This window comes from Comamonas faecalis (assembly GCF_039538025.1).
Classification (GTDB): domain Bacteria; phylum Pseudomonadota; class Gammaproteobacteria; order Burkholderiales; family Burkholderiaceae_C; genus Comamonas_C; species Comamonas_C faecalis.
Map to the genome: position 1 here is coordinate 1 of NZ_BAABBP010000013.1, position 52699 is coordinate 52699.

The window sequence follows — 52699 nt, forward strand, 5'->3', positions numbered from 1 at the left end:
ATCAAAAGGGCCATCGCCGGCGTTGCCAGCCTTGCCAAGGGTGGCACCTTGGCTGCGGCTGGCGCCTTGGCGAGTGGCCCTTTTGATCACAACGCATCCGTCAAAAATAGCGTTAACAGGCCCTAGCTGCGGGCGCCGCCTCCTCTCTGTCCATTGACGATTTGCCGTGAAAACCACCGTCTCCATCGCGCTCGATGAGCGCAGCTACCCCATCGACATTGGCACCGGCCTGCTGGCGCAGCTGGCAGGCGGCGAGGGCCTGCCGCCCGGCACCGCGGCGCTCATCGTGACCAACGACACCGTGGCGCCGCTGTATGGCGCGCAGCTGCAGGCGGCGCTGGCGGCGCACTACCCGGCGGTGCACCAGGTGGTGCTGCCCGACGGCGAGGCGCACAAGGAATGGCAGACGCTGAACCTGATCTTCGACGCGCTGCTGACGCACGGTTGCGACCGCAAGGTGGTGCTGTACGCGCTGGGCGGCGGTGTGGTGGGCGACATGACGGGATTTGCCGCCGCCTGCTACATGCGCGGCGTGCCTTTTGTGCAACTGCCCACCACCTTGCTGGCGCAGGTGGACTCCAGCGTCGGCGGCAAGACGGCGATCAACCACCCTCTGGGCAAGAACATGATTGGCGCCTTCTACCAGCCGCGCCGGGTCGTGTGCGACCTGGCGACGCTCGACACCCTGCCCGCGCGCGAGCTGTCGGCCGGCCTGGCCGAGGTGATCAAGTACGGGCCGATCGCCGACATGGCGTTCTTCGACTGGCTGGAGGCGCACATCGACGCACTGCTGGCGCGCGAGCGCACGGCGCTGGCGCACGCGGTGCGCCGTAGCTGCGAGATCAAGGCCCAGGTGGTGGCCGCCGACGAGCGCGAGGGCGGGCTGCGTGCCATCCTGAACTTCGGCCACACCTTTGGCCATGCCATCGAGGCCGGCATGGGCTACGGCGTCTGGCTGCATGGCGAGGGCGTGGCCGCCGGCATGGTGATGGCGGCCGAGCTGTCGCTGCGCCTGGGCCTGGTCGACGCCGCCTTCGTGCAGCGCCTGCGCGCGCTGCTGGTGCGCGCAGGCCTGCCGGTGTGGGGCCCGGTGATCGATGCGCAGGACAACGCCGGGCGCTACCTGGCGCTGATGCGCGTGGACAAAAAGGCCGAGGCCGGAGAGATCCGCTTCGTGCTGATCGACGCGCCGGGGCGCGCCGTGGTGCGCGCGGCGCCCGACGCGCTGGTGCGCGAAGTCATCGACGCCTGCTGCGCGGTGGCCTGACCGCTCCACGATGCCGGATCGAGCGACCGCCTGCCTGGCCCTGCTGGCGCCCTATGCCTGCGACCCGGCGCGCACGCGCGGGCGGCGCGTGGCCGAGCCGGTGGCGCCCACGCGCACCGACTACCAGCGCGACCGCGACCGCATCGTGCACTCCAGCGCGTTTCGCCGTCTGGTCTACAAGACGCAGGTGTTCCTGAACCACGAGGGCGACCTGTTTCGCACGCGGCTGACGCACTCGCTGGAGGTGGCGCAGCTGGGGCGCTCGATCGCGCGCACGCTGCGCCTGAACGAAGACCTGGTTGAGGCCATCTGCCTGGCGCACGACCTGGGCCACACGCCGTTTGGCCACGCCGGGCAGGACGCGCTGAACGCCTGCATGCGCGACTACGGCGGCTTCGAGCACAACCTGCAGAGCCTGCGCGTCGTCGACACGCTGGAGGAGCGCTACCCGCAGTACGACGGCATCAACCTGACCTTCGAGACGCGCGAGGGCATCCTCAAGCACTGCGCGCGGCGCAACGCCGAGATCCTGGAGCAGCGCGAGCCCGGCGGCGTCGGCGCGCGCTTTCTCCTGGGACTGCAGCCCAGCCTGGAGGCGCAGCTGTGCAACTTGGCCGACGAGATTGCCTACAACGCCCACGACGTGGACGACGGTGTGCGCTCGGGCCTGATCACGCTGGAGCAGCTGCGTGCCGTGCCGCTGTTCGACCGCTATCGTCAGCAGGCGCTGCACGACTATCCGCACCTGGCGCAGTCTGGGCACCAGGGCCGGCTGCGCAAGGAGGCGATCCGCCGCATGCTCAGCGACCAGGTCTACGACGTGATCGAGGCCACGCGGGCGGCGCTGCAGGCGCATGCGCCGGCGGACGTCGACGCGGTGCGCCATGCTCCGCCGCTGGTCGGGTTCTCTCCGGCGATGCGCGCGCAGTCACTGGTGCTCAAGCAGTTTCTGCACCGCCAGCTGTACCGCCACCCGCAGGTCGTGCAGACCACCGACAAGGCGCAGCAGGTGGTGCGCGAGCTGTTTACCCTGTACCTGCAAGACCCCACGCGCATGCGCGCCGGCCCCGCCGCCGCGGCGCTGGCGGCGGATGCGGCCGGGCGCGCCCGCGTGGTGGCCGACTTCATCGCAGGCATGACCGACCGCTACGCGCTGGGCGAGCACGAGCGCCTGACCGGCGCCCGCCTGCTGGCGTAGGGCTGCGGGGAAGGCCCGACCGTCGCACGGTTTTCTACAATTGCGGCACAGGCCGCCGCGGGCGCGCCATCTCCTGGACAATTCTTCTCATGACCGACATCCCTACGACTGGCGCGGGCGACGACGACGCCATCGTCATTGCCGACACCGTGCGCTGGCTAGAGCGCGCCGTCATCGGCCTGAACCTGTGCCCATTTGCCAAGAGCGTGCACACCAAGGGGCAGATCCACTACGCGGTCAGCCATGCCGGGGACGGCCGCGCGTTGCTGCAGGACTTGCAGCGTGAACTCGAAGCGCTGGCCGAGGCCAGCGCCGAGCGGCGCGACACGACGCTGCTCATCGCGCCGCGCGCCATGCACGATTTTCTCGATTTCAACGATTTCCTGGAGCTGGCCGACGAACTGGTCGAGGCGATGGATCTGGCCGGCATTCTGCAAGTGGCGTCGTTTCACCCGCGCTTCCAGTTCGAGGGCACGCAGCCGGACGACGCGAGCAACAACACCAACCGCTCGCCGTACCCGACGCTGCACCTGCTGCGCGAGGAGAGCATCGACCGCGCGGTCGAGCAATTCCCCGAGGCAGAGGAAATCTTCGAGCGCAACATCGAGGTGGTCGAAAAACTCGGTGCCGAAGGCTGGAGGGCGCTCGACGTGGGTGCGCGCTGCCCGTTTCACCACGACAAAGGGGATGGCGAGGGCCAGGCATGAGGCCGCGCCGCCAGGGCGCGGGCGACGCGCGAGCGGCCGCGCAGGAGGCGGTGCGCGCCGAGCTGCGCCCGGGGCAGTCGGTCGAGCTGCTCAAGGAGCTGCACATCCTGACGCGCGACGGCCTGATGAACCAGGACTCGCGGCGCAAGCTCAAGCAGGTCTACCACCTGTACCAGTTCATCGAGCCGCTGCTGCAGGAGGTCGCGGCAGATGGCCATGCGCCGCTGCTGGCCGACCACGGCGCGGGCAAGTCCTACCTGGGCTTCATCCTCTACGACCTGTTCTTCAAGCCGCTGGGCCGCGGCGAGATCGTCGGCATCGAGTGGCGCGCCGAGCTGGTGCAGCGCTCGCGCGCGCTGGCGCAGCAGCTGAGCTTTGCGCGCATGCGCTTTCTCGACATGTCGGTGGCCGACGCCGCGCAGGCCGACCTGCCCGGACGTTTCGACGTCGTCACCGCGCTGCACGCCTGCGACACCGCCACCGACGACGCGATTGCCTTTGGCCTGGCCAAGCAGGCGCGGCACATGGTGCTGGTGCCCTGCTGCCAGGCCGAGGCTGCGGCCCATCTGCGGCGCAACAAGGCGCTGCAGCTGGCGCGCACGCCGCTGGCCGAGCTGTGGCGCCATCCCATCCACACGCGCGAGCTGGGCAGCCAGATCACCAACGTGCTGCGCTGCCTGTACCTGGAGGCCAGCGGCTACCAGGTCACGGTGACCGAGCTGGTGGGCTGGGAACACAGCCTGAAGAACGAGCTGATCCTGGCGCGCTACACCGGACAGAAGAAGCGCAGCGCGCGCGAGCGGCTGCAGGCCATCGGCGAGGAGTTCGGACTGCAAGACCTGCTGCAAACCCGTTATCCGGCCTGAAAAGCACTGGTTAGACTGTTGCCTCCGGCGTCTGGGCAGGCACCGGTGCGATCCACAGGATGACAAGGAGACACCCGTGACGAAAACCCATTTCTCGCGCCGCCGGCGCCTTGTGGCGCAGCTGGCGCTGGCCACGGCGGCTGGCGCATGTGCCCTGGGCGCGCAGGCCCAGCAGGCCTATCCGAGCAAGCCGGTGCGCATCGTCGTCGGCTTCTCCGCCGGCGGCACCACCGACGTGGTCGCGCGCCTGATGGCCAAGGAGCTGACCGAGGCGCTGGGCGAGCCCTTCGTGATCGACAACCGCCCCGGCGGCGGCAGCAACATTGCCACCGATATGGTGCGCCTGGCGCCGGCAGACGGTTACACGCTGCTGTTCATGGCGGTGACCAGCACGATCAACCAGACGCTCTATCCCAACGTCAAGTTCGACCTGATGCGCGACTTCGACGCCGTGGCGCTGGCCGCCAAGGTGCCCAACATCCTGGTGGTCAACCCGGCCGTGCCGGCCAAGACGGTGCAGGAGCTGATCGACTGGGCGCGCGCCAATGACGACAAGGCGGCCTATGCGTCGTCGGGCAGCGGCACCTCCATCCACATGGCCGGCGAGCTGTTCAAGGTGCGTACCGGGCTGAAGACCCAGCACATCCCGTACAAGGGCAGCGCGCCGGCGATGACCGACCTGATCGGCGGTCAGGTGCAGTTCATGTTCGACAACATGCCCTCGGCCTGGCCCCACGTCCAGTCGGGCAAGCTGCGCGCGCTGGCGGTGACGACCAGGCAGCGTTCGCCGTCGGCGCCCGACGTGCCGACGATGGAGGAGAGCGGCGTCGCGCCGTTCGACGTGACCTCCTGGTTCGGCCTGGTCGCGCCCAAGGGAACGCCCAAGGAGATCATCGACAAGATCAACCAGGTGATGAACGCCTCGTTCGACAAGCCGCAGATCCGGCAGGCCTATGACAAGCTGGGCGCGGTGGCCGAGAAGAACACGCCGCAGGCGTTCGGGCAGTTCATCCACGACGAGGTGGCCGGCTGGGCGCCCGTCGTCAAGGCCTCGGGCGCGCGCGTGGATTGACCCGGCGCGGGGAACTGCAGGCCTGCGGGTTGGCCGCGCCCCGGGTTTGGCCCGGCCGCGACCGGGGATGGGCTGGCGCGACAACCGTGTTTGATGGGACAATTGCGCTTTCCGCAGGCATGACGCCTGTTTTTTTACGTCCTTTCGAAAAGACCTTGTTCCTATGAAAAAGCTCGCTGCCGTTGCCCTGCTGACCTTGGGCGTTGTCCTGGCCGGTTGTTCCAAGCAGGAGGAGGCCACGCCCGCAGCTGCCGCGCCCGAGGCGCCGGCGGCGATCACGCAGATCGTCGTGGGCCTGGACGACAACTTCCCGCCGATGGGTTTCCGCGACGACAAGAATGAGCTGGTCGGCTTTGACATCGACATGGCCAAGGAAGCGGCCAAGCGCCTGGATCTGCAGGTGCAGTTCAAGCCCATCGACTGGAGCGCCAAGGAGGCCGAGCTGTCGGGCAAGCGCGTGGACGTGCTGTGGAACGGCCTGACCATCACCGAAGAGCGCAAGCAGAACATCGCGTTCACCGCACCCTACATGGAAAACCACCAGATCATCGTCGTGCCTGCCGACTCGGACACGCAGACCAAGGCCGACCTGGCGGGCAAGGTCGTTGGCGCGCAGGAGGGCTCCAGCGCTGTCGACGCGGTCAAGAAGGAGGACGCGGTCTTCCAGTCGTTCAAAGAGTTCAAGACCTTTGGCGACAACGTCACCGCGCTGATGGACCTGAGCGCCGGCCGCCTGCAGGCCGTGGTGGTCGACGAGGTGGTGGGCCGCTACTACGTGGCCAAGAAGCCCGAGCTGTACCGCGTGCTGGACGAGAACTTCGGCACCGAGGAATACGGCGTCGGCCTGCGCAAGGACGACACAGAGCTGCTGACGCGCCTGGACCAGGCCATGGCCGACATGAAGGCCGATGGCACCGCAGCCAAGATCTCCGAGCAGTGGTTCGGCAAGGACATCATCAAGTAAACTGCGCGGTTGGCCGCATTGGCCACCTGCCCGGCACCGGCCTGCTGCGACGGCACCGGTGCCTTTTTCATTGCCCATGCCGCGCGCCAGCGCCGCGCTGATCGCTGCACGAGGCCTCAAAGCCGTCCATGGATTATGTTTTCTCCCTTCTGGGGCCGCTGGCGCAAGGCGCACTGGTCACCCTGAAGCTGTTCGTCATCACGCTGGTGCTGTCGGTGCCGCTGGGCCTGGTGCTGGCGTTGGCGCGTATCTCGCATTTCACGCCGCTGTCCGCGGCCGTGAATGGCTACATCTGGCTGATGCGCGGCACGCCGCTGATGCTGCAGATGCTGTTCATCTATTTCGCGCTGCCCTTCGTGCCGGTCATCGGCATCCGCCTGCCCGACTTTCCGGCGGCGGTGGCGGCGTTCGCGCTGAACTACGCGGCCTACTTTGCCGAGATTTTTCGCGCCGGCATCCAGTCGGTCGACCGCGGCCAGTACGAGGCGGCCAAGGTGCTGGGCATGAACTACGGCCAGAGCATGCGCCGAATCGTGCTGCCGCAGATGGTGCGCTCCATCCTGCCGCCGATGAGCAACGAGACCATCACGCTGGTCAAGGACACCTCGCTGATCTACGTGCTGGCGCTCAATGACCTGCTGCGCGCGGCGCGCGGCATCGTGCAGCGCGACTTCACGACCACGCCGTTCATCGTTGCGGCGGTGTTCTATCTCTTGATGACCCTGGTGCTGACCTGGGGCTTTCAGCGCTTGGAGCGGCGGTATGCCCGATTCGACGAGTGAGCTGCCGATGATCGACGCCAAAGGCGTCAAGAAGCACTTTGGCCACCAGGAGGTGCTGCGCGGCGTGACGCTGCAGGTCGCGCGCGGCGAGGTGGTGGCCATCATCGGACCGTCGGGCTCGGGCAAGAGCACGTTCTTGCGCTGCCTGAACCATCTGGAGACGATCGACGGCGGCAGCGTCACCATCGAGGGCGAGGCGCTGGCGCGCACCGATGCACAGGGCCGCTGCAGCTATGTGCCCGACGCCGAGCTGCGCCGCATCTGCGCCAAGATGGGCATGGTGTTTCAGCACTTCAACCTGTTTCCGCATTTGACGGTGCTGGAGAACCTGATCGAGGCGCCCATCGTCGTGCAGCGCATGGCGCGCGACGCGGCCATTGCCCGCGCCGAGACACTGCTGGCCAAGGTGGGCCTATCGGCCAAGCGCGACAACTACCCGGCGCGCCTGTCGGGTGGGCAGAAGCAGCGCGTGGCGATTGCGCGGGCGCTGTGCATGCAGCCCGACATCATGCTGTTCGACGAGCCCACCAGCGCGCTCGACCCCGAGTTGACCGGCGAGGTGCTGCGCACCATGCGAGAGCTGGCCGACGAGCGCATGACCATGCTGGTGGTCACGCACGAGATGGGTTTTGCCCGCGAGGTGGCGCACACCGTGGCTTTCATGGACCAGGGCGAACTGCTGGCCGCACGCCCGGCGCGCGAGTTCTTTGCCGACCCGGGCAACGAGCGCGCCCAGGCGTTCCTGCACCACATGCTGTAGTGCGCGGCACTGCCAATTCTTGCGATAGCTGGCGATGGCTTAAGCCAGGTTGCTGCTATTCATGAGTCCTGTGGTGGATGCTCTTTGCGATAGAGCTCCCACTCTTCAATCACGGATCCATCCGGCAAGTGGCACATGCCTTTTTGCGCCCCGGACTCATCCGTGACGATTTCGATCCGTCCACCCTTTTCCACGCAGTACTGCGATGCAGGATTGGCGATGGCGGCGCCGCTTTGTACGGACTCATCAGGCGCGCAAGCCAGGAGTGCAATGCAGCCTGAAAGTGCAGTGCTCCAAAGAAAAATTCTGTCTTTCATCCCAACTCCACGACGATGCGAGTGGCGCGAGCCATAGCCAGGCCGGCCGCTACTCGGCCAGCGTCACCACCACTGGCGGCAGCTCGGCCGGGTCGCGCACCTCGGTGAGCTGCTCGCCGCTGTGCAGCGGCTGCGCCGGGCGGGCCAGCAGCTGGCGCACGAAGTTGGGCTGCGCCAGCAGCGCCTGGTGCACCGCACCGTTGTAGAGCTGCAGGTCGGCGATGCCGCGCTCGGCAATGCGCGCGTCCACCGCCGCGGCGCTCAGCGTCGCCGGGTCGACGCTGTCGGACGCCATGCCCATGCACCACAGCGTGCCGTACAGCGGCACGTACTGCAGATAGGGGCGAAACACCGGAAACACCGCGCGCACCGACGCGGCGATGCGCGTGAGCGTCTCGTGCAGGTGGATGGGCGAGCCCAGGTGCAGCGACAGCACGCCACCCGGCGCCATCACGCTGCGGCAGGCCTGATAGAACTCGACCGTGTACAGCTCGACGGCCGGGCCGAAGGGGTCGGTCAGGTCCAGGATGATCTGGTCGAAGCGCTCGTCGGTGTGGGCGATGAAGTCGCGCGCGTCGCCCAAGTGCAGATCCAGGCGCGGATCGTCGAGCGCGCCGCGGTGGATCTCGCCCAGCCACTTGCGCGCCATCTCGATGACCTCCTCGTCGAGCTCGGCCAGCACCACGTGCTCTATGTTCGGCAGCTTGAGCAGCTCCTCGGCTGCGCCGCCGTCACCGCCGCCGACGACGAGTGCGCGGCGCACGCCCGGGTGGGCAATGGCCGGCAGGTGCACCATGGGCTCGTGGTAGAAGAACTCGTCGCGCTCGCTGGTCATGAAGCAGCCGTCGATGCGCATCACGCGACCGAACTGCGGGTTCTCGAAGACCTCGATCTGCTGCCAGGCGGACTGGCGCTGCTCCAGCTGCCGGGCGTCGCTCAGGTACAGGCCGAAGTCGGCGTTCAGGCGTTCGGCCACAAAGCGTGTGGCGGGCGCGGTCGTCGAAGAGGACATGGCATGCATTCCCGAAAAACGTGGCACGGCTGCGCACACGCTGGCGCGGCAGCCGGGGCGCTGGGCCCTTGCGTGCGCAGGCGGTGACGGCAGGAGGGGAGGGGTCAGGCGCGGTCGACGCGGTGCAGGTGCGGGTCGTTCGGGTTGAACGCGGCCAGCAGGTCGTCGAAGAGTTTTTGCGCCTTGGGACGGTTGTTTTCCGTGTAGTTGCAGACGTAGACGTCCAGCGTGACGTAGCCCGCTTCGGGCCAGGTGTGCAGCGACAGGTGCGATTCGGCCAGCACGACGACGCCGGTGACGCCGCCGCCCTCGCCAAAGCTGTGGAACAGCGAACCGACGGTGGTCAGGCCGGCGTCGGCGACGCGCTGCTTGCAGAAGTCTTCCAGATACTGGGCGTCCAGCATCAGGCGGCTGTCGCACAGGCAGCCGTAGAGGTCACCGATCAGGTGCAGGCCGGTGGCATTGCGCGTTGCGACGGCGGACTGGATGGGGACGACGCTCTGATAATTCTTCATTGCACTCAGGTCCTTTCTTTGTGGGACATGACAAAAAACGGCACCCGGACAGGCGCCAAGGCCCGTGAATGCCACCCGGTGCGCTGCCATTGCGAGTGCGTGATCTGCTTTCCGGGAAGTGGCCTGGCCGCTGCGTGGCAACGGGGTGCAGGCCGGGTGGGCCGGTGCTGTGCGTCTTGCAGGACGCGCACGTGCGATGAACAGCCGCGGCCCCGTGAAGACATGGATGAACCACGTGGGCGCGTTTTTGCGAACCGGCTATTATAGCCGTTTGCTATATGCATGCTTGCAACACCCAGGATCGGAGCGTTTGGAGCACTCTGGTTTCCCCTTATGATGCGTGATTGTTTTTGTTACAGATTTGCGCAACGGCGGTGCAGCCGCACGACCGGAGCGACCTGTCATGCCTCCTGAGTCCTCTTCCTCCACCGGCGACGCCCTGGTGCAGCTGCGCGACGTCACCTTCGGGTACGGCGATCGCGTGGTGCTGCGCGACCTCTCGCTGCAGGTGCCACGGGGCAAGGTCACGGCCATCATGGGGGCGTCGGGCGGCGGCAAGACCACCATCCTGCGCCTGATCGGCGGCCAGCACCGCGCCCAGCAGGGCCAGGTGCTGGTGGACGGCCAGGACGTGGGTGCGATGGACATGCAGCAGCTGTACGCCGCGCGCCGGCGCATGGGCATGCTGTTTCAGTTCGGCGCGCTGTTCACCGACATGAGCGTGTTCGAGAACGTGGCATTTCCGCTGCGTGAGCATACGCAGCTGCCCGAGGTGCTGGTGCGCGACATCGTGCTGATGAAGCTGGGCGCCGTGGGCCTGCGCGGCGCGCGCGACCTGATGCCCAGCCAGATCTCGGGCGGCATGGCGCGGCGCGTGGCGCTGGCGCGTGCGATCGTGCTGGATCCGGCACTCATCATGTACGACGAGCCCTTCGCCGGGCTCGATCCGATTTCGCTGGGGACGACCGCCCAGCTCATCCGCCGGCTCAACGACGCGATGGGCCTGACGACCATCATCGTCTCGCACGATCTGGACGAGACGTTCGCGCTGGCCGACCACGTCGTCATCCTGGGGCCGGGCAACGTCGCCGCGCAGGGCACGCCCGATGCGGTGCGCGCCAGCAGCGACCCGCTGGTGCACCAGTTCGTCGGTGCACTGCCGACGGGGCCGGTGCCGTTTCACTACCCCGGCCCGACGGTGGCCGAGGACTTTGGCGGCCTGGCCGCCGCACGCGGCAACCGCGGGGAGGGCGGCGCATGAGCTGGTGGCGGCCTTCGCACGTGGGTTTTGCAGTGCGTTGCAAGCTGGCCGACATCGGCCAGGGTGCGCGCCTGTTCGGGCGCATGCTGGCGCTGTGGCGCGAGGTGCTGCGGCGCCCGGCGCTGGTGCGCGACCAGGTGCATTTTTTGGGCAACCATTCGCTGTCCATCATTGCGCTGTCGGGCCTGTTCGTCGGCTTCGTGCTGGCGCTGCAGGGCTACAACGTGCTGCAGCTGTACGGCTCGGAGAGCTCGCTGGGCCTGATGGTCACGCTCAGCCTGGTGCGCGAGCTCGGGCCTGTGGTCGCCGCACTGCTGTTTGCCGGGCGCGCAGGCACGTCGCTGACGGCAGAGATCGGCCTGATGCGCGCCGGCGAGCAACTGTCGGCCATGGAGATGATGGCGGTCGACCCGGTGCGCCGCATCCTGGCGCCGCGCTTCTGGGGCGGCGTGATCGCGATGCCGGTGCTGGCGGCGGTGTTCTGCGCCGTCGGCGTGATCGGCGGCTGGCTGGTCGGCGTCGTGCTGATCGGCGTCGACGCCGGCGCCTTCTGGGGGCAGATGCAGGCGGGCGTCGACCTGTTCAAGGACGTGGGCAACGGTGTGGTCAAGAGCGTCGTCTTCGGCGTGGCCGTCACGTTCATCGCCGTGCTGCAGGGCTATGTGGCCAAACCCACGCCCGAGGGCGTGGCGCGAGCGACGACGCGCACCGTCGTCATGGCATCGCTGACGGTGCTGGCGCTGGACTTCGTGCTGACCGCACTGATGTTCAGCTTGTGAGACTGAGGAAATCCACGATGCAACAATCCAAGAATGACGTCTGGGTCGGCCTGTTCGTGCTGTTGGGCGCGGTGGCGCTGGTGTTTCTGGCGCTGCAGTCGGCCAATCTGCTGCAGCTGAACTGGCGCACCGGCTACCAGATCTCGGCGCGCTTCGACAACATCGGCGGCCTCAAGCCGCGCGCCGCGGTACGCAGCGCCGGCGTGGTCGTCGGGCGGGTGCAGGCCATTGCCTTCGACGATACGACCTTCCAGGCGCGCGTGACGATGGAGCTGGACAAGCGCTACGCCTTCCCCAAGGACAGCTCGCTGAAAATCCTCACCAGCGGCCTGCTCGGCGACCAGTACATCGGCATTGACCCTGGAGCCGACGAGGCCAATCTGGCCGAGGGCGACATGGTCACCTCGACGCAATCGGCCATTGTGCTGGAAAATCTGATCGGGCAATTCCTCTACGGCAAGGCCGAGGAGAGCGCAGGCCCGGGAGCCAAGAAATGAAGACATCGATGATTCCCACCCGCACCGCGGCGCTGTCCGCCGTGCTGTCGGCGGCGTTGCTCGCGGGCTGCGCGACCGGGCCGGATGCCCACCCGGGCGATCCGCTTGAGCCCTACAACCGCGCGATGACGACCTTCAACGACAACGTGGACAAGGCGGTGCTCAAGCCCGTCGCCACCTTGTACAAGGACGTGACGCCGCAGCCGGTGCGCACCGGCGTGGGCAACTTCTTCGGCAACCTGGGCGACGCCTGGTCCTTCGTCAACAACCTGCTGCAGCTGCGCGGGCGCGAGGCGTTCGACTCGATGGTGCGCTTCACGACCAACACGGTCTTCGGCCTGGGCGGCCTGCTGGACGTGGCCAGCGAGGCAGGCATCGCGCGCCACAAGCAGGACTTCGGCCTGACGCTGGCGCACTGGGGTGTGGGTCCCGGCCCCTATCTGGTGCTGCCGCTGCTGGGCCCGTCCACGGTGCGCGACACGCTGGCGCTGCCGGCCGACTGGTATGGCGACCCGCTGGCCTATCTGCGCCCGGTGTCGCACCGCAACAGCCTGGTCGGGCTGGGCTTTGTCAACAAGCGCGCCAGCCTGCTGGGCGCGACCTCGGTGCTCGACGCCGCGGCACTCGACCCCTACAGCTTCACGCGCGACGTCTATCTGGGCTTGCGCGCCAACGCCGTGCAGGGAGATGACGCGTTGGATGATGACCAGGGCGGCCAGCTGCCCGACGACTATTGATGGACAACAGCATGGCAAAAATGAATCGACGCAATGCATTGCACGCCGTGGCCGCCTTCGCCGGTGCGGCGCTGACCGGCCTGGCCGGCGTGGCCCACGCCGCCGACGAGGCGCCCGACGCGCTGGTGCGGCGCCTGTCCGGCGAGGTGCTGGAGACGGTGCGCAACGACGCAGCGCTCAAGGGCGGCGACATCGGCAAGATCATGGCGCTGGTGAACAAGGTCATCATGCCGCACGTGAATTTCCGCCGCATGACGGCCGCGGCGGTCGGCCCGGGCTGGCGCAGCGCCACACTCGAGCAGCGCCAGCGCCTGCAGGACGAGTTCAAGACGCTGCTGGTGCGCACCTATTCGGGCGCGCTCAACGAGGTGACCGACCAGAGCATCGTCGTCAAGCCGCTGCGCATGCACGCCGACGACAAGGACGTTCTGGTGCGCACCGAGGTGCGCGGCCGCGGCGACCCGGTGCAGCTGGACTACCGCCTGGAGCGCACGCCGGGCGACGGCGCCGGCTGGAAGATCTACAACCTGAACGTGCTCGGTGTGTGGCTGGTCGAGACCTACCGCAGCCAGTTTGCCCCCGAGGTCAACGCCCGGGGCATCGACGGCCTGATCGACGCGCTGGCGGCGCGCAACCAGGCCAACGCTGCGCGGAGCAAGTAACGCCATGCTGGTGTTGCCCGCCGAGCTGACCCACGCCCAGGCCGGCGCCTGCCTGCGCCTGCTGTTGCAGGCGTTGCACGCGGAGCAGGGCGCGGCCGTGCAGGTGGACGCGACCACGCTGGTGCGCTTTGACTCGTCGGCCATCGCGGTGCTGCTGGAATGCCGCCGCGCCGCTCTTGGCCAGGGCAAGGCCTTTGGCGTCAAGGCGCTGCCGGCCGCGCTGGCAAGCTTGGCGCAGCTGTATGGCGTGCAGGAGCTGTTGCCCGCCGCGTAGGCGGCTGCAGTCGGCATTGCCGGTGGGGGAGCCAAGCCCCCGGACAGCGGTCAATGGCCGTCGCAGCTTAGAATGCCCGGTTGCCATGCCAGCCGTCTCCTTCCAATCCATCAGCAAATCCTTTGTCACGCCCCGCGGGGCGTTCCATGCGCTGCGCGATATCAGCCTGGACATCGAGGAGGGCGAGTTCTTCGGGTTGCTCGGCCCCAATGGCGCGGGCAAGACCACCCTGATCAGCATTCTGGCGGGGCTGGCGCGCGCCACCGAGGGGCGCGTGAGTGTGCTGGGCCACGACGTGCAGAGCGACTTTGCCGCGGCGCGCCGCAGCCTGGGCGTGGTGCCGCAGGAGCTGGTGTTCGACCCCTTCTTCAACGTGCGCGAGACGCTGCGCCTGCAGTCGGGCTATTTCGGCATCAGCAACAACGACGACTGGATCGACGAGCTGCTGCACCACCTGGGGCTGTCGGACAAGGCCGACGCCAACCTGCGCCAGCTCTCGGGCGGCATGAAGCGGCGCGTGCTGGTGGCCCAGGCGCTGGTGCACAAGCCGCCGATCATCGTGCTCGACGAGCCGACGGCCGGCGTGGACGTGGAGCTGCGCCAGACGCTGTGGCAGTTCATCGCCCGGCTCAACAAGCAGGGCAGCACGGTGCTGCTGACGACCCATTACCTGGAGGAGGCCGAGGCACTGTGCACGCGGCTGGCCATGCTCAAGCACGGCCACATGGTGGCGCTGGCCAAGACGTCGGAGCTGCTGGCGCAGGCGTCGACCAACGTGCTGCGCTTCAAGACCGACGACGCGCTGCCCGCCCTGCTTTCCGCACAGGCGCGCGTGACCGGGCGCATCGTGCAGCTGCCGGCGCAGAACGCCCAGGACATCGAGCGCCAGCTGGCCGCGCTGCGCGACGCCGGCGTGCGCGTGGAGGACGTGGAGATCCGCAAGGCCGATCTGGAGGACGTGTTTCTGAACGTGATGGCGCGCCCGGACGAGCAGGACGCGCAAACCCTGGAGAGCGCCATATGACCGGCTGGCGCATGCTCTTCTACAAGGAACTGCTGCGGTTCTGGAAGGTGGGCTTTCAGACCGTGGCCGCGCCCGTGCTCACCGCGGTGCTCTACCTGCTGATCTTCGGCCACGTGCTCGAAGACCATGTCAAGGTCTACGGGCAGCTCAGCTACACCGCGTTTCTCGTGCCAGGCCTGGTGATGATGGGCGTGCTGCAGAACGCGTTCGCCAACACCTCGTCCAGCCTGATCCAGAGCAAGATCATGGGCAACCTGGTGTTCATCCTGCTCACGCCGCTGTCGCACTGGGCCTGGTTCAGCGCCTACGTCGGCGCGTCCATGGTGCGTGGGCTGGCCGTGGGCCTGGGCGTCTACCTGGTCACACTGTTTTATGCGCCTGCGCACTTTGCCGCGCCGCTGTGGATTGCGGTCTTCGTGTTGCTGGGCGCGGCGCTGCTGGCCACGCTGGGGCTGATTGCCGGGCTGTGGGCCGACAAGTTCGACCAGATGGCGTCGTTCCAGAACTTCATCATCATGCCGATGACGTTTCTGTCAGGCGTGTTCTATTCCATCGATTCGCTGCCGCCGTTCTGGCGCACCGTCAGCCAGCTCAACCCGTTTCTGTACATGATCGACGGGTTTCGCTACGGGTTCTTCGGCGTCAGCGACGTCTCTCCCTGGGTCAGTCTGACCGTCGTCGGCCTGGCCTGGGTTTTTGTCAGCGCGCTGGCCCTGCGCCTGCTGCGCACGGGCTACAAGCTGCGCTACTGACCGATTTTTTCGCCGGTGCGCAGCGCGCCCTTTTGCCAAAGTGATTCCATGACCGCAGACCAACTTCAGGACATCATCGCAGCCGGCCTGGCTTGCACGCATTTGCAGGTCGACGGCGACGGCCACCACTGGTACGCCATCGTCGTCTCGGCCGAATTCGAGGGCAAACGCTCCATCCAGCGCCAGCAGCGCGTCTACGCCACGCTGGGCGAGCGCCTGCACACGGGCGAGGTGCATGCACTGTCGATGCAGACCTTCACTCCCGCCGAGTGGGAGCAGCGCCAGCAAGCCTGATGGGCGCCTGCGCTTCCTGATTCTCTTTCGCAAAGCATTTCCATGGACAAGCTCCTGATCCGCGGCGGCCGCCCCCTGGTGGGCCGGGTCGCCATTTCGGGCGCCAAGAACGCGGCCCTGCCGCAGATGTGCGCCGCCCTGCTCACGCGCGAGCCGGTGCACTTGGTCAACGTGCCGCGCCTGCACGACGTGCGCACCATGCGCCGCCTGCTCGAACACATGGGCGTGGCCACCGAGACGCACGGCGAGCGCGGTGGCATGAGCTTTACCGCGCCCGACGGCCTCACGCCCGAGGCGCCGTACGAGCTGGTCAAGACCATGCGTGCGTCGGTGCTGGCGCTGGGGCCGCTCTTGGCGCGCTTTGGCCGCGCGCGCGTGTCGCTGCCCGGCGGCTGCGCCATTGGCGCGCGCCCGGTCGACCAGCACATCCGCGGCCTGCAGGCCATGGGCGCGCAAATCCACGTCGAGCACGGCTACATCGTCGCCAGCCTGCCGCCGGGGCGCCAGCGTCTGCAGGGCGCGCACATCACGACCGACATGGTCACGGTGACGGGTACCGAAAACCTCTTGATGGCCGCCTGCCTGGCCGAGGGCGAGACCGTGCTGGAGAACGCCGCGCAGGAGCCCGAGGTGGCTGACCTGGCCGAGATGCTGATCCGCATGGGCGCGCGCATCCAGGGCCATGGCAGCAGCACCATTCGCGTGCAGGGCGTGGCGCAGCTGCACGGCTGCACCCACCAGGTGGTGGCCGACCGCATCGAGGCGGGTACGTTTCTGTGCGCCGTCGCTGCCACCGGTGGCAATGCGCTGCTGGAGCATGCGCGCGCCGATCACCTGCAGGCGGTGATCGACAAGCTGCGCGATGCGGGCGTGCAGGTCGGCGCCGAAGGCGAGGGCGGAGCGGGCGGCCTGCGCGTGATCAGCCCCGGCGGCGCGCAGCTGAAGGCGCAGAGCTTTCGCACCATGGAGTACCCAGGCTTTCCCACCGACATGCAGGCGCAGTTCATGGCGCTGAACCTGGTGGCGCAGGGCGCGGCGACGGTGACCGAGACGATTTTTGAGAACCGCTTCATGCACGTCAACGAGCTGATGCGTCTGGGCGCCGAGATCATGGTCGACGGCCGCGTGGCGACGCTCGTTGGCGGCGCGCCTCTGTCGGGCGCCACCGTAATGGCCACCGACCTGCGCGCCTCGGCCAGCCTGGTGATCGCCGGCCTGGTGGCCAGCGGCGAGACGCTGGTCGACCGCATCTACCACCTGGATCGCGGCTACGACACGATGGAAGCCAAGCTGCGCGGCCTGGGGGCCGATATCGAGAGAATCAGCGCATGACGACGACCCAACCCATCACGCTGGCGCTGTCCAAGGGCCGCATCTTCGAGGAAACCCTGCCGCTGCTGGCCGCCGCCGGCATCACGGTGGCCGAAGACCCGGAGAAGTCGCGCAAGCTCATCCTGCCGACTAACCAGCCCGATGTGCGCGTGGTGCTGGTGCGCGCCACCGACGTGCCCACCTACGTGCAATACGGCGGCGCCGACATGGGCGTGGCCGGCAAGGACACGCTGATCGAGCATGGCGGCCAGGGGCTGTTTCGCCCGCTGGACCTGTGTATCGCCACCTGCCGCGTCAGCGTGGCGGTGCGTGCCGATTTCGACTACGCGCAGGCGGTGCGCCAGGGCGCGCGCCTGCGCGTGGCCACCAAATACACGCAGATCGCGCGCGACTTCTTCGCCAGCAAGGGCGTGCACGTCGACCTGATCAAGCTCTACGGCAGCATGGAGCTGGCGCCGCTCACGGGCCTGGCCGACGCCATCGTCGACCTGGTCTCCACCGGCAACACGCTCAAGGCCAACCAACTGGTCGAGGTCGAGCGCATCATGGACATCAGCAGCCACCTGGTCGTCAACCAGGCGGCCCTCAAGCTCAAGCAGGAGCCGCTCAAGCGCATCATCGACGCGTTTGCCGGCGCCATAGCCCCACGGTGAACCCGCATGGACCAGGCCGCCAACCCCGCATTGCTGTCAACCGCCAGCGCCACGTTTGAGCAGGACTTTGCGCAGCGCCTGCACTGGTCCGCCGAGCAGGACGCCGCCATCGAAGAGCGCGTGGCCGCCATCCTGGCCGACGTGCAGCAGCGCGGCGACGCTGCGGTGCTCGAATACACCGCCCGCTTCGATGGCCTGCAGGCCGGCGCCATGGCGCAGCTGGAACTGACCGCAGCCGAGCTCAAGGCCGCCTACGACGGCCTGCCCGCGGTGCAGCGCGACGCGCTCACCGCTGCCGCACGGCGTGTGCGCAGCTACCACGAGGCGCAGAAAAAGGCCAGCGGCGAGAGCTGGAGCTACCGCGACGAGGACGGCACGCTGCTGGGCCAGAAGGTCACGCCGCTGGATCGCGTCGGCATCTACGTGCCCGGCGGCAAGGCTGCCTACCCGAGCAGCGTGCTGATGAACGCCATTCCCGCCCACGTGGCCGGCGTGACGGAGATCATCATGGTCGTCCCCACGCCGCGCGGCGAGAAAAACCCGCTGGTACTGGCCGCTGCCCACGTGGCCGGCGTCACGCGCGCCTTCACCATCGGCGGCGCCCAGGCCGTGGCCGCACTGGCCTACGGCACGGCTACGGTGCCGAAGGTGGACAAGATCACCGGCCCCGGCAACGCCTATGTGGCCAGCGCCAAGAAGCGCGTGTTCGGCCAAGTGGGCATCGACATGATCGCCGGCCCGTCCGAGATCCTGGTGCTGGCCGACGGCAGCACGCCGGCCGACTGGGTGGCGATGGATTTGTTCAGCCAGGCCGAGCACGACGAACTGGCGCAGGCCATCCTGCTGTGCCCGGACGCGGCCTACATCGACGCCGTGCTCGCCGCAATGAACCGCCTGCTGCCCGGCATGCCGCGCGCCGGGATCATCGCCAAGTCCCTGGCAGGTCGCGGCGCGCTGATCCATACGCGCAGCATGGAAGAGGCCTGCGCCATCAGCAACCGCATCGCGCCCGAGCACCTGGAAATCTCCAGCACCGACCCGCACCGCTGGGAGCCGCTCTTGCGCCACGCAGGCGCCATCTTTCTGGGCGCCTACACCAGCGAAAGCCTGGGCGACTACTGCGCCGGTCCCAACCACGTGCTGCCCACCAGCGGCACAGCGCGCTTTTCCAGCCCGCTGGGCGTCTACGACTTCCAGAAACGCTCCAGCCTGATCGAGGTCAGCGAAGCCGGTGCGCAAGAACTCGGCCAGATCGCCAGCGTGCTGGCGCATGGCGAGGGCCTGCAAGGGCATGCGCGGGCGGCAGAAATGCGGCTGAAGGGCGGCTGACCGCGCGTCCTTGCTGCGGGGTTGAGCGCCGAGTGAGCTCGCCTACTTATCCATGCGCGTGGTGATGGCGGGCCAGCGGCACATCCAGCGGCCCGGGGCGCGCCAGGCCGCCGTCCGCCAGCCCGGCGCGCAGCAGCGCTTGCAGCATGCCGACCTGCACGGCGCCCAGGCTGGCGCCGCCGCTGAAGATCCATGCTGTGCTTGGGTGCCCGTTGACCATGTTTCTGTGTGTCGCGGTGTTGCGCGCGGTGTCCAGGGATTGCACCGCGCGCTATTTGCCTTTTTATAACGTTCTTGTCCTGGAGCAGGCTGGCAGGGTCACAAATGCGGCGAAAATCACGCCCGCTTCGCAGCCTCTGAACGGGCCCGGGTCGCTTGCGCGCAAGAACATCCAGGGCACGCCGAACCGGCAGGCTTGCGCACCCATAAAGGCAGTGGCCTGACCCAAGGCCGCGCCACAAGGTAGACAAAGCCTGGCCGGGCGTTTTGCCCGGTCGTCATCGAGAGCGTTCAGCAGCGGCTTCCTTCACGCACGCACCTTTGCCCCCGTAGGGCTGGCGCGCGGCGGTACTGGCAGCGTATGCTGGCCGCACGCGCTTATCGCCCCCTGGAGGTTTTCATGGAAATCACCCTCAACGCCTACCACACCCTGATCGTCGCGGCCATCGTGATGCTGGTGGGGCACTGGCTGGTCTTTCGCATCAAGTTTCTGTCCTCGTTCAACATTCCGGAGCCCGTTGCCGGCGGCCTGCTGGCCGCGCTCATCATCACGGTGCTGAACGCCACGCTGGACCTGAAGTTCAAGCTCAACGCCGATCTGCAGACCACCTTCATGCTGATGTTCTTCGCCTCCATCGGCCTGAGCGCGGACTTCACGCGCCTCAAGGAAGGGGGCAAACCGCTGATCATGCTGCTGGTGCTGGTCTCTATCTTCATCGTGGTGCAGAACGTCATCGGCGTGGGCCTGGCGGCGCTGCTGGGTCTCAAGCCCCTGATCGGCCTGGTGGTGGGCTCGATCACACTGACCGGTGGCCACGGCACGGCTGGCGCCTGGGGGCCGGTGCTGGAGGCCAAGTACGGCATCACCGGCGCGACCACGCTGGGCATTGCCACGGCCACCTTCGGCCTGGTGTTCGGCGGCCTGATCGGTGGACCGGTGGCGCGTTACCTGATCCGCAAGCAAAAACGCAAGCCGCTGCCGCAGGCGCACGAGCGCAGTGACGTCGAGACGATCTCGGGCACGCCGCGCCATGAGCAGGCGACCGAGAGCGAAGAGGAAAAGCGCTTGACTTTCGAGATATTCGACCAGCCGCGCCTGATCACGGCCTATGTGGCCATCGAGACTCTGGCGATGTTCGCCGCCTGCCTGACCAGCGCCGACCTGCTCAGCCGCTGGACGCATGGCACGGCCATCGAGTTGCCCACCTTCATCTGGGCGCTGGCCAGCGGCGTGGTGATCCGCAACGTGCTGACCCACATGTTTCGCTTCGAGATGTTCGACCGCGCCATCGACGTGTTCGGCAATGCCTCGCTGTCGCTGTTTCTGGCAATGGCGCTGGTCAGCCTGCGCCTGTGGGAGCTGGCCGACCTGGCCGGCCCGGTCGCCATCATCCTGGCGGTGCAGGTCGTGGTGATGATGCTGTACGCGACCTACGTCACCTACCGCTTCATGGGCGCGGACTTCGACGCTGCCGTCGTCGCCGCCGGCCACTGCGGCTTTGGCCTGGGCGCAACACCCACGGCCATTGCCAACATGCAGGCCGTCACCGACCGCTTCGGCCCCTCGTACAAGGCCTACCTGATCGTGCCGCTGGTCGGCGCCTTCTTCGTCGATCTGGTCAACGCAACCGTCTTGCAGCTGTTCACGCAAATCCCCTTCCTGCAGTAGCCGCGCAGCGCGCTGCGCACAGGCTGATGCAGCGGCGCTGGCGCAGGCCGTGCGCGACACGGGTTGGATGTATCTGCTGGTGGTTTTTTTGGCGCTACTGTTTCTGCTGTATCTGGCGGTTGGGCGTTTTGGCCAGCTGCGCCTCGGCGGCGAGGACACCGAGGCGCATTTTTCGCGCGGCGCCTGGTCTGGGGTGTGGCCGTGGCGTTGATTGCCGCGGCCATGCTGCTGGCCGGCGGGCTGGAGGCCTTGCAGGGCTTGATCACCATTGCCGCACTGCTCTTTGCCATTTTGCTGTGTCTGGTGATGTGGAGCCTGTATCGCGTGCTCGACGAGGAGAGCACGCATCTGCGCCGCGAGGCCCGGCGCCAGCGCCAGCCGGTGGACGCCTGGATTGCGCGCGAGATGGCCGAGCAGGCGCAGCGGGACAAGAAATAAAGCCGGGGTGCAGCCAGGCCGCCTTTGGCCAGCGGCGCAGCCTGTAATTCAAGTAACTTGTAGTTACTGATGCCGTTACGATATGTGCGGGCGCTGGTGCCCGCACGGTGAAAGAGTGACGCGCATGGCTGGATCGACGTTTCAAACCAACCCGGTGTATCTGCACAAGCTGCTTGAAGACTGCCACAGCGGTGCGCTGCAACTGCCCGATTTCCAGCGCAGCTGGGTGTGGGACGAGGAGCGCATCAAAAGCCTGATCGCCTCGGTGTCGCGCGCGTTTCCGGTGGGTGCGCTGATGACCTTGAAGACCGGCGGCGAGGTCAACTTCAGGCCGCGCCCGGTCGAAGGTGCGCCCGACGCAGCGGGGCAGGCGCTGCCGCAGGCGCTGCTGCTCGATGGCCAGCAGCGCATGACCTCGCTCTACCAGGTGGCGCTGCGTGGCCAGGTGGTGCAGACCGTCACGCCCAGGAACAAGCGGGTACAGCGCTGGTTTTATCTCGACATCCGCAAGGCGCTCGACCCATCCGTAGACCGCGACGAGGCCGTCGTCGGCGTGCCCGCCGACAAGCTGGTGCGCTCTGTGGAGCTGGATCTGTCCACGCCGGACAAGGAGTACGCCACGCTGATGTACCCGGTGTCACAGGTGCTCGACTGGGATCGCTGGCAAGACGGTTTCGACGCGTACTGGGAGGGCGCTGCGAACAAACCCCTGCGCGAGTTGTTCCGTACCTTCAAGCGCGAGGTGCTGGAAATTTCCGCTACTACCAGGTGCCGGTGATCGCGCTCGACCAGTCCACGTCGAAAGAGGCCGTCTGCGTGGTGTTCGAGAAGGTCAACACCGGCGGCAAGCCGCTCGACGCCTTCGAATTGGTCACCGCCATGTATGCCATGGACGGCCATGAGCTGCGCAAGGACTGGTACGGCAGCGCCCACGACAAGGGACGTCACCGCCGCCTGGTGCAGACGTTGTGCCCGCCGGGGCAGGAGGCCGGCATTCTGGCCAACGTCAGCAACACCGACTTTTTGCACATCGTCTCGCTGTTTCACACCCGTGCGCTGCGCCGCCAGGCGGCCGCGGCGGGCAAGCAGGGCAGGGAGCTGCCCGCCGTCTCGGGCAACCGCCAGGCGCTGCTCAATCTGCCGCTGGAGGCCTACAAACAATACGAAACGCAGGCTGAGCAGGGGCTGGAGCGCGCGGCCAAGTTTTTGCACCTGCTGCGCATCTACCGCGTCTACGACCTGCCCTACCAGACGCAGATCGTGCCGCTGGCGGCCATCCTGGCCGACCTGGGCGACGCCTGGGAGCACGACAGCCACCGTGCGCGCCTGCAGCGCTGGTACTGGTGCGGGGTGTTTGGCGAGCTTTACGGCTCGGCCGTCGAGTCGCGCAGCGCCAAGGATTTTCTGCAGGTGCCCGAATGGCTGCTGCGCGGCGGCCCTGAGCCGGCAACGGTGAGCGAGGTGATTTTTCGCGCCGACCGCTTGAAGACCATGCGCATGCGCCTGTCGGCAGCCTATAAAGGAATGAACGCGCTGCTGATGAACGAGGGCGCGCAGGACTGGCGCTCGGGGCAGAAGTTCGACCACACGGTGTTCTTTGGCGAGAACGTGGACATCCACCACATCTTTCCCAAGGCCTGGTGCCAACAGCAAGGCATTGCGCCGGCGCTGTACGACGCCATCATTAACAAGACGCCGCTGTCGTTTCGCACCAACCGCATCATTGGCGGCGTGGCGCCGTCGCAGTATCTGGCGCAGTTGCAGGCGGGCGACGGGCAGACCCCGGGCGTGGCGGTCGAGCGGCTCGATGGCTATTTGCGCTCGCACGCCCTCGATCCGGCGTTGCTGCGCGCTGACGACGTCACTGCCTTCTGGGCCGATCGGCAGCAGCGCCTGCTGGCGCTGATTGCCCAGGCCATGGGCAAGACGCCCCAGGCCGACGTGGCCGGCGAGGAGGGCGCAGACCTGTTCGGCGACACCGACGAGGGCGAGGCCGAGGCGGAGATGGTCATCGCCATGTAAGTGCAACGTCAAGTCGTACACGAAATTCGTGCGACACGAATTTCGTGTACGATGGCAGGCATGAAAAACCTCACCATCACCGTCGACGACGCCGTGCTCGAATGGGCGCGCATCGAGGCGGCGCGCCGGGGCACGAGCGTCTCGCGCATGGTGGGCGACTTCATGGCCGAGATGATGCAGCGCGAGGACGCCTACGAGCGCGCCTACCTCGCCTGGCGCACCGACGAGCGCGGCTGGCAGGCGCCGCAGGATTCAAGTTCGATAGCGCGTAGCACAAGCCCCGCAAGGGCTGAAGGCCGAAACAGCCTAGTATTCGGGGGCGCCGCATGACGCCGGTGTTCGTCGATACCTCGGTGCTGATCGCCGCCGAGAACCTGGCCGACGCGCCGCTGCACCAGGCCTGCCTGCAGTGGTTGGACCTGCTGTGGCGCACGCGCTGCGGGCGCACCGGCGGCCAGGCGCTGGTCGAGTTCTACGACCAGGTGGTCGCCGCGCAGCCGCCGCTGCCCCGGGGCGACGCGCGCGCCGCGATGCGCCGCTACCAGACCTGGACGCCGTGGAAGACCGACGCCGCCACGCTGGAGACGGCCTGGGCCATCGAGGCGCGCCACGACCTGGCCTTTGGCGACTGCCTGGCGCTGGCCTGCGCCCAGCACAGCGGCTGCCACGCCATGCTGACGCTGGCGCTGCCGCACGGCGGCGCCTACGGCGGCGTGACCGTGTGGCATCCGCGGCAGCAGCCGCTGCCCGACCCCGACAAGGAAGCCCGATGACTGACATGACTCCACCTCCCGACGTTGGCGCCAGCGCGCTTGCCCGCATCCGCCCCGAGGTGCGCGCCATGCACGCCTACGTGGTGCAGGACGCCGGCGGCCTCTTGAAGATGGACGCGATGGAGAACCCCTTCACGCTGCCGCCCGAGCTGCAGGCCGCGCTGGGGGCGCGCCTGGGCGCGCTGGCGCTCAACCGCTACCCCGGCCCGCGCTACGCCGACCTGCAGGCGGCGCTGGCCCGGCATGCGGACATGCCGGCGGGCTGCCGGCTGATCCTGGGCAACGGCTCGGACGAGCTGATCAGCCTGGCCGCACTGGCCTGCGCGCGCCCCGGCGCGACGGTGCTGGCGCCGGTGCCGGGTTTCGTCATGTACGCGATGAGCGCGCAGCTGCAGGGCCTGGGCTTCGTCGGCGTTCCGCTGACAAGCAACTTTGAACTCGACGAGGGTGCCATGCTGGCGGCGATTGCCCAGCACCGCCCGGCCCTCACCTTCCTGGCTTATCCCAACAACCCCACGGCCACGCTGTGGAACGAGGGCGTGGTGCAGCGCCTCATCGACGCCGCTGGCGCGGTGGGCGGCATCGTCGTCGTGGACGAGGCCTACCAGCCGTTCGCCAGCCGCACCTGGCTCGACCGCATGCGCGCCGAGCCGGCGCGCAACGGTCATGTGCTGCTGATGCGCACGCTGTCCAAGTTCGGCCTGGCCGGTGCCCGTCTGGGGTATTTGATCGGCCCGGCGGCGCTGGTCGGCGAGATCGACAAGGTGCGCCCGCCCTACAACGTCAGCAGCCTGAACTGCGAGGCGGCGCTGTTCGCGCTCGAGCACGCCGAGGTGTTCGCCGCCCAGGCCGCGGCGCTGCGCCGCGCGCGCACCACGCTGCTGGCGGCGCTGCGCGCGCTGCCCGGCATAGCGAAGGTGTGGGACAGCGAAGCCAACATGGTGCTGATCCGCGTGGCCGACGCGGCGCGCACCTTCGGCGCCATGCGCCAGCGCCAGGTGCTGGTCAAGAACGTTTCTACAATGCACCCGCTGCTGGCGCAGTGCCTGCGCCTGACGGTGGGCTCCGACGATGACAATGCCCGCATGCTGGCGGCGCTGGAGGCCTCCCTATGACTTCTTCCGCACTCGTTCCCTCTGCCAACACCGACCGCATCGCCGAGGTCGGCCGCACCACGGCAGAGACGCGCATCCAGGTGCGCGTCAACCTCGACGGCACCGGCGTGTCGCGCCTGAACACCGGGATTGGCTTCTTCGACCACATGCTCGAGCAGATCGCCCGCCACGGCCTGATCGATCTGGAGGTGCGCTGCGACGGCGACCTGCACATCGACGGCCACCACACGGTGGAAGACGTGGGCATCACGCTGGGACAGGCCTTTGCCCGCGCCGTGGGCGACAAGAAGGGCCTGCGCCGCTATGGCCACGCCTATGTGCCGCTGGACGAGGCGCTGTCGCGCGTCGTCGTCGATTTTTCGGGGCGTCCGAGCCTGCACATGAACGCGCCGTTCACCGCCGCCATGATCGGCCAGCTCGACACCCAGCTGGTCGGCGAGTTTTTCCACGGCTTCGTCAACCATGCGCTGGTCACGCTGCATATCGACAACCTCAAGGGCGTGAACGCGCACCACCAGTGCGAGACCATCTTCAAGGCCTTTGCGCGCGCGCTGCGCGCGGCGCTGGAGGTCGACCCGCGCGCGCCGGGGGTGATCCCATCGACCAAGGGCTCGCTGTGACCCGCTGGAGCGCCCCACGCAAGGCCTGAAAACGCATACGACGCGCGCCGCCCCGGCTGCGCCTGCACCCCGATGTCAACACCAATGAAAACCGTCGCCGTCGTCGATTACGGCATGGGCAATCTGCGCTCGGTCGCGCAGGCCGTGCGCACCGCCGCCGAGGGCGAGGGCTGGCAGGTCGTCGTCACGGCCGACCCGGCCGTGGTGCGCGCCGCAGACCGCGTCGTGCTGCCCGGCCAGGGCGCCATGCCCGACTGCATGCGCGAGCTCGATGCATCGGGCCTGCGCGCCTCGGTGCTTGAAGCTGCCGCCAGCAAGCCGCTGTTCGGCGTTTGCGTGGGAATGCAGATGCTGCTCTCGCACAGCGCCGAGGGCGGTGTCGACGGCCTGGATCTGATTGCGGGCCAGGTGCTCAAGTTCGACCTGGCCGGCCGGCGCCAGGCCGACGGCAGCCGCTACAAGGTGCCGCACATGGGCTGGAACCGCGTGCGCCAGGCGCGCCATGGGGCCGCCTGGCACCCGATCTGGCAAGGCATAGCAGACGACAGCTATTTCTATTTCGTGCACAGCTACTACGCGCGGCCCGAGCACGATGCGCACTGCGCCGGCGTGGCCGACTACGGCGAGCCGTTTGCTGCGGCCATTGCGCGTGATAATCTTTTTGCCACGCAATTCCACCCGGAAAAAAGCGCCGTGCAGGGCTTGCAGCTGTACCGCAACTTCCTGCGCTGGAAACCCTGATTTTCTTCAACCCGGCCGACCCTGGTGGCCACATCCCTCTGACCGACGACCATGCTGCTCATCCCCGCCATCGACCTCAAGGACGGACATTGCGTACGCCTCAAGCAAGGTGACATGGACCAATCCACCGTGTTTGGCGACCCGGCCGAAATGGCCCGCCGCTGGCTCGACGCCGGCGCGCGCCGCCTGCACCTGGTGGACCTGAACGGCGCCTTCGCCGGCCAGCCGAAGAACAAGGGCGCGATCAAATCCATCCTGGCCGAGGTGGGCGGCGCGATCCCGGTGCAACTGGGTGGCGGCATCCGCGACCTGGACACCATCGAGCGCTACCTCGATGCCGGCCTGGAGTACGTGATCATCGGCACCGCCGCGGTCAAGAGCCCTGGCTTTCTGAAAGATGCGTGCAGTGCGTTCAGCGGCCACATCATCGTCGGCCTGGACGCCAAGGACGGCAAGGTGGCCACCGACGGCTGGAGCAAGCTCACCGGCCACGACGTGGCCGATCTGGGCAAGAAATACCAGGACTGGGGCGTCGAGTCGATCATCTACACCGACATCGGACGCGACGGCATGCTCACCGGCATCAACGTCGACGCCACGGTGCGCCTGGCGCGCTCGCTGACGATCCCGGTCATCGCCTCGGGTGGGCTGTCGAACATGGCAGACATCGAGCAGCTGTGCGCCGTCGAGCACGAGGGCGTGGAAGGCGTGATCTGCGGGCGCGCCATCTACAGCGGCGACCTGGACTTTGCCGCCGCGCAGGAGCGTGCCGACGCGCTGTCGGACGAGGCCTGACTCCCATCTGTCCGCCGTGCCGTGGCAACGGCCTGGGCGGGCTATCGAACCTAAGGATTTCCCATGCTGGCCAAACGCATCATCCCCTGCCTGGACGTGACCGGCGGGCGCGTCGTCAAGGGTGTGAACTTCGTCGAACTGCGTGACGCCGGCGACCCGGTGGAGATCGCTGCGCGCTACAACGAGCAGGGCGCGGACGAGCTCACCTTCCTCGACATCACGGCGACCAGTGACGGGCGCGACCTGATCCTGCCCATCATCGAGGCCGTTGCCAGCCAGGTGTTCATCCCGCTGACCGTCGGCGGCGGCGTGCGCAGCGTGGCCGACGTGCGCCGGCTGCTCAACGCGGGCGCGGACAAGACCAGTTTCAACTCGGCGGCGATTGCCACGCCCGAGGTCATCGAGCAGGCCAGCGGCAAGTACGGCGCGCAGTGCATCGTCGTCGCCATCGATGCCAAGCGCCGCCAGGGCCAGGAGGTCGTCGAGCGCGGCGAGGGCTGGGACGTCTACAGCCACGGCGGGCGCAAGAACACCGGGCTGGACGCCGTGCGCTGGGCCGAGGAGATGGCGCGGCGCGGCGCGGGCGAGATCCTGCTGACCAGCATGGACCGCGACGGCACCAAGAGCGGCTTTGACCTGCAGCTCACGCGCGCGGTGAGCGACGCGGTGGGCGTGCCCGTCATCGCGTCGGGCGGCGTGGGCAACCTGCAGCACCTGGCCGACGGCGTGACGCTGGGCGGCGCCGACGCGGTGCTGGCCGCCAGCATCTTTCACTACGGCGAATACACGGTGCGCCAGGCCAAGGAATTCATGCAGGAGCGCGGCATTGCCGTGCGCCTGTGACGCGGGAGCTGGGCGATGGACTGGCTCGATCAGCTGCGCTGGGACGACAAGGGGCTGATTCCGGTCATTGCCCAGGAAAAGGACACGGGTGACGTGCTGATGTTTGCCTGGATGAACCGCGAGGCGCTGCAAAAAACGGCTGAACTCGGGCGTACGGTCTACTTCAGCCGCTCGCGCGGCAAGCTGTGGTTCAAGGGCGAGGAGTCGGGCCACGTGCAGCTGGTGCACGAGATCCGCGTCGACTGCGACCAGGACGTGGTGCTGCTCAAGGTCACGCAAACCGGCCACGAGCCCGGCATTGCCTGCCACACCGGACGCCATTCATGCTTTTTCAGCGTGCTGCAAAATGGCCGGTGGCAGGCCGTCGATCCGGTCTTGAAAGACCCGGCCAGCATCTACAAATAACGCTTCATGAACACGACCGATTCGCTGGCGCAACTGGCCGCCATCATTGAAAGCCGCAAGCCGGCCAACGGCGGCGACCCCGCCACCAGCTACGTGGCGCGCCTGCTGGCCAAGGGGCCGGACGCCTTCCTGAAAAAAATTGGTGAGGAAGCTACCGAGGTGGTGATGGCCGCCAAGGACGTGGATCATGGCGGCGACGCCGCCAAGCTGGTCTACGAGGTGGCCGACCTGTGGTTCCACAGCATGGTGGCGCTGGCGCACTACGGCCTGGCGCCCGCCGACGTGGTGGCCGAGCTCAAGCGCCGCGAAGGCATCAGCGGCATCGAGGAAAAAGCCCTGCGCAAGGCGCTCGCGCGCGAGCAGGGCGAGGCTTTGCCGCACGCACCGGGAGACTGAAGCCATGGAGCGCGAACCCATCGACGTACAGGCCCGCTACCAGGGCGAGGACGGCCCGGCCGACGACAGCCTGAAGACCTGGGGCTGGGTCAGTTATCTGCTGCATCTGATCGTGGCCGTCGCCGCTGTCATGCCCGGCGCCCAGCCCAGCGCGGTGCTGCTGCTGCTGGCGCTGATTCTGGATCTGGTCAAGCGAGGCGACGCTGCCGGCACATGGCAGGCGTCGCACTTCTCCTGGCGCATTCGCAGCGTGCTGTGGGCCGGCCTGCTGTACCTGGTGACTGCGCCGCTGTGGCTGCTGTTCTTCATCCCGGGCTGGATTGCCTGGGGCCTCATTTCCCTGTGGTTCCTCTACCGCATCGTGCGCGGCATGGTGGCCATGAACAGCAACCGTGCCATCCATGCCTGACGACGCCAACCACCACCACCAGCCCTTGAACCTGGCCCTGCAAGGGGGCGGCTCCCACGGCGCGCTGACCTGGGGCGTGCTGGACGCGCTGCTCGAAGACGGGCGTTTCAACCTCGAAGGCATCAGCGGCACCAGTGCCGGCGCGATGAACGCGGTGGCCCTGGCCCACGGCTTTGCCCAGGCAGCGCGCCACCACAAGGATCGAGACGACATCCACAAGGCCGGCTGCAGGCTGGCGCGGCGCACGCTCAAGGAGCTGTGGGAGGGCGTGGGGGCACTGGGCAGCCTGACCTGGGGCCTGCCGCTGGAGAACAACCCGTGGCTGGGCTGGGTTGCGCAATGGATTTCGCCGGCCCAGGCCAACCCGCTGGGCTTCAACCCGCTGCGAAGGCTGCTGGAGGCCAAGGTCGACTTCGAACAGCTGCGCGCCCACGACAGACACGAGCACGTGCCGCAGGTATTCGTCTGTGCCACCAGCGTACATACCGGCAAGGGGCGTATTTTCTCCGGCAAGGAGCTGACCGCCGATGCGGTGATGGCCTCGGCCTGCCTGCCGATGATGTTTCGCGCCGTGGAGATCGACGGCGAGCCATACTGGGACGGTGGCTATTCGGGCAACCCGGCGCTGCACCCGCTGCACTACCACACGCGTTGCAGCGACATCCTGCTGGTGCAGATCAACCCGGTGGAGCTTGATGTCACGCCGACCGGCGCGGCCGACATCATGGAGCGCATGAACGAGGTCACCTTCAACGCCAGCCTGCTGGCCGAACTGCGCGCCATCGGCTTCGTGCGCCGCCTGCTCGACGAGGGCAAGCTCGATCCCAAGCGCTACAAGAGCGTGCGCATGCACCGCATCGACGGCGGCGCCGTGCTGGCGCCGTTCGGCTCGGCCAGCAAGATGCGCGCCGACCTGGGCTTTGTGCGCCAGCTGTTCGCGCTGGGGCGCGAGGCCGGCAAACGCTGGTTGGACGAGGACTGCGCGGCCGTGGGCAAGCGCTCGACCATGCCGATGCTGGAGCACTGAATTTCAACGCCTTCCCGAAACCAAATCACCATGCACGACCACCACCACGACCCCGACTGCCTGTTCTGCAAGATCATCGACGGCAAGATTCCATCCAAGAAAGTGTTCGAGGACGAGCAGGTCTATGCCTTCCACGACATCCATCCCTGGGCGCCGGTGCATTTCCTGATCGTGCCCAAGACGCACCTGCCGTCGATGGCGCAGGCCGCGCCCGAACACGCTGCGCTGCTGGGCCACATGATGCTGCTGGCGCCGCGCCTGGCGATGGAGCAGGGCTGCAATCCCTATCCCGACGGCGGCTACCGCATCGTCGTCAACACCGGCACCGAGGGCGGCCAGGAAGTGCACCACCTGCACATGCACGTGATTGGCGGGCCACGCCCCTGGCTTCGAGGCTGAGCCTCCGAGGCCAGGGTGCCCGCTTCGAGGTTGATGCGAGTCAGCGAGGCACCCGGGAATGCCGGTGCGGCCATCGCGGCGCGCTCTACAATGAACCGTATTCGTTAGGAGATTTCCATGGGTTCGTTTTCCATCTGGCACTGGCTCATCGTGCTGCTGATCGTGGTGATGGTGTTTGGCACCAAAAAGCTCAAGAACATCGGCAGCGACCTGGGCGGTGCGGTCAAGGGCTTCAAGGAAGGCATGAAGGACGGCGCCAGCGACGAGGCGCAGGCACCGGCCGCGGGGCAGGTCACCAACAACGCTGCCGCCAGCGCTGCCAATGCCGACAAGACCACGATCGACGTCGAGGCCAAGCAAAAGAGCTGAGACTCTGAGCGTCAAGCGCAATGATTGACATCGGACTGTCCAAGATGGCGCTGATCGGCGCCGTCGCCCTCGTCGTCGTAGGGCCCGAAAAGCTGCCGCGCGTGGCGCGCACCATCGGTACGCTGCTGGGCAAGGCGCAGCGCTACGTGGCCGACGTGAAGGCCGAGGTCAATCGCACGATGGAGATTGATGAGCTGCGCAAGATGAAAGAGACCGTCGAAGGTGCGGCGCGCGACGTGGAGCAAAGCATCCACAGCACGACGCGCGACCTTGAAAAGGACTGGAGCGAGACCACCGCGTCGATCGAGTCCAGCCTGTCGGGCCTGGATGAGCCGCTGCCTGAGCAGGCGGCATCCACCTACGTGGCGCCCGTCTACCACCATCCTCGCAAGAACTGGCGCCTCAAGCGCGCGGCCGTTCCCAGCTGGTACAAGACGCGCAACGGCGTGCGCACGCATGTGCAGTCGGGCGCGGCGCGGGTGGCGCGGTTCCGTCCGCGCAGGCCGCTTGGGTGAGCCCCATCCTCTTCTCCCTTCGCATGCACTTTTGCCCGCCGCGCCGGTTGGTGCAGGCCTGCGGCCCTTACCCTGACCATGTCTGACACCCCCGAACGAGAAGACGAGCTGGCCGGTACCGAGCAGCCCTTTGTGCAGCACCTGATGGAGCTGCGCGACCGCCTGATCCGCGTCATCGTGGCCGTTGGCATCGTCGCCGCCGTCCTCGCCCTCTACCCCGGGCCGGGGCAGTTGTACGACCTGCTTGCCAAGCCGCTGGTGGCGCATCTGCCCCAGGGGTCGACGATGATTGCCACCTCGGTGATCTCGCCATTCATGGTGCCGCTCAAGATTTTGCTGATGGCGGCCTTTTTGATCGCGCTGCCCTACGTGCTCTACCAGGTCTGGGCCTTTGTGGCACCGGGGCTGTACTCGCACGAGAAAAAGCTGGTGCTGCCGCTGGTGGTCTCCAGCACCGTGCTGTTCTTCATGGGCGTGGCATTCTGCTATTTCTTCGTCTTCGGCCAGGTGTTCAAGTTCATCCAGAGCTTTGCGCCCAAGAGCATCACTGCCGCGCCCGACATCGAAGCTTATCTGGGCTTCGTGCTGACCATGTTCCTGGCCTTTGGGCTGGCCTTCGAGGTGCCGATCGCGGTCGTCGTGCTCGCGCGCCTGAACGTGATCACCGTCGAGAAACTCAAGAGCATGCGCGGCTATTTCATCGTGGCCGCCTTCATCATCGCCGCCATCGTTACGCCGCCCGACGTGGTCTCGCAGCTGGCGCTGGCGATTCCAATGTGTCTGCTCTACGAAGTCGGCATCTGGGCCGCGCAAATTTTCATTCGCAACACGCAGGCGCCCGAAGACGCGCAGGCCTGATCAGCGCTGCTGGCGCCGGCGCAGCGGAGGGCGCGTGCCCGGCACCACCGTCACGTCCAGGCGTTGATCGCCGCGCTGCACCGCGAATGCGGCCTCGTGCCCGGGTTTGAGCGCCGCCACGGCACTGAGCAGCTGCGAGACCGACTGCGTGGGCGTGCCGCCCACTTCCATGATCACGTCGCCGGGGCGGATGCCGGCCTGCGCCGCCGGGCCGCCCTGCAGCACGCCGGTGATGATCACGCCCTCGCTGGCGTGCACGCCAAAGGTCTGGGCCAGCTCGGGCGAGAGTTCTCCGGGCTCCACACCGATCCAGCCGCGCGTGACCTGGCCGTCGCGCACGATGCCTTCGAGCACCAGCCTGGCCGTTGCCACCGGAATGGCAAAGCCGATGCCCATGCTGCCGCCCGAGCGCGAATAGATTGCGGTGTTGATGCCCAGCAGATTGCCCTGGACGTCGACCAGCGCGCCGCCGGAATTTCCGGGATTGATTGCCGCGTCGGTCTGGATGAAATTCTCGAAGGTGTTGATGCCCAGCTCGCTGCGCCCCAGCGCCGAGACGATACCGCTGGTCACCGTCTGGCCGACGCCGAAGGGGTTGCCGATGGCCAGCACCTGGTCGCCCACGGAGAGCTGGTCGGAGTTGCCCAGCGTGATGACCGGCAGCTTGTCCAGCGTAATCTTCAGAATGGCCAGGTCGGTCTCCGGGTCGGTGCCGATCACGCTGGCGCTGGCGCGGCGGCTGTCGCTGAGCGTCACCTCGATTTCGTCGGCGCCTTCGACGACGTGGTTGTTGGTCAGGATGTAGCCGTCGTGGCTGATGATCACGCCGCTGCCCAGCCCGGTCTGCGATCGCGTGCCCTGGTCTCCGAAGAAGAAGCGGAACCACGGGTCGCTGCTGCGCGGCTGGCGCACTTCCTTGCTGGTGGTGATGCTCACCACCGCGGGCGCCGCCTTGCGCGCGGCGGCGCTGAAGCTGCCGGCAACCGGCTGCTCTGGCTCCGCCGCGGGCGCTTGCAGCAGCGTCACGGTGGGGCGCTGCGGCGCACCGCGGCCCACCCAGTCAGGCTGCAGCGTGGCGACGACGAAATACGCTGCAAGGCAGACCGTCACGGCCTGGGAAAACAGCAGCCACAAACGTTTCATGGTGGTCGGGCAGAAGGGGAAAAAGCCATTGTCGCGTGTTTTGGCGCGCATTCCGCCACGCGGGGCGCCGTGGCCACGCCCTGGCGCACAATGCCAGCATGAGCACCACCCGAGAACAATTGCTGCAGCAGTTCGACGCCCTGTTGCAGCCCGAGCGATTCAAGGACTACGGCCCCAACGGCCTGCAGGTGGAGGGCCGGCCCACGGTGACGCGCGTCGTCAGCGGAGTGACCGCCAGCCGGGCGCTGATCGACGCCGCCATCGACGCGGGCGCCGACGCCATCTTCGTGCACCACGGCCTGTTCTGGCGCGGCATGGACGGGCGCGTCACCGGCTGGATGAAGCAGCGCCTGCAGCGCCTGCTGGCCCACGACATCAATTTGTTTGCCTACCACCTGCCGCTGGACGCACACGCCGAATGGGGCAACAACGCCCAGCTCGGCCGTGTGCTGGGCTGGCAGGCCGATCAACGCTTTGGCGACCAGGAGCTGGGCTTTGCCGGCGCCGCAGACTTTGCCGACGCACAGGCTCTGGCACTGCATGTGCAGGGCGTGCTGGGGCGTGCGGTGACCTGCGTGGCGCCGGTACAGCAGCGCGCCATCCGGCGCGTTGCCTGGTGCAGCGGCGGCGCGCAGGGTTTTTTCGAGGCGGCCATCGCCGCGGGCGCCGACGCCTTCATCACCGGCGAGATTTCCGAACCCCAGGCGCATCTGGCGCGCGAGACCGGCGTGGCCTTTCTGGCCGCCGGTCACCATGCCACCGAGCGTTACGGCGCGCCGGCGCTGGCTGGCCATGTCGCGGCCACGCTGGGGCTGGAGCACCGCTTCATTGACATTGACAACCCGGCCTGAATTTCACGGCGCCGCCGTCCATCATGACATCCTCTTCTCTCCCCATTGCGATCACCCAGGGCGATCCCGCGGGCATCGGCCCGGAAATCGTCGCCCAGGCCTTTCGCGACGCCCCCGAGTTGCTGGCCGGCTGCTTCGTGGTCGGCGACGTGGCCACGCTGCGCCGCGCCGCTGCCTGCATCGAGCACCCTGGCCAGCCCAGCCTGCCCGTGGCCGTGCTCGGCGGCCTGGACGAGGTAGCGGCGCTGCCGCCGCGCTGCCTGCCGGTCTGGCCCCTGGCGGGGCTGCACGGCCCGGCGCCGTGGGGGCAGGTCAGCGCACGGGCGGGGAGCGACGCAGCGGCCTGCGTCACCTGGGCGGCGCAGGCCGCATTGCGCGGTGAGATTGCCGCGCTGGTCACCGCGCCTCTGCACAAGGAGGCGCTGTCCGCGGCGGGCGTGACCTACCCGGGCCACACCGAGCTGCTTCAGGCCGAGAGCGCACGCCATGCGGGCGTGCCGCTTGCCGACATGCCGGTGCGCATGATGCTGGCCAGCGACGAGCTGCGCACCGTGCTGGTGAGCATCCATGTCTCGCTGCGCGAGGCGATTGCCGCCGTGACCCAGGCCAATGTGCTGCAAACCCTGCGCATCACCCATGCGGCGCTGTCGCGCAACCTGGGGCGCGCGCCGCGCATCGCGGTGGCCGGGCTCAATCCCCATGCGGGCGAGGGCGGCCTGTTCGGCCGTGAGGAGATCGATGAAATTGCGCCCGCCGTCGCCCAGGCGCGAGTCGAGGGCGTGGATGCGCATGGGCCTTTTGCGCCCGATACGGTCTTCATGCGCGCGCGCAGCACTCCGCAGCGCCCCGGGGCGTTCGACGTGGTGCTGGCCATGTACCACGACCAGGGCCTGATTCCGATGAAGTACCTGGGCGTGGACAAGGGCGTGAACGTGACGCTGGGCCTGCCGCTGGTGCGCACCAGCCCCGACCATGGCACGGCATTCGACATTGCCGGGCGCGGCGTTGCCGACCCGGCCAGCCTGATCGAGGCAGTGCGCATGGCGCGCGCCCTTGTGGGTGGCGGCTGAACGCCTGGCGTGGGGGCGAACGGCCTTGGCAGGCACCCGCAGCGCCCCGCGCTTATCCTTTGCGCAGGCTGTCGCGGATCTCGCGCAACAGCACGATGTCCTCGGGTGTGACGACCTCGGGCTCGGGTGCTGGCGGCGCCTCGCGCTTGAGGCGGTTGATCTGCTTGACCATCAGGAAAATGATGAAGGCCAGGATCGCGAAATTGACCGCGACGGTGATGAAGTTGCCGTAAGCAAACACCGGGACGCCCGCTTTCCTGACGGCATCCAGCGTGTGGGCCGTGCCCTCGGGCACTGAGCCCAGCGCGAAGAACATGTTGGAGAAGTCGAGTTTGCCGAAAACCAGGCCGACGACCGGCATGATCAGGTCGGCGACGACCGAATCGACGATCTTGCCGAAGGCGCCGCCGATGATGACGCCGACGGCCAGGTCAACGACGCTGCCCTTGACTGCGAACTCCCGGAATTCCTGCATGAAACTCATCGCATTTCCTTGATGTAGATGAAAGCACGCTAGTTTGCCCGAGAAGTCGTGGCGCGTGCGACATTGAGCCGGGCAGCGGCACTCCGCTACAATTTGCGGTTGATTCCAATACCGATGCATACCGAGGAACCCCATGAGTGATACTCCCATCGACTCCAGCAAGCGAACGTGGTTGATCGCGTCCGGCTGCGCTGGCGCGGTTGGCGGCGTGGCCACCGCCGTCCCTTTCGTGAGTACGTTTGAGCCTTCGGAGAAGGCCAAGGCGGCGGGTGCTGCCGTCGAGGTCGACATCTCCAATCTCAAGGAGGGTGAGAAGCTGACCGTCGAGTGGCGCGGCAAGCCGGTATGGATTGTTCGTCGGACCAAGGAAGAGATCGATGACCTGGCCAAGCACGACAGCGAGCTGGCCGACCCCGAGTCGCTGCGCCACCCGGACGAGTTCACGCCGCCCTATGCACAGAATGAATGGCGCTCGATCAAGCCCGAGTTCCTGGTCGTGATTGGTATCTGTCCGCACCTGGGTTGCTCGCCGACGGACAAGTTCACGCCCGGGCCGCAGCCCTCGCTGCCCAACGACTGGCCGGGTGGCTGGCTCTGCCCCTGCCACGGCTCGACCTTTGACATGGCCGGCCGCGTGTTCAAGAACAAGCCGTCGCCGGACAATCTGCCGGTACCTCCGCACATGTACCTGTCGGACGCCAAGCTCCTGATCGGTGAAGACAAGAAGGCTTGAGGGAGAACCACATGGCTGCCTACCGCGAATTCAAGGAAATTTCGCCCAACGCTTCGGCGGGCGCGAAAACGATGAACTGGCTGGAAAACCGTTTCCCGACGGCCTTCGACGCCTACAAGGTCCACATGTCGGAGTACTACGCTCCGAAGAACTTCAACATCTGGTACATCTTCGGCTCGCTGGCACTGCTGGTGCTGGTGATCCAGATCGTCACCGGCATCTTTCTGGTGATGAACTACAAGCCCGACGCCGAGAAGGCCTTCGCGTCGGTCGAGTTCATCATGCGCGACGTGCCCTGGGGCTGGCTGATCCGCTACATGCACTCCACCGGTGCATCGGCCTTCTTCATCGTCGTCTACCTGCACATGTTCCGCGGCCTGATGTACGGTTCGTACCGCAAGCCGCGCGAGCTGGTCTGGATCTTTGGCTGCGCCATCTTCCTGGCGTTGATGGCCGAGGCCTTCATGGGCTACCTGCTTCCCTGGGGCCAGATGTCGTACTGGGGTGCGCAGGTGATCGTGAACCTGTTCTCGGCGATTCCCTTCGTCGGCCCTGATCTGGCCATTCTGATCCGTGGCGACTATGTGGTTGGCGACGCAACGCTCAACCGCTTCTTCAGCTTCCATGTGATCGCGGTGCCGCTGGTGCTGCTGGGCCTGGTCGTCGCGCACCTGCTGGCGCTGCACGACGTGGGCTCGAACAATCCCGACGGCATCGAAATCAAGGGCCCGGGCAAGCCCGTGGACGACAAGGGCCATCCGCTGGACGGCATCCCCTTCCACCCCTACTACACGGTGCATGACATCCTGGGCGTGTGCGTCTTCCTGTTCCTGTTCTCGGCCGTGGTGTTCTTTGCACCCGAGGCTGGTGGCTACTTCCTGGAATACAACAACTTCATCCCGGCCGATCCGCTGCAGACGCCCAACCATATTGCCCCGGTGTGGTACTTCACGCCGTATTACTCGATGCTGCGCGCCATCACCAGCGAGATGGTGTATGCGCTGATCGTCTGCGTCGGCCTGGGCGGCCTGCTGGGTCTGGTCAAGGCACCGGGCATCTTCAAGGCTGCGTCCGTCGTCGGTGCGGCTGTCGTGATCGCGCTGATGCTGCTCATCGACGCCAAGTTCTGGGGCGTCGTGGTCATGGGCGGCGCGGTCGTCATCCTGTTCTTCCTGCCCTGGCTGGATCACAGTCCCGCACGCTCCATCCGCTACCGCCCAAGCTGGCACAAGTGGGTTTACGCCGCTTTCGTCGTGTGGTTCGTCATCCTGGCCTACCTGGGCATCCAGCCGCCGTCGCCGGTGGGCGAGCGCGTCTCGCAAGTCGGTACGCTGTTCTACTTCGGCTTCTTCCTGCTCATGCCCTGGTGGAGCCAGCTGGGCACGCCCAAGCCCGTGCCCGAGCGCGTGACCTTCAAGCCCCACTGAGCCGGAGAACAACAATGAAAAAACTCATTCTGACGCTGATCACAGCACTGGGCCTGGTCGCAGGCGTGCAGGCCTCCGAAGGGGGAATGCACTGGGACAAGGCGCCCGTGAACGTGACCGACCAGGCGTCGCTGCAAAACGGCGCCAAGCTGTTCGTCAACTACTGCCTGGGCTGCCACTCGGCCGCGTTCATGCGCTACAACCGCCTGACCGACATTGGCCTGACCGAGCAGCAGATCAAGGACAACTTGCTGTTCACGACCGACAAGATCGGCGAGACCATGGTCGCCGCGATCAACCCCAAACAGGCCAAGGACTGGTTTGGCGCCAATCCGCCCGACCTGACGGTGATCGCGCGTTCGCGTGCCGGAAGTGGTGGCTCGGGCGCCGATTACCTGTACACCTTTCTGCGTACCTTCTACCGCGACGGCACCAAGGCCACAGGCTGGAACAACCTGGCCTTCCCCAGCGTAGGCATGCCCCATGCGCTGTGGCAGCTGCAAGGCGAGCGCCGTGCGCTGTTCGACGAGAAGAAGGCCGCCGATGGCCAGATCGAACAGGTGTTCAAGGGCTGGGAGCAGATCAGCGACGGCACGATGTCTGCCCAGGAATACGACCATGCCGTCGGCGACCTGGTCAACTACCTGCAATGGATGGGCGAGCCCGTCCAGAACACGCGTATTCGCATCGGTGTCGGCGTACTGATCTTCCTGGCGCTCTTCACCTTCATCGCCTGGAAGCTCAACGCCGCGTACTGGAAGGACGTCAAGTAAGCATCACCGTACACACGGCGCCCGCGCGCGCCGTCGTGCCTGAACAGAGTGGGTGCGAATTGCGCACCCACTCTTTTGACTTTTAGGAGCTCTTCACCATGATGGTGCTTTATTCGGGCACGACCTGCCCCTTCTCCCATCGCTGCCGTTTCGTCCTGTTCGAAAAAGGCATGGATTTTGAAATCCGCGATGTGGACCTGTACAACAAGCCCGAGGACATCGGCGTGATGAATCCCTACGGCCAGGTGCCCATCCTGGTCGAGCGCGATCTGATCCTGTACGAATCCAACATCATCAACGAGTACATTGACGAGCGCTTTCCGCATCCGCAGCTGATGCCGGGCGACCCGGTCGACCGCGCGCGCGTGCGCCTGTTCCTGCTGAACTTCGAGAAAGAGCTGTTCACGCACGTGCACACGCTGGAGTCGCGCAACAGCAAGGGCAATGAAAAGGCCCTGGAGAAGGCGCGCACCCACATCCGCGAGCGCCTGACGCAGCTGGCGCCGGTATTCCTCAAGAACAAGTACATGCTGGGCGAGGGCTTCTCGATGCTCGACGTTGCCATCGCGCCGCTGCTGTGGCGCCTAGACTACTATGGCATCGAACTGTCCAAGAACGCCGCGCCGCTGCTCAAGTACGCCGAGCGCATCTTCTCGCGCCCGGCCTACATCGAGGCGCTGACGCCTTCCGAAAAAGTCATGCGCAAGTGATGGCCCGGCCATCGCACCGCTGAGACCGCACGCCCCGACGAGACCATGACAGCCCAGGATCAACCCTCAACGCGCCCGTACTTCATTCGTGCCCTGCATGAATGGTGCACCGACCATGGCCTGACGCCCTACCTCGTCGTGCATGCAGACGATTCAGTGCAGGTGCCACACGATTTCGTCCACGATGGCGAAATCGTGCTCAACATCAGCTACGACGCGACCCAAAGCCTGCAGTTGGGCAATGAATTCATCGCTTTCAAGGCGCGCTTTGGTGGCCGGCCGCACGACATCATGGTTCCCGTGGGGCGTGTCGCCGCGATTTATGCGCGCGAGAACGGCCAGGGCATGGCGTTTCCGGTCGAGCCGGCCCAGCCGGACGCGATGGCTGGCGCGGCCGCAGCAAATGCGGCCCCCGGTGAATCGCCACTGACCAGCGTACCCAGTGTGAGCGACGGCGGAACCGAGGCGCCGCAGAATCCCCCGGATCCGGCGCCGACTGCACCTGGTACGACTCCAGGCAGGCCATCGCTGAGAAGAATCAAATAATGCGCCGCGAAGTGGATAAATGCCTATCTGCAGCAAAAGTAGATGCGTTTGCCCACTAGAATTACCGGCTTGGCCCAGTTAGTGGGACACCCGTCCTCTAGCGGCACTCGATTGTTTGGCATCAGGTTCGGGTGTAATGCAGGGCAAGGTTTTTGGCGAGTAGTGTGCAGACGGTAGAGGCAGGTCAAACACGGTTTGAGCAAGAGAAGAATGAATATGCCGCTTTAGCTCAGTTGGTAGAGCAACGGTCTTGTAAACCGTAGGTCGTCCGTTCGATTCGGACAAGCGGCACCAAATGAAAAGGGCAGTCCACAAGGCTGCCCTTTCTTGCTTTGCAGCCAGCTATTGTGCTGCCCGCATCCTGATGTATTCAGAAGAGGCGCTTGAAGCGGCCTTTGCCTGGCGCTTTAATCGACGCTCCAACATGCCCGCCCTCACCGAGCGACTGCTGGTGACCGTGGTAGCTTGCCCGCCGCAGCCAATGCGGGTGATTCGAATCCTGCCAATCAGAAACGCCAATGGCCCGCACGCGGCGGGCCATTGGCGGGGAGCGCACACGGCCAGGACGGCCGGTGCGCGCGGGGCAGGAATTACTTCTTGCCCTTCTTGGCGGGCGCAGGGGCCGGCGCAGCGGCGGCCGCGGCGTCGATCACCACCTCGGGCAGCTTGATCGAAATCAGCGCCGGGTTCTTGTTGGCACCGCGCACGATGGCCTTCACGCCGTGGGGCAGCTTGACCGATTGCACGCCAGGTGCGGTCTTGCTGGTCAGCTGGCTCAGGTCGACCGAGAGGAACTCGGGCAGCTGCGAAGGCATGCACATCACGTCCAGCTCATGGATCAGCGGCGTGACGGTGCAGCCCTCGTCCTTGACGGCGGGCGACTGCTCCAGGCCTTCGTAGTGCAGCGGCACCTTCAGGTGCACGCGGGTCTTGTCGTCCACGCGCTGAAAGTCCACGTGCAGCACCTGCTGCTTGAAGGGGTGGTATTGCGTGTCACGCAGCAGCACCTTGGTAGTCTGTCCGTCCAGTTCCATGTCCAGGATGCTGGAGTGGAAGGCTTCCTTCTTGAGCGCGTGCCACAGGGCGTTGTGATCCAGCTCGATCATCTTGGGCTCGGCACCGGCGCCGTAGACGATGCCCGGGGCGCGGCCCGTGATGCGCAGGCGGCGGCTCGCACCCGTGCCTTGCTTGGCGCGCTCGAAAGCGACGAATTTCATGGTTTCACTCCTGATGAGGCCGACCGCGACCAGTGCGGCCCCTGTGCTTGAAAAAGCCCTGCGCCGAACGGAGCAGGGCGGGGGATATGTTCGCGAAGCTGCTGGCTGCGTGCAGGCGCACGCGGATCAGTTCAGCTCCGAGAACAGACTCATGACCGAAGCGCCGCTGGCGATGCGCTTCATGGTTTCCGCCATCAGCGGGGCGACCGACAGTTGGCGCACCTTGGAGCAGGCGCGCGCCGCCTCGCTCAGCGGAATGGTGTTGGTGACCACGACCTCGTCGAGAGCGGTGCCGTTGGAGATACGGTCGATGGCCGGGCCTGAGAAAATCGGATGCGTGCAATAGGCATAGACCTTTTGCGCACCGCGCTGCTTGAGCACCTCGGCCGCTTTGACCAGCGTGCCGGCGGTGTCGATCATGTCGTCCATGATCACGCAGTTGCGTCCGTCGATGTCGCCGATCACGTGCATGACTTCGGACACGTTGGCCTTGGGGCGGCGCTTGTCGATGATGGCCAGATCGCAACCCAGTTGCTTGGCCAGCGCACGGGCGCGCACCACGCCGCCGACGTCGGGGCTGACCACGATCAGGTTCTCGTATTTCTTCTGGTTCAGGTCGCCCAGCAGCACGGGAGATGCGTAGATGTTGTCGACCGGGATGTCGAAGAAGCCCTGGATCTGGTCGGCGTGCAAGTCCATGGTCAGCACGCGGTTGGCGCCGACGGCCTGCAGCATGTTGGCCACGACCTTGGCCGAGATCGGCACGCGCGTCGAGCGCGGGCGGCGATCCTGGCGGGCGTAGCCGAAGTAGGGGATGACGGCGGTGATGCGCTCGACCGAGGCGCGCTTGAGCGCGTCGATCATGATGAGCAGTTCCATCAGGTTCTCGTTGGTCGGCGCGCAGGTCGACTGCACGACGAACACGTCGCGGGCGCGCACGTTCTGCTTGACTTCGACGGTGACCTCACCGTCCGAGAAGCGCCCTACGTCGATGGCGCCCAGCGTGGTGCCCAGGTGGTAGGCAATTTCCGAAGCAAGAACCGGGTTGGCATTGCCCGTGAAAACCATGAAATCCGAGTGATTGGTCTGCATGAGCAACTCAGCCGTTTGAATTTGATTTCCGCGTGGAAAACAAGATTTGGCAGGGGAGGAAGGATTCGAACCCTCGCATGCCGGAATCAAAATCCGGTGCCTTAACCGACTTGGCTACTCCCCTACACAGGTTGATCACCGCGGGTAATCAACCTTTATCCCTGGTCTGGCGTCCAATCCGCCAGCGGATGAAGCGTCAGATTATCGCATATTTTTACTTGCCATCGAGAGAGGTCGGTGGGCAAATCAAAATCATGCGACAGCCTTGCAAACACCGCACTGCCTGATCCCGTCATCCGTGGCTTAAGCCTTTGCGACTGCAGCCATGCGATGGCTTGGGCAATCTCGGGGCACAGTGCCTGGGCGGCGGGTTGCAGTGCATTGGTGCCAAACGCGTAAGGCGCCTGGCGGTGTGCATCAGCGAAGCCTGCGATTGTAGCATGATCAAAATCGCGCTTGAGCAGCGGGTGCGAGAAAATTTGCTGCGTCTGCAGGCCGGCCTGGGGCTTGACGATGACGAAGCGCGAAGGCTCCAGCGCATGATCGGGCGCAAGCGGCTGCACCACGTCGCCAATGCCCTCGACCCAGGCGCTGCCTCGTCCCAGGAAGAAGGGTACGTCCGCGCCCAGCGTGACGCCAATGGCCTGCAACTGATCGCGCGTCAGGCCCAGGTTCCACAGGCGGTTGAGCGCCAGCAGCGTGGTGGCCGCGTCCGACGAGCCTCCGCCCAGCCCGGCCTGGGCCGGGATGCGCTTGAGCACGCCGATGTGTGCGCCGTGGCTGCAGCCGCTGGCGGCCTGCAGCGCGCGTGCCGCGCGTAGGCACAGGTCGTCGGCGGGCAGTGGCTCGGCCAGGTCTTCCCGAGTAATGTGGCCGCCTGCGCGGCGCTCGAAATGCAGCGTGTCGCACCAATCGATGAGCATGAAGACCGATTGCAGCAGGTGGTAACCATCGGCGCGCCGCCCGGTGATGTGCAGGAACAGGTTGAGCTTGGCCGGGGCCGGTACGTCGTACAGCGAGAGCATGGCGGCAGGAGTGGGCGGCGGCGGGTCAGCGTTCGAGCGCGATGCGCAACTGCGCCTGGGGTGCGGGGGAGGTGCGCGTGGCGACGATGCGCCCGCGCGCGTAGTCGCTCAGATCGACCTGCCATCCCGAGGCCTGCACGCCGGTGTGTCCGGCCAGCCAGTCGAACAGCGCGGCCACGGGCAGCGCCGTGCCGGTCAGCTCCTGCGTGAGCGCCTGCAGCGAGGCGTAGCGCTCCTGGCGCTCGCCCTGCTGCAGCAGCGCGCCCGAGGCGTTCCAGCGCAGCAGCGCCAGCAGGTTGCCCAGCGGGTTGAGGAGGGTGAGCGTGCCCGCGTCGGCCTGGCCCGTCAGCTCGAAGCCGGCATGAAAGGACTGCGAGGGCGCGTCCTGCACCTGCAGCGCCAGCCGCCCGCTCCAGTAGTTGGCAATGGGCGCGGGCGCTGGCAAAGGCTGCGCGCAGCCGGCCAGCAGAAGCGTCAGGCCGGCCACCAGGTGCAGGCGCTGGCGCTGTGTGGGGGCTCGCGATGAGCCTGCCAGGGCCGCGGCGCTCAAGGCCGCGCTCCCAGGCGCTTGATCGTGGCGCGCAAGGTGGTGTTGTTCTTGTCCAGGCGCAGGCCCTTGCGCCAGGTGGCCAGCGCCTCGCTGCGCTGGCCCAGCGCCCATTGCACCTCGCCCAGGTGGGCGGCGATCTCGGCGTCCGCCTGGACGGCAAAGGCGCGCTGCAGCAGCTCCAGCGCCTGTGCGTGGTTGCCCAGACGGAATTCGACCCAGCCCATGCTGTCGGTGATGAAGGGGTCGTCCGGGGCCTGCGCCAGCGCGCGGGCGATCAGCGCGCGCGCCTGCGGCAGCTTTTCGCCGCGGTCGGCCCACAGATAGCCCAGCGCGTTGAGTGCGTGGTGGTAGTCGGGCGCTCGCTCGATGATCTGGCCCAGCAGGGCTTCCATCTGCGCGCTGTGGCCGGCTTTTTCGGCCAGCATGGCCTGCTCGTAGGCCAGGTCGTTGTCGCGCGGCGCCAGTGCCGCCGCCCGCGAGATCGCCTGGTAGGCCTGCTCGTAGCGACCTGCATCGCGCAGCAACTGCGCCTGGGCCTGCAGCTTCTGGCGCTCTTCGGTGCTGGTTTCGGCGGGCACGGCGTCGATGGACGCCAGCGCCGCGTCGATCCGTCCCTGGCCCGCCAGTATGGCGGCGTGGCGTGCCTGCACGTCCAGGCGCATGCCGCCGTCGGGGATCTGGTCGAGCCAGCGCTCGGCCTGGCCGTAGTCGCCGCGTTTTTCGTCGATGCGCGAGAGCATCAGCAGTGCCTGATCCAGGCTTTGCTGGCGCTGGCCCGATTCGGGCTGGTCGTGCAGCAACTGCATGAGCCGATCCACGCTGGTGCGTGCGGCCTCCAGCTGCTCTTGCTGCAGTTGCAGCGAGGCCAGCACCAGCCAGGCCTGGGTGTATTCGGGGTGCTCGCGCGTGGTGGTCTGCACCTGCTGCTGCGCCTGGGCCTGCTGGCCGCCATCGACCAGCAGGCGGGCGTAGCCCATGCGGATTTCGGGCTCGGGGCCCCCGGCCAGGTAGCGCTGCAGCAGCGGGTCGGCTTCGCGCACGCCGCGTTCGAGCAGCTGCAGGGCCAGCGCGCCGGTGGCGTCGTCGCGGGCGTTGAGCAACTGGGCCAGGCGGGCCGCGCTGAGCGCGCCGTCCAGGTCGCCGCCAGCCAGGCGCAGCCGCCCGATGGCCACCCACGCGGGCGGGCCCAGCAGTGGGTCGTCCAGGCGGTCGGCCAGCGCCTGCTCTATCACCTGCGCGGCCAGCCCCTTGTCGCTCACGCGCGCATAGAGAAAGGGCAGGGCGCGGATCAGCGTCGGCAGGTCGGCCGCGCTGGCGTGGTTCAGCTCGCGCTGCAGCGGCTCGGTCGTGTCGGCCACGCGGTTGAGCGCGACCAGAATCCGCAGCAGGTAGCGGTTGGCGTCGTGCGAATGGGGCTTGGCCTGCAGCCAGGCGCGCACCGCGATCAGTGCCGACTCGGCCGAGCGCGATTGCAGCGCAATGTCGGTGGCGCGGCGGTACAACCGGGCGTCGCCGCTGCGCCGGGCGGCGTCCAGGATGAGGGCGAAGCCGTGGCCGGGATCGCCGCGGCTGGTGGTCATCTCGCCGAGCAGGATTTCATAGAACAGCTCGGCCGTGAGCTCGGCGGCTGCGTCTTCGTCGTCCGCAGCCTGCGCCGGTGGCGGCAGATCGGCGGTCTGCGGCTGATGGCCCGGTTGTGCGCTGGCGGCGCTCGCCATGCACAAGGCTGCCAGGGCAACGGCGGTGGTCAGGCGGGGCAGGCGCAGTTCGAACAGGGACACCATCGGCCCATAATAATCGAAGCAAACCCGCTCCAAGAGTCAAACACCGCATGCCTGAACTGCCCGAAGTCGAGGTCACGCGCCAGGGCCTGGCTCCCAGCCTGACCGGCGCTCGCATCACCCAGGTGCGCCTGGGAAAGCCCCTGCGCTGGCCGCTGGGCGTGGCGCCCGAGCGACTCGTGGGCCTGCGCGTGCAGGGGCTGCGCCGCAGGGGCAAATACCTGCTGATCGACCTGAGCGAAGGCCTGCTGCTCATTCATCTGGGCATGTCGGGCAGCCTGCGCTTTGCCCCGCAATTGTCGCCCGCCGGCGTGCACGACCACTTCGAGATGCAGACCGACCACGGCTCGCTGCGCCTGCACGACCCGCGCCGCTTTGGCGCCGTGCTGTATGCCGAGGGCCCGCAGGACGCGCGCGCGCACAAGCTGCTGGACGGCCTGGGCATGGAGCCGCTGGGCGGGGACTTCGACCTGGCGCGGTTTCGCGCCGGTCTGCGCGCCAGCCGCCAGGCGATCAAGCAGCTGCTGCTGTCGGGGCGGCTGGTCGTCGGCGTGGGCAACATCTATGCGTCCGAGGTGCTGTTTGTCGCAGGCATTCGCCCGACGGCGCCGGCGTGCTCGATCAGCGCGCCGCGCGCCGCGCGCCTGCACGCGGCCATTCGTCAGGTGCTGGCGCAGGCGGTGCGCCAGGGCGGCAGCACGCTGCGCGACTTCTCGGGAATCGACGGCAATGCCGGGCATTTCCAGCTGCAGGCCCAGGTCTACGGGCGCGAAGGCCAGCCCTGCCGGGTGTGCGGAACGGCGGTCCAGGCGCTGCGCCAGGGCCAGCGCAGCACCTATTTCTGCCCGCGCTGCCAGCGCTGAGGCCGCGCCGTTGCCGCTTTGCTGCGACGTGGCGTGACGCGCGGCGGTTTTTGCCGGGGCGGTGCTACGATCGCCGCTACAAGCGTTACCAATGGTTAATTCATCGTCTCCCGGGGAGTGCCGTGCAAAACCCTTTTGACCAGCGTTTCAGCCAGCATGGCGCCTGGAGGCGTGCTTTCGTGCGCCATCTGGCGCAGCTGACGCAGTGGTTGCGCGTGCATGAGCTGATGGACGCCTCGGTCGAGGAGCGCCTGCGCCTGCTGCAGGAGCAGCTCAAGGGCGACAAGATTCTGGTGGCCTTCGTCGCCGAGTTCTCACGCGGCAAGTCCGAGCTGATCAACGCGCTGTTCTTTGCCGACTACGGCCGGCGCATCATGCCGGCCAGCGCCGGGCGCACGACGATGTGCCCGACCGAGATCGGCTATGACCGCGACCTGCCCGCCTGCCTGCGGCTGCTGCCGATCCGCACGCGGCTGCAGGCGCCCGGCCTGGCCGAGTGGAGGCTCAATGCCCAGGCCTGGGAGCGCGTCGACCTGCAGGTGGATGATGCGGTGCAGATGGCGCAGGCGCTGGAGATGGTCGCGCAGGTGCGCCGCGTCTCGATCGACGAGGCGCGGGCTCTGGGCTTCTGGGACGACGCCGGCGGCGACGACAACCCGGTGCGCGGCAGCGACGGCCTGGTCGAGGTGCCGATGTGGCGCCACGCCATCATCAACATCCCGCATCCGCTGCTCAAGCAAGGGCTGGTGATCCTGGACACGCCGGGGCTCAACGCCGTGGGCGCCGAGCCCGAGCTGACGATCAACCTGATTCCGCAGGCGCACGCGGTGGTGTTCATCCTGGGCGCGGACACGGGCGTGACGCGCTCTGACCTGGCGATCTGGCGCAACCACCTGGGCGTGACCGAGGACGCTAGCGAGACGCGCCTGGTCGTGCTCAACAAGATCGACACGCTGTGGGACGCGCTGCGCTCGCCCGCGCAGGTGCAGGAGCAGGTGGAGCGCCAGTGCAGCTCCAGCGCGCACATGCTGGGCATGCCGGCGCAGCGGGTGGTGCCGGTGTCGGCGCACAAGGCGCTGCTGGCCAAGATTGGCCGCGACGACGTGCTGTTGCGCGCCAGCGGCATTGCGCAGCTGGAGCAGGCGCTGACCGACAGCCTGCTTGCGCGGCGCCAGGAAATCCTGCACGCCATGGTGGCGCGCGATCTGGCGGGCCTGCACGAGGAGGTCACGCGCCTGATCAACGTGCGCCGCCGCGACCTGGACGAACAGGTGCTGGAACTGGGCAGCCTGAAGGGCAAGAACAGCACGGTGATTGGCGCGATGCGCAGGCGTATCGAGCAGGAGCAGCGCGAATTCGACGCCAGCGCGGCCAAGATCTCCGCGCTGCGCGCCGTCCTGCTCAAGATGCTGCACCCGCTGTTTCGCCAGTTGGGGCCGCGCCATGTCAAGACGCGGCTGCTGGCGCTGTCCACGGCGCTGCAGGGCAAGGGGCTCAAACTGGGCGTGCGCAAGGTGTACGACGAGACCTTCGACGCGCTGCACGCGCAGCTGCAGGCGCTGCAGGGCTCGGCGCAGGAGATCCACGACATGCTGGGCGGCACGTTTGGCCAGCTCAATGCCGAGTTCGGCTTTTCGCTGCAGGCGCCGGCGCTGCCGCCGCTGGCCGCTCATGTGGATGAGCTCGAAGGCATACGCCAGCGCCATCTGCAATACGTGGGCATGGGCAGTGCGCTGCGCCTGGCGCAGCCGCAGTTCGTGCAGCGCCTGCTGCGGGCGCTGGAGCTGCGCTTGCGCACCGTGTTCGAGGCCGCAGCCACCGACCTGCAGGCCTGGGGCAAGGCCGCTACGGCGCAGCTCGATGTGCAGATGCGCGAGCGCAAGCGCAATTTCGCTCGCCGCATCGAGGCCGTGGATCGCATCCAGCAGGCCGCGGGCGGCCTGGTCGAGCGCCTGGCGCAGCTGGAACAGGCGCAGGCCCTGCTGTGGAAGACCCAGGCGCAGCTGCAGGAGATGACCGTGCAGCTGCAGCTGATGCAGGGGCCGCAGCTGCCGCCGATGCCGCCGCGCGACAAACTGCCGACGCAGGCACCGGCCAGGGAGCCGGGTGTCGACTTCGACGTCACCGTCCCGATGCAGCTGCCGGCATGAGTGCGCCGCAGGATTTTTCAGCGCTGGTCGTGCGCTGGCAGCGCACGCATGGACGCAACCACCTGCCGTGGCAGGCCACGCGCGAGCCTTACCCAGTCTGGCTCTCCGAAATCATGCTGCAGCAAACCCAGGTGGCCACGGTGCTGGGCTATTTCGAGCGCTTCATGCAGCGCTTTCCTGACGTGCGGGCGCTTGCAGCCGCCAGCCAGGACGAGGTGCTGGCGCTGTGGAGCGGCCTGGGCTACTACAGCCGCGCGCGCAACCTGCACCGCTGCGCGCAGATCGTCGTGGTGCAGCATGGCGGTGCATTCCCGCGCAGCGCGCAGGAGCTGGCGCAGCTGCCGGGCATAGGCCGCTCGACCGCCGCGGCGATTGCCGCATTCTGCTTTGGCGAGCGGGTGGCGATTCTGGATGCCAACGTGCGGCGCGTGCTCACCCGCGTTCTGGGCTTTGACGCCGACCTGGCGCAGGCGGCAAACGAGCGCGCGCTGTGGCTGCAGGCCGACGCGCTGCTGCCGCACCAGCAACTCGCCGAGACCATGCCGCGCTACACCCAGGGGCTGATGGATCTGGGCGCCGGCATCTGCCTGCCGCGTGCGCCGCGCTGCACGCAATGCCCGGTGCAGGCGCTGTGCGTGGCCTACCGGCAGGGCGAGCCCGAGCGCTATCCGGTGCGCACGCGCAAGCTCAAGCGCAGTGTGCAAAGCTGGTGGCTGCTGCTGCGCCGTGACGGCGCGGGGCGCATCTGGCTGCAGCGCCGCCCCGACAGCGGCATCTGGGCCGGGCTGTATTGCCCACCGGTGTTTGATGATCGCCAGGCGCTGCTGGTGGCGTTGGGTGAACAGGAACTGACGGCCCGCGCGCAGGATTTGCCGGCCTTTGTGCATGTACTGACCCACCGCGACCTGCATTTGCATCCGGTTCTCGTAAGCGACGGGCCGTGCGGCGTGACCGAGCCGCATGCGCCGCTGTACGGCGAACATGCGGGAGACGGCGAAGGCTGGTTCGACGCAGAGCAGTGGCCGGTGCTGGGGCTGCCGGCGGCCGTGCGCAGGCTATTGGAGCGCATCGCATGAGTTACCGTGGTGACGGGCGCATCCGTGTCGTGGACATCGCCCCATGCCATGGCCCAGGTCTACAAATGCACCGATGCGCAAGAACAGGTTCGCTATGCCGACGCGCCTTGCGGTGCGGCTTCGACGCAGGATCTGTTGGAGGGGCAACGATCCGCCGATGACATCGAGCGGGAGCGCAGTGCGGCGGCCCAGGCGCAGGAGAGAAAATACCGCCAGCGTGCGCTGGAGCAGGAATCCCGGATGCAATTAGGGCAGGCTCAGCAATCGCAAGCCAGGGCGCCGCTGCCGGCCGACTCGCCCGCCTGCAAGGATGCGCGCAAGGAGCTGCAATTCGTCTCCGGCATCCGCACGATCTCGCAGGACGAGAAATGCATGCGCGTCAACGCCGCGATTGCCCAGGTCAATGCGGCCTGCGGCACCAACACGCCGCTGATGCAGGAGCCGGACAAGGTGATCATCGACCACGGCGGGGGCGGCGCGCCCGCGCAGTGACGCGGCCATGGGGCGGCGGCTGCTGCCGGATCGGATCGTTTCAGCGGCCGTCCTGCTCGCGATGGCGGCGCAGCACGGTCCAGCGGCTGATGTAGTGCGCGGCCAGCTGCTCGACCAGGTAGACCGAGCGGTGCTGGCCGCCGGTGCAGCCGATGGCCACGGTGACGTAGCTGCGGTGGTTGCGCTCCAGCGCGTCGAGCCACTGATCCAGAAACTGCGTGATGTCGGCCTGCATGCGCGCCACCTCGGCGTGCTGGCGCAGAAAGTCGATGACGGGAGCGTCGCGCCCGGTCAGCTCGCGCAGCGTGGTCTCGTAGTGGGGGTTGGGCAGCATGCGCACATCGAATACGTAGTCAGCGTCCAGCGGAATGCCGCGTTTGAAAGCGAACGACTGGAACACCAGTGTCATGCGGCCGGGCGGGATGGCCATCAGGCCCTTGACGTAGCCCTCCAGCTGCGAGGCGCGGATCATGCTGGTGTCGATGACGTGCGAGGCCTCTCGCAGTTCGGCCAGCAGCTCGCGCTCCAACTCGATGGTCTGCAGCAGCGCGTGCTGGCCGTCGCTGAGCATGGCGCGCGACAGCGGATGGCGCCGACGCGTCTCGGAGAAGCGGCGCACCAGCGTGTCGTTGCCCGCATCCAGAAACAGCAGGCGCAGGTCGACGCCCTGGCTGCGCAACTGCGCCAGCTGTTGCGGCAGCTGCGGCAGCGACGTGGCGCTGCGCACGTCCATGGCGATGGCGACACGGTTGCCATGGTGCTGGTGCTCCAGCGCGACGAAGGCGGTGAGCAGCTCGGGCGGCAGGTTGTCGACGCAGTAGTAGCCGGCGTCCTCCAGCGCGTGCAGCGCCACCGATTTGCCGGAGCCGGACATGCCCGTGATGATCACGATCTCAAGCGCCATGGTCTGCCTTCTTTCGGTTGCGTGCCGACCTGGCGGGTGCGGGTGCTGCGCCGGTCATCAGCATCTCCCGCGCGTGTGCCAGCGTGGTATCGGTGATTTGCTCGCCGCCGAGCATGCGTGCCAGCTCGCCCACGCGCTCTTCGTGCAGCGCCACGCGCACGCTGCTGGTCGTGTGGTCGCTGTGGCGCTCCTTGGCCACGACCAGATGGTGGTCGGCGCAGCCGGCCACCTGCGGCAGGTGGGTGACGGCCAGCACCTGGCGTGCCCGGCCCAGCTTGTGCATCAGCCGGCCCACGCTCTGCGCGACGGCGCCGCCGACGCCCGAGTCGACCTCGTCGAAGATCAATGTGGGTGCCTGCCCCAGTTCGCTGGTGGTGACCGAGATGGCCAGCGCGATGCGCGACAGCTCGCCGCCCGAGGCCACCTTGGCGATGGGGCGCTGCGTCATGCCCGGATGGCTGCTGACGAGGAACAGCACCTGGTCGCAGCCGCTGGGGCCGGGTTCGGTGGGCTCGACCTGCACGAAGAACCGTCCGCCCGGCATGCCCAGATCCTGCATGGCCTCGGTGATGGCGCGCGCCAGCCGGGGCGCGGCCTGGCTGCGCTGCTGGGTGAGCGCGCGCGCGGCCTGGCGGTAGGCCTGCTCGGCGTGCGCCGCTTCGCGCTGCAGCGCGCCAAGGTCGGTTGCATCGTCAAGGGTTTGTAGCTGCGCCTTCCAGTCGGCCAGCAGCGCGGGCAGTTCCTGCGGCGTGCGCTTGTAGCGCCGCGCCAGCGCCATCCACTGCGCCAGGCGATCGTCGAGCGCCTGCAGCTGTGCCGGGTCGGGTGCGGTGCGCCGCAGGTAGGACTGCAGCGAATGCGCGGCGTCCGCCGCCTCGTCGATGCAGCTGGCCAGCACCTGGGCCAGCGCAGCCAGTTCGGTGTCGATGGCGGCCTGGTCTTGCAGCAGGTGCTGCGCGTGGTGCAGGGCGTCGAGTGCGCCGGCGCCGCGCGCGTCGTCATCCTCGCCGCGTAGCGCGTCGAGCGCGCCCTGCGCTGCATCGATCAGCGCCTGTGCATTGGACAGCCGCCCGTGCTGGGCGTTGAGCTCGTCCCACTCGTCGGCCTGGGGCGCCAGCTTGTCCACCTCGCCGATCTGCCATTGC

Annotated in this window: 64 protein-coding genes and 2 tRNA genes (1 of these 66 cut by a window edge); 52 read left to right on the forward strand and 14 right to left on the reverse strand. The window is 67.2% G+C overall.

Features of this window, described 5'->3' with window-relative positions:
- Positions 1–166: 166 nt before the first annotated feature.
- From aroB to ABD767_RS08815, 8 genes are all read left to right on the forward strand, one after another.
- Positions 167–1267, forward strand: a complete 1101-nt coding sequence (gene aroB, locus ABD767_RS08780; RefSeq protein WP_344869282.1) for a 3-dehydroquinate synthase — start codon at positions 167–169, stop codon at positions 1265–1267.
- A 10-nt stretch (positions 1268–1277) separates the two neighbouring features.
- Positions 1278–2465: a deoxyguanosinetriphosphate triphosphohydrolase gene (locus tag ABD767_RS08785; protein ID WP_344869285.1), complete on the forward strand. Its 1188-nt coding sequence runs from the start codon at positions 1278–1280 to the stop codon at positions 2463–2465.
- A gap of 89 nt (positions 2466–2554) precedes the next feature.
- Entirely contained in the window at positions 2555–3172 is a 618-nt protein-coding gene (locus ABD767_RS08790; protein ID WP_344869287.1) for a DUF1415 domain-containing protein, read from the forward strand.
- Positions 3169–4038, forward strand: a complete 870-nt coding sequence (locus ABD767_RS08795) for a methyltransferase (RefSeq protein WP_103046596.1) — start codon at positions 3169–3171, stop codon at positions 4036–4038. The genes ABD767_RS08790 and ABD767_RS08795 overlap by 4 nt, the downstream gene beginning before the upstream one ends.
- Positions 4039–4114: 76 nt before the next feature.
- Positions 4115–5110, forward strand: a complete 996-nt coding sequence (locus ABD767_RS08800) for a tripartite tricarboxylate transporter substrate binding protein (protein WP_425549908.1) — start codon at positions 4115–4117, stop codon at positions 5108–5110.
- 163 nt (positions 5111–5273) lie between these two features.
- Entirely contained in the window at positions 5274–6074 is an 801-nt protein-coding gene (locus tag ABD767_RS08805; RefSeq protein ID WP_103046598.1) for a transporter substrate-binding domain-containing protein, read from the forward strand.
- Positions 6075–6202: 128 nt separating this feature from the next.
- Positions 6203–6856 carry an amino acid ABC transporter permease gene (locus ABD767_RS08810; protein WP_344869290.1) on the forward strand — a complete coding sequence of 218 codons (654 nt, stop codon included), beginning with the start codon at positions 6203–6205 and terminating at the stop codon, positions 6854–6856.
- A complete protein-coding gene (locus ABD767_RS08815) occupies positions 6837–7616 on the forward strand; it encodes an amino acid ABC transporter ATP-binding protein (RefSeq protein ID WP_344869292.1) in 780 nt (259 codons plus the stop codon). Before ABD767_RS08810 ends, ABD767_RS08815 begins: the two co-directional genes overlap by 20 nt.
- Before the next feature lie 59 nt (positions 7617–7675).
- Here the strand turns inward: ABD767_RS08815 and ABD767_RS08820 are convergent, their stop codons facing one another.
- The 3 genes from ABD767_RS08820 to speD form a co-directional block, all read right to left on the reverse strand.
- A complete protein-coding gene (locus ABD767_RS08820; protein WP_344869294.1) occupies positions 7676–7933 on the reverse strand; it encodes a putative hemolysin in 258 nt (85 codons plus the stop codon).
- Between the two features lie 49 nt (positions 7934–7982).
- The gene (gene speE / locus ABD767_RS08825; protein ID WP_344869296.1) at positions 7983–8945 is read right to left on the reverse strand and encodes a polyamine aminopropyltransferase; all 963 of its coding nucleotides are present in this window, start codon (positions 8943–8945) and stop codon (positions 7983–7985) included.
- A 104-nt stretch (positions 8946–9049) separates the two neighbouring features.
- Positions 9050–9460, reverse strand: coding sequence for an adenosylmethionine decarboxylase (speD, locus tag ABD767_RS08830; protein ID WP_103044756.1), 411 nt, complete (start codon positions 9458–9460; stop codon positions 9050–9052).
- A 403-nt stretch (positions 9461–9863) separates the two neighbouring features.
- Here speD and ABD767_RS08835 point away from each other — a divergent pair, with 403 nt between their 5' ends.
- From ABD767_RS08835 to hisD, 12 genes are all read left to right on the forward strand, one after another.
- A complete protein-coding gene (locus ABD767_RS08835; RefSeq protein ID WP_103044755.1) occupies positions 9864–10721 on the forward strand; it encodes an ATP-binding cassette domain-containing protein in 858 nt (285 codons plus the stop codon).
- The gene (mlaE, locus tag ABD767_RS08840; protein WP_103044754.1) at positions 10718–11500 is read left to right on the forward strand and encodes a lipid asymmetry maintenance ABC transporter permease subunit MlaE; all 783 of its coding nucleotides are present in this window, start codon (positions 10718–10720) and stop codon (positions 11498–11500) included. The genes ABD767_RS08835 and mlaE overlap by 4 nt, the downstream gene beginning before the upstream one ends.
- A 17-nt stretch (positions 11501–11517) precedes the next feature.
- A complete protein-coding gene (gene mlaD, locus ABD767_RS08845; RefSeq protein ID WP_103044753.1) occupies positions 11518–11997 on the forward strand; it encodes an outer membrane lipid asymmetry maintenance protein MlaD in 480 nt (159 codons plus the stop codon).
- Positions 11994–12734 (forward strand): MlaA family lipoprotein, encoded by a 741-nt coding sequence (locus ABD767_RS08850; protein WP_103044752.1) that lies wholly within the window; start codon positions 11994–11996, stop codon positions 12732–12734. The genes mlaD and ABD767_RS08850 overlap by 4 nt, the downstream gene beginning before the upstream one ends.
- Positions 12735–12754: 20 nt before the next feature.
- Complete coding sequence (locus tag ABD767_RS08855) at positions 12755–13396, forward strand: MlaC/ttg2D family ABC transporter substrate-binding protein (protein WP_425549909.1); 642 nt, start codon at positions 12755–12757, stop codon at positions 13394–13396.
- Positions 13397–13400: 4 nt separating this feature from the next.
- A complete protein-coding gene (locus ABD767_RS08860) occupies positions 13401–13670 on the forward strand; it encodes an STAS domain-containing protein (protein WP_103044751.1) in 270 nt (89 codons plus the stop codon).
- Between the two features lie 85 nt (positions 13671–13755).
- On the forward strand, positions 13756–14694 hold the full coding sequence (locus ABD767_RS08865; protein WP_344869305.1) for an ABC transporter ATP-binding protein: 939 nt from the start codon (positions 13756–13758) through the stop codon (positions 14692–14694).
- Positions 14691–15446 carry an ABC transporter permease gene (locus ABD767_RS08870; RefSeq protein WP_344869307.1) on the forward strand — a complete coding sequence of 252 codons (756 nt, stop codon included), beginning with the start codon at positions 14691–14693 and terminating at the stop codon, positions 15444–15446. The genes ABD767_RS08865 and ABD767_RS08870 overlap by 4 nt, the downstream gene beginning before the upstream one ends.
- 48 nt (positions 15447–15494) lie before the next feature.
- On the forward strand, positions 15495–15740 hold the full coding sequence (locus ABD767_RS08875) for a BolA/IbaG family iron-sulfur metabolism protein (RefSeq protein ID WP_103044748.1): 246 nt from the start codon (positions 15495–15497) through the stop codon (positions 15738–15740).
- Positions 15741–15782: 42 nt separating this feature from the next.
- Positions 15783–17072, forward strand: a complete 1290-nt coding sequence (gene murA / locus ABD767_RS08880; protein ID WP_103044747.1) for a UDP-N-acetylglucosamine 1-carboxyvinyltransferase — start codon at positions 15783–15785, stop codon at positions 17070–17072.
- The gene (gene hisG / locus ABD767_RS08885; protein ID WP_103044746.1) at positions 17069–17725 is read left to right on the forward strand and encodes an ATP phosphoribosyltransferase; all 657 of its coding nucleotides are present in this window, start codon (positions 17069–17071) and stop codon (positions 17723–17725) included. Before murA ends, hisG begins: the two co-directional genes overlap by 4 nt.
- A gap of 6 nt (positions 17726–17731) precedes the next feature.
- Positions 17732–19054: a histidinol dehydrogenase gene (gene hisD / locus ABD767_RS08890; protein ID WP_344869310.1), complete on the forward strand. Its 1323-nt coding sequence runs from the start codon at positions 17732–17734 to the stop codon at positions 19052–19054.
- A gap of 46 nt (positions 19055–19100) precedes the next feature.
- Here the strand turns inward: hisD and ABD767_RS08895 are convergent, their stop codons facing one another.
- On the reverse strand, positions 19101–19274 hold the full coding sequence (locus ABD767_RS08895) for a hypothetical protein (RefSeq protein WP_344869312.1): 174 nt from the start codon (positions 19272–19274) through the stop codon (positions 19101–19103).
- Positions 19275–19673: 399 nt separating this feature from the next.
- Between ABD767_RS08895 and gltS the strand changes: the two genes are divergently transcribed.
- From gltS to tatC, 20 genes are all read left to right on the forward strand, one after another.
- Entirely contained in the window at positions 19674–20942 is a 1269-nt protein-coding gene (gene gltS / locus ABD767_RS08900; protein ID WP_103044744.1) for a sodium/glutamate symporter, read from the forward strand.
- Positions 20943–20991: 49 nt separating this feature from the next.
- Positions 20992–21153, forward strand: a complete 162-nt coding sequence (locus ABD767_RS08905) for a BCCT family transporter (protein WP_344869314.1) — start codon at positions 20992–20994, stop codon at positions 21151–21153.
- Entirely contained in the window at positions 21144–21380 is a 237-nt protein-coding gene (locus tag ABD767_RS08910) for a BCCT family transporter (RefSeq protein WP_344869316.1), read from the forward strand. Before ABD767_RS08905 ends, ABD767_RS08910 begins: the two co-directional genes overlap by 10 nt.
- Positions 21381–21504: 124 nt before the next feature.
- Positions 21505–22158 carry a DUF262 domain-containing protein gene (locus tag ABD767_RS08915; protein WP_344869318.1) on the forward strand — a complete coding sequence of 218 codons (654 nt, stop codon included), beginning with the start codon at positions 21505–21507 and terminating at the stop codon, positions 22156–22158.
- Positions 22155–23402 carry a hypothetical protein gene (locus tag ABD767_RS08920; protein ID WP_344869320.1) on the forward strand — a complete coding sequence of 416 codons (1248 nt, stop codon included), beginning with the start codon at positions 22155–22157 and terminating at the stop codon, positions 23400–23402. Before ABD767_RS08915 ends, ABD767_RS08920 begins: the two co-directional genes overlap by 4 nt.
- A gap of 60 nt (positions 23403–23462) precedes the next feature.
- Entirely contained in the window at positions 23463–23732 is a 270-nt protein-coding gene (locus ABD767_RS08925) for a DUF6364 family protein (RefSeq protein ID WP_344869322.1), read from the forward strand.
- Positions 23729–24175 carry a PIN domain-containing protein gene (locus tag ABD767_RS08930; RefSeq protein WP_103044742.1) on the forward strand — a complete coding sequence of 149 codons (447 nt, stop codon included), beginning with the start codon at positions 23729–23731 and terminating at the stop codon, positions 24173–24175. Before ABD767_RS08925 ends, ABD767_RS08930 begins: the two co-directional genes overlap by 4 nt.
- The gene (gene hisC, locus ABD767_RS08935) at positions 24172–25290 is read left to right on the forward strand and encodes a histidinol-phosphate transaminase (protein ID WP_103044741.1); all 1119 of its coding nucleotides are present in this window, start codon (positions 24172–24174) and stop codon (positions 25288–25290) included. The genes ABD767_RS08930 and hisC overlap by 4 nt, the downstream gene beginning before the upstream one ends.
- Positions 25287–25910: an imidazoleglycerol-phosphate dehydratase HisB gene (gene hisB / locus ABD767_RS08940; RefSeq protein WP_103044740.1), complete on the forward strand. Its 624-nt coding sequence runs from the start codon at positions 25287–25289 to the stop codon at positions 25908–25910. The genes hisC and hisB overlap by 4 nt, the downstream gene beginning before the upstream one ends.
- Before the next feature lie 72 nt (positions 25911–25982).
- Complete coding sequence (hisH, locus tag ABD767_RS08945; protein WP_344869325.1) at positions 25983–26651, forward strand: imidazole glycerol phosphate synthase subunit HisH; 669 nt, start codon at positions 25983–25985, stop codon at positions 26649–26651.
- Between the two features lie 51 nt (positions 26652–26702).
- The gene (hisA, locus tag ABD767_RS08950; RefSeq protein WP_344869327.1) at positions 26703–27446 is read left to right on the forward strand and encodes a 1-(5-phosphoribosyl)-5-[(5-phosphoribosylamino)methylideneamino]imidazole-4-carboxamide isomerase; all 744 of its coding nucleotides are present in this window, start codon (positions 26703–26705) and stop codon (positions 27444–27446) included.
- A gap of 63 nt (positions 27447–27509) precedes the next feature.
- Positions 27510–28289: an imidazole glycerol phosphate synthase subunit HisF gene (hisF, locus tag ABD767_RS08955; RefSeq protein WP_103044737.1), complete on the forward strand. Its 780-nt coding sequence runs from the start codon at positions 27510–27512 to the stop codon at positions 28287–28289.
- Between the two features lie 15 nt (positions 28290–28304).
- The gene (gene hisI / locus ABD767_RS08960; protein WP_344869330.1) at positions 28305–28694 is read left to right on the forward strand and encodes a phosphoribosyl-AMP cyclohydrolase; all 390 of its coding nucleotides are present in this window, start codon (positions 28305–28307) and stop codon (positions 28692–28694) included.
- 6 nt (positions 28695–28700) lie between these two features.
- Positions 28701–29090: a phosphoribosyl-ATP diphosphatase gene (locus tag ABD767_RS08965; protein ID WP_103044735.1), complete on the forward strand. Its 390-nt coding sequence runs from the start codon at positions 28701–28703 to the stop codon at positions 29088–29090.
- Between the two features lie 4 nt (positions 29091–29094).
- Positions 29095–29499, forward strand: a complete 405-nt coding sequence (locus ABD767_RS08970) for a DUF4870 family protein (protein WP_344869333.1) — start codon at positions 29095–29097, stop codon at positions 29497–29499.
- The gene (locus ABD767_RS08975) at positions 29492–30526 is read left to right on the forward strand and encodes a patatin-like phospholipase family protein (RefSeq protein ID WP_344869335.1); all 1035 of its coding nucleotides are present in this window, start codon (positions 29492–29494) and stop codon (positions 30524–30526) included. The genes ABD767_RS08970 and ABD767_RS08975 overlap by 8 nt, the downstream gene beginning before the upstream one ends.
- A 30-nt stretch (positions 30527–30556) precedes the next feature.
- Positions 30557–30925 carry an HIT domain-containing protein gene (locus ABD767_RS08980; RefSeq protein ID WP_103044733.1) on the forward strand — a complete coding sequence of 123 codons (369 nt, stop codon included), beginning with the start codon at positions 30557–30559 and terminating at the stop codon, positions 30923–30925.
- Between the two features lie 117 nt (positions 30926–31042).
- Positions 31043–31294, forward strand: coding sequence for a Sec-independent protein translocase subunit TatA (gene tatA / locus ABD767_RS08985; protein WP_103044732.1), 252 nt, complete (start codon positions 31043–31045; stop codon positions 31292–31294).
- 20 nt (positions 31295–31314) lie between these two features.
- The gene (gene tatB, locus ABD767_RS08990) at positions 31315–31809 is read left to right on the forward strand and encodes a Sec-independent protein translocase protein TatB (RefSeq protein WP_103044731.1); all 495 of its coding nucleotides are present in this window, start codon (positions 31315–31317) and stop codon (positions 31807–31809) included.
- A 78-nt stretch (positions 31810–31887) separates the two neighbouring features.
- Complete coding sequence (tatC, locus tag ABD767_RS08995) at positions 31888–32667, forward strand: twin-arginine translocase subunit TatC (protein ID WP_344869338.1); 780 nt, start codon at positions 31888–31890, stop codon at positions 32665–32667.
- Here the strand turns inward: tatC and ABD767_RS09000 are convergent, their stop codons facing one another.
- The gene (locus ABD767_RS09000) at positions 32668–33810 is read right to left on the reverse strand and encodes a trypsin-like peptidase domain-containing protein (protein WP_103044729.1); all 1143 of its coding nucleotides are present in this window, start codon (positions 33808–33810) and stop codon (positions 32668–32670) included.
- Between the two features lie 98 nt (positions 33811–33908).
- Between ABD767_RS09000 and ABD767_RS09005 the strand changes: the two genes are divergently transcribed.
- Together ABD767_RS09005 and pdxA are read left to right on the forward strand one after the other, a co-directional pair.
- Positions 33909–34661 carry a Nif3-like dinuclear metal center hexameric protein gene (locus tag ABD767_RS09005; RefSeq protein ID WP_344869342.1) on the forward strand — a complete coding sequence of 251 codons (753 nt, stop codon included), beginning with the start codon at positions 33909–33911 and terminating at the stop codon, positions 34659–34661.
- A 23-nt stretch (positions 34662–34684) separates the two neighbouring features.
- On the forward strand, positions 34685–35731 hold the full coding sequence (gene pdxA, locus ABD767_RS09010; RefSeq protein ID WP_103044728.1) for a 4-hydroxythreonine-4-phosphate dehydrogenase PdxA: 1047 nt from the start codon (positions 34685–34687) through the stop codon (positions 35729–35731).
- A 52-nt stretch (positions 35732–35783) separates the two neighbouring features.
- Here the strand turns inward: pdxA and mscL are convergent, their stop codons facing one another.
- The gene (gene mscL / locus ABD767_RS09015; RefSeq protein WP_103044727.1) at positions 35784–36215 is read right to left on the reverse strand and encodes a large conductance mechanosensitive channel protein MscL; all 432 of its coding nucleotides are present in this window, start codon (positions 36213–36215) and stop codon (positions 35784–35786) included.
- Between the two features lie 133 nt (positions 36216–36348).
- On the opposite strand from mscL, the gene petA reads away from it, so the two are divergent.
- From petA to ABD767_RS09045, 6 genes are all read left to right on the forward strand, one after another.
- On the forward strand, positions 36349–36948 hold the full coding sequence (gene petA / locus ABD767_RS09020; RefSeq protein WP_103044726.1) for a ubiquinol-cytochrome c reductase iron-sulfur subunit: 600 nt from the start codon (positions 36349–36351) through the stop codon (positions 36946–36948).
- Positions 36949–36959: 11 nt separating this feature from the next.
- Positions 36960–38375 carry a cytochrome b N-terminal domain-containing protein gene (locus tag ABD767_RS09025; protein ID WP_103044725.1) on the forward strand — a complete coding sequence of 472 codons (1416 nt, stop codon included), beginning with the start codon at positions 36960–36962 and terminating at the stop codon, positions 38373–38375.
- Between the two features lie 14 nt (positions 38376–38389).
- Positions 38390–39148: a cytochrome c1 gene (locus ABD767_RS09030; RefSeq protein WP_103044724.1), complete on the forward strand. Its 759-nt coding sequence runs from the start codon at positions 38390–38392 to the stop codon at positions 39146–39148.
- Between the two features lie 98 nt (positions 39149–39246).
- On the forward strand, positions 39247–39858 hold the full coding sequence (locus tag ABD767_RS09035) for a glutathione S-transferase N-terminal domain-containing protein (protein ID WP_103044723.1): 612 nt from the start codon (positions 39247–39249) through the stop codon (positions 39856–39858).
- 45 nt (positions 39859–39903) lie between these two features.
- Positions 39904–40404 (forward strand): ClpXP protease specificity-enhancing factor, encoded by a 501-nt coding sequence (locus tag ABD767_RS09040; protein WP_103044722.1) that lies wholly within the window; start codon positions 39904–39906, stop codon positions 40402–40404.
- A 218-nt stretch (positions 40405–40622) separates the two neighbouring features.
- A tRNA-Thr gene (locus ABD767_RS09045) sits at positions 40623–40698 on the forward strand.
- Between the two features lie 296 nt (positions 40699–40994).
- Here ABD767_RS09045 and ABD767_RS09050 read toward each other — a convergent pair.
- From ABD767_RS09050 to ABD767_RS09075, 6 genes are all read right to left on the reverse strand, one after another.
- The gene (locus tag ABD767_RS09050; RefSeq protein WP_103044721.1) at positions 40995–41621 is read right to left on the reverse strand and encodes a 50S ribosomal protein L25/general stress protein Ctc; all 627 of its coding nucleotides are present in this window, start codon (positions 41619–41621) and stop codon (positions 40995–40997) included.
- Positions 41622–41747: 126 nt separating this feature from the next.
- Positions 41748–42713: a ribose-phosphate pyrophosphokinase gene (locus tag ABD767_RS09055; RefSeq protein ID WP_344869349.1), complete on the reverse strand. Its 966-nt coding sequence runs from the start codon at positions 42711–42713 to the stop codon at positions 41748–41750.
- A 47-nt stretch (positions 42714–42760) separates the two neighbouring features.
- Positions 42761–42837, reverse strand: a tRNA-Gln gene (locus ABD767_RS09060).
- A 31-nt stretch (positions 42838–42868) separates the two neighbouring features.
- Positions 42869–43738, reverse strand: a complete 870-nt coding sequence (gene ispE, locus ABD767_RS09065) for a 4-(cytidine 5'-diphospho)-2-C-methyl-D-erythritol kinase (RefSeq protein ID WP_103045783.1) — start codon at positions 43736–43738, stop codon at positions 42869–42871.
- A 25-nt stretch (positions 43739–43763) separates the two neighbouring features.
- Positions 43764–44288 carry a lipoprotein insertase outer membrane protein LolB gene (locus tag ABD767_RS09070; RefSeq protein ID WP_344869352.1) on the reverse strand — a complete coding sequence of 175 codons (525 nt, stop codon included), beginning with the start codon at positions 44286–44288 and terminating at the stop codon, positions 43764–43766.
- The gene (locus ABD767_RS09075) at positions 44285–46072 is read right to left on the reverse strand and encodes a tetratricopeptide repeat protein (RefSeq protein ID WP_344869354.1); all 1788 of its coding nucleotides are present in this window, start codon (positions 46070–46072) and stop codon (positions 44285–44287) included. The genes ABD767_RS09070 and ABD767_RS09075 overlap by 4 nt, the downstream gene beginning before the upstream one ends.
- Positions 46073–46119: 47 nt before the next feature.
- On the opposite strand from ABD767_RS09075, the gene mutM reads away from it, so the two are divergent.
- The 4 genes from mutM (at position 46120) to ABD767_RS09095 (ending at position 50650) form a co-directional block, all read left to right on the forward strand.
- Positions 46120–46932, forward strand: a complete 813-nt coding sequence (gene mutM / locus ABD767_RS09080; RefSeq protein WP_103045785.1) for a bifunctional DNA-formamidopyrimidine glycosylase/DNA-(apurinic or apyrimidinic site) lyase — start codon at positions 46120–46122, stop codon at positions 46930–46932.
- A gap of 122 nt (positions 46933–47054) precedes the next feature.
- Positions 47055–49082, forward strand: coding sequence for a dynamin family protein (locus ABD767_RS09085; protein WP_103045786.1), 2028 nt, complete (start codon positions 47055–47057; stop codon positions 49080–49082).
- Complete coding sequence (gene mutY, locus ABD767_RS09090) at positions 49079–50158, forward strand: A/G-specific adenine glycosylase (RefSeq protein WP_103045787.1); 1080 nt, start codon at positions 49079–49081, stop codon at positions 50156–50158. The genes ABD767_RS09085 and mutY overlap by 4 nt, the downstream gene beginning before the upstream one ends.
- A gap of 9 nt (positions 50159–50167) precedes the next feature.
- Complete coding sequence (locus ABD767_RS09095) at positions 50168–50650, forward strand: DUF4124 domain-containing protein (RefSeq protein WP_344869358.1); 483 nt, start codon at positions 50168–50170, stop codon at positions 50648–50650.
- A 40-nt stretch (positions 50651–50690) separates the two neighbouring features.
- Here the strand turns inward: ABD767_RS09095 and rapZ are convergent, their stop codons facing one another.
- Positions 50691–51554 carry an RNase adapter RapZ gene (rapZ, locus tag ABD767_RS09100; protein WP_103045789.1) on the reverse strand — a complete coding sequence of 288 codons (864 nt, stop codon included), beginning with the start codon at positions 51552–51554 and terminating at the stop codon, positions 50691–50693.
- Positions 51544–52699: the 3' portion of a DNA repair protein RecN gene (recN, locus tag ABD767_RS09105; protein WP_344869361.1), read on the reverse strand. Its footprint extends 563 nt past the window's final position; only the last 1156 of its 1719 coding nucleotides appear in the window; its start codon lies beyond the right edge, outside the window; it ends in the stop codon at positions 51544–51546. Before recN ends, rapZ begins: the two co-directional genes overlap by 11 nt.

What these genes read in the sequence shown, in the direction of transcription:
- tatA (WP_103044732.1), top strand. Translation starts at nt 31,043, where the DNA reads ATGGGTTCGTTTTCCATCTGGCACTGGCTCATCGTGCTGCTGATCGTG.
- ABD767_RS08795 (WP_103046596.1), top strand. Translation starts at nt 3,169, where the DNA reads ATGAGGCCGCGCCGCCAGGGCGCGGGCGACGCGCGAGCGGCCGCGCAG.
- ABD767_RS09035 (WP_103044723.1), top strand. Translation starts at nt 39,247, where the DNA reads ATGATGGTGCTTTATTCGGGCACGACCTGCCCCTTCTCCCATCGCTGC.
- hisB (WP_103044740.1), top strand. Translation starts at nt 25,287, where the DNA reads ATGACTTCTTCCGCACTCGTTCCCTCTGCCAACACCGACCGCATCGCC.
- ABD767_RS08860 (WP_103044751.1), top strand. Translation starts at nt 13,401, where the DNA reads ATGCTGGTGTTGCCCGCCGAGCTGACCCACGCCCAGGCCGGCGCCTGC.
- ABD767_RS08850 (WP_103044752.1), top strand. Translation starts at nt 11,994, where the DNA reads ATGAAGACATCGATGATTCCCACCCGCACCGCGGCGCTGTCCGCCGTG.
- mlaE (WP_103044754.1), top strand. Translation starts at nt 10,718, where the DNA reads ATGAGCTGGTGGCGGCCTTCGCACGTGGGTTTTGCAGTGCGTTGCAAG.
- ABD767_RS09030 (WP_103044724.1), top strand. Translation starts at nt 38,390, where the DNA reads ATGAAAAAACTCATTCTGACGCTGATCACAGCACTGGGCCTGGTCGCA.
- ABD767_RS09025 (WP_103044725.1), top strand. Translation starts at nt 36,960, where the DNA reads ATGGCTGCCTACCGCGAATTCAAGGAAATTTCGCCCAACGCTTCGGCG.
- ABD767_RS09040 (WP_103044722.1), top strand. Translation starts at nt 39,904, where the DNA reads ATGACAGCCCAGGATCAACCCTCAACGCGCCCGTACTTCATTCGTGCC.
- ABD767_RS08820 (WP_344869294.1), bottom strand. Translation starts at nt 7,933, where the DNA reads ATGAAAGACAGAATTTTTCTTTGGAGCACTGCACTTTCAGGCTGCATT.
- ABD767_RS08925 (WP_344869322.1), top strand. Translation starts at nt 23,463, where the DNA reads ATGAAAAACCTCACCATCACCGTCGACGACGCCGTGCTCGAATGGGCG.
- hisI (WP_344869330.1), top strand. Translation starts at nt 28,305, where the DNA reads ATGGACTGGCTCGATCAGCTGCGCTGGGACGACAAGGGGCTGATTCCG.
- ABD767_RS08915 (WP_344869318.1), top strand. Translation starts at nt 21,505, where the DNA reads ATGGCTGGATCGACGTTTCAAACCAACCCGGTGTATCTGCACAAGCTG.
- mlaD (WP_103044753.1), top strand. Translation starts at nt 11,518, where the DNA reads ATGCAACAATCCAAGAATGACGTCTGGGTCGGCCTGTTCGTGCTGTTG.
- ispE (WP_103045783.1), bottom strand. Translation starts at nt 43,738, where the DNA reads ATGCTCTCGCTGTACGACGTACCGGCCCCGGCCAAGCTCAACCTGTTC.
- ABD767_RS08790 (WP_344869287.1), top strand. Translation starts at nt 2,555, where the DNA reads ATGACCGACATCCCTACGACTGGCGCGGGCGACGACGACGCCATCGTC.
- ABD767_RS08975 (WP_344869335.1), top strand. Translation starts at nt 29,492, where the DNA reads ATGCCTGACGACGCCAACCACCACCACCAGCCCTTGAACCTGGCCCTG.
- mscL (WP_103044727.1), bottom strand. Translation starts at nt 36,215, where the DNA reads ATGAGTTTCATGCAGGAATTCCGGGAGTTCGCAGTCAAGGGCAGCGTC.
- ABD767_RS08980 (WP_103044733.1), top strand. Translation starts at nt 30,557, where the DNA reads ATGCACGACCACCACCACGACCCCGACTGCCTGTTCTGCAAGATCATC.
- petA (WP_103044726.1), top strand. Translation starts at nt 36,349, where the DNA reads ATGAGTGATACTCCCATCGACTCCAGCAAGCGAACGTGGTTGATCGCG.
- speE (WP_344869296.1), bottom strand. Translation starts at nt 8,945, where the DNA reads ATGTCCTCTTCGACGACCGCGCCCGCCACACGCTTTGTGGCCGAACGC.
- ABD767_RS08970 (WP_344869333.1), top strand. Translation starts at nt 29,095, where the DNA reads ATGGAGCGCGAACCCATCGACGTACAGGCCCGCTACCAGGGCGAGGAC.
- hisC (WP_103044741.1), top strand. Translation starts at nt 24,172, where the DNA reads ATGACTGACATGACTCCACCTCCCGACGTTGGCGCCAGCGCGCTTGCC.
- ABD767_RS09050 (WP_103044721.1), bottom strand. Translation starts at nt 41,621, where the DNA reads ATGAAATTCGTCGCTTTCGAGCGCGCCAAGCAAGGCACGGGTGCGAGC.
- ABD767_RS08965 (WP_103044735.1), top strand. Translation starts at nt 28,701, where the DNA reads ATGAACACGACCGATTCGCTGGCGCAACTGGCCGCCATCATTGAAAGC.
- gltS (WP_103044744.1), top strand. Translation starts at nt 19,674, where the DNA reads ATGGAAATCACCCTCAACGCCTACCACACCCTGATCGTCGCGGCCATC.
- pdxA (WP_103044728.1), top strand. Translation starts at nt 34,685, where the DNA reads ATGACATCCTCTTCTCTCCCCATTGCGATCACCCAGGGCGATCCCGCG.
- hisD (WP_344869310.1), top strand. Translation starts at nt 17,732, where the DNA reads ATGGACCAGGCCGCCAACCCCGCATTGCTGTCAACCGCCAGCGCCACG.
- ABD767_RS08835 (WP_103044755.1), top strand. Translation starts at nt 9,864, where the DNA reads ATGCCTCCTGAGTCCTCTTCCTCCACCGGCGACGCCCTGGTGCAGCTG.
- hisF (WP_103044737.1), top strand. Translation starts at nt 27,510, where the DNA reads ATGCTGGCCAAACGCATCATCCCCTGCCTGGACGTGACCGGCGGGCGC.
- ABD767_RS08865 (WP_344869305.1), top strand. Translation starts at nt 13,756, where the DNA reads ATGCCAGCCGTCTCCTTCCAATCCATCAGCAAATCCTTTGTCACGCCC.
- hisH (WP_344869325.1), top strand. Translation starts at nt 25,983, where the DNA reads ATGTCAACACCAATGAAAACCGTCGCCGTCGTCGATTACGGCATGGGC.
- ABD767_RS09000 (WP_103044729.1), bottom strand. Translation starts at nt 33,810, where the DNA reads ATGAAACGTTTGTGGCTGCTGTTTTCCCAGGCCGTGACGGTCTGCCTT.
- ABD767_RS08930 (WP_103044742.1), top strand. Translation starts at nt 23,729, where the DNA reads ATGACGCCGGTGTTCGTCGATACCTCGGTGCTGATCGCCGCCGAGAAC.
- ABD767_RS09075 (WP_344869354.1), bottom strand. Translation starts at nt 46,072, where the DNA reads ATGGTGTCCCTGTTCGAACTGCGCCTGCCCCGCCTGACCACCGCCGTT.
- tatB (WP_103044731.1), top strand. Translation starts at nt 31,315, where the DNA reads ATGATTGACATCGGACTGTCCAAGATGGCGCTGATCGGCGCCGTCGCC.
- ABD767_RS08785 (WP_344869285.1), top strand. Translation starts at nt 1,278, where the DNA reads ATGCCGGATCGAGCGACCGCCTGCCTGGCCCTGCTGGCGCCCTATGCC.
- ABD767_RS08875 (WP_103044748.1), top strand. Translation starts at nt 15,495, where the DNA reads ATGACCGCAGACCAACTTCAGGACATCATCGCAGCCGGCCTGGCTTGC.
- hisA (WP_344869327.1), top strand. Translation starts at nt 26,703, where the DNA reads ATGCTGCTCATCCCCGCCATCGACCTCAAGGACGGACATTGCGTACGC.
- speD (WP_103044756.1), bottom strand. Translation starts at nt 9,460, where the DNA reads ATGAAGAATTATCAGAGCGTCGTCCCCATCCAGTCCGCCGTCGCAACG.
- rapZ (WP_103045789.1), bottom strand. Translation starts at nt 51,554, where the DNA reads ATGGCGCTTGAGATCGTGATCATCACGGGCATGTCCGGCTCCGGCAAA.
- ABD767_RS08810 (WP_344869290.1), top strand. Translation starts at nt 6,203, where the DNA reads ATGGATTATGTTTTCTCCCTTCTGGGGCCGCTGGCGCAAGGCGCACTG.
- ABD767_RS08895 (WP_344869312.1), bottom strand. Translation starts at nt 19,274, where the DNA reads ATGGTCAACGGGCACCCAAGCACAGCATGGATCTTCAGCGGCGGCGCC.
- ABD767_RS08870 (WP_344869307.1), top strand. Translation starts at nt 14,691, where the DNA reads ATGACCGGCTGGCGCATGCTCTTCTACAAGGAACTGCTGCGGTTCTGG.
- ABD767_RS08805 (WP_103046598.1), top strand. Translation starts at nt 5,274, where the DNA reads ATGAAAAAGCTCGCTGCCGTTGCCCTGCTGACCTTGGGCGTTGTCCTG.
- murA (WP_103044747.1), top strand. Translation starts at nt 15,783, where the DNA reads ATGGACAAGCTCCTGATCCGCGGCGGCCGCCCCCTGGTGGGCCGGGTC.
- ABD767_RS09055 (WP_344869349.1), bottom strand. Translation starts at nt 42,713, where the DNA reads ATGCAGACCAATCACTCGGATTTCATGGTTTTCACGGGCAATGCCAAC.
- ABD767_RS08815 (WP_344869292.1), top strand. Translation starts at nt 6,837, where the DNA reads ATGCCCGATTCGACGAGTGAGCTGCCGATGATCGACGCCAAAGGCGTC.
- hisG (WP_103044746.1), top strand. Translation starts at nt 17,069, where the DNA reads ATGACGACGACCCAACCCATCACGCTGGCGCTGTCCAAGGGCCGCATC.
- tatC (WP_344869338.1), top strand. Translation starts at nt 31,888, where the DNA reads ATGTCTGACACCCCCGAACGAGAAGACGAGCTGGCCGGTACCGAGCAG.
- ABD767_RS08855 (WP_425549909.1), top strand. Translation starts at nt 12,755, where the DNA reads ATGAATCGACGCAATGCATTGCACGCCGTGGCCGCCTTCGCCGGTGCG.
- mutY (WP_103045787.1), top strand. Translation starts at nt 49,079, where the DNA reads ATGAGTGCGCCGCAGGATTTTTCAGCGCTGGTCGTGCGCTGGCAGCGC.
- ABD767_RS09005 (WP_344869342.1), top strand. Translation starts at nt 33,909, where the DNA reads ATGAGCACCACCCGAGAACAATTGCTGCAGCAGTTCGACGCCCTGTTG.
- mutM (WP_103045785.1), top strand. Translation starts at nt 46,120, where the DNA reads ATGCCTGAACTGCCCGAAGTCGAGGTCACGCGCCAGGGCCTGGCTCCC.